Here is a 57,671-nt window from a genome sequence, read left to right as displayed (position 1 = left end):
GTACGTCGACCTGTTGCCGCCCTGCAACGCCGGTTGCCCGGCCGGCGAAAACATCCAGGCCTGGCTCGCCCACGCCCGCGTCGGCGAGCACGAGCGGGCCTGGCGTCAGCTGACCGCTGACAATCCGTTCGCCGCCATCCACGGCCGGGTGTGCTATTACCCATGCGAATCCGTCTGCAACAGAGCAGATCTCGATGCATCGGTGTCCATCCACGCGGTCGAGCGCTTTCTCGGCGACACCGCACGCGAGAAACAGTGGCGCTTCCAGCCCGCACCGCAGCCCACCGGCAAACGAGTGCTCGTTGTCGGCGCCGGCCCCAGTGGACTCTCGGCGGCCTATCACCTGGCCCGGCTTGGGCATCACGTCGAGGTTCGCGACGCCGGCGCCGAGCCGGGCGGAATGATGCGCTACGGCATCCCGAGCTACCGGCTCCCCCGCGATGTGCTGGACGCCGAAATCGAACGCATCGCCGCCCTGGGCGTGCAGCTCACAACCGGACACCGTGTCGAAGACCTCGCCGAAGAACGCGAGACCGGAAACTTCGACGCGGTGTTCGTCGCCGTCGGTGCCCACCTGGCCAAGCGGGTCAACATCCCCTCTCGTGACGCAAGATCGCTGATCGACGCCGTGTCATTCCTGCATCAGGTGGCCGCGGGCGAAAAGCCCGAACTCGGAAGCCACGTCGCGGTCTACGGCGGCGGCAACACCGCCATGGACGCCGCCCGCGTCGCGCGCCGGCTCGGCGCGCAGGACACCGTGATCATCTACCGGCGCACCGAAGCTCAGATGCCCGCGCACGAAGAGGAGCGCCAAGACGCGCAGCGCGAAGGGGTGCAGATCAACTGGCTGCGCACCATCACCGCGTTCGACGATCACGAAATCCGGGTCGAGCAAATGGAACTCGACGACACCGGGCACCCCCGGCCGACCGGGCGGTTTGAGACGCTGGCCGCCGACACGGTCATCATGGCACTGGGACAGGAAACCGAATCGGCGTTCATGCGCACATTGCCCGGGGTGGAATTCGACCGTGACGGCGGCGTGCGGGTCTCCCCGACGCTGATGACCGGCTGTCTCGGGGTGTTCGCCGGCGGCGACATGGTGCCCTGCGAACGCACCGTCACCGTCGGGGTCGGGCACGGCAAGAAGGCCGCCCACTACATCGACGCGTGGCTACGGGGAGACCCCACCCAACGCCCACCCAAGCATCCCGTCGCCGATTTCGACCGGCTGCACCTGTGGTATTTCGGCGACGCCCGCCGGCGCCAGCAACCCGAACTCTCCCCCGAGGACCGGATCAGCGGATTCGACGAAGTGATGGGCGGCCTGTCCGCGGAGGCAGCGACGTTCGAGGCCGGGCGCTGCCTGTCGTGCGGCAACTGCTTCGAGTGCGACGGTTGCTTGGGCGCCTGCCCGGAGGACGCGGTGATCAAGCTCGGGCGCGGCCACCGTTACCGCTTCGACTACGACCGCTGCACGGGTTGTGCGACCTGTTATGACCAATGCCCGGTGCACGCCATCGAGATGATTGCGGAGCCACGATGACGCGCACCACGGTGGATGGCAACGAAGCGACGGCATCGGTGGCCTACCGGCTCAACGAAGTCTGCTGTATCTACCCGATCACTCCCTCCTCCCCGATGGCCGAGCTCGCCGACGCCTGGTCAAACCAGAACCGGCCCAACATCTACGGCACGGTGCCGACGGTGGTGGAGATGCAAAGCGAAGGCGGGGCGGCCGGTGCGCTGCACGGCTCCCTGCAAGGCGGGGCGTTGACGACGACGTTCACCGCCTCCCAAGGCCTGCTGCTGATGATCCCCAACATGTACAAGATCGCCGGCGAACTGACCTCGGCGGTGATGCATGTCGCGGCTCGATCGATTGCGGCACAGGCACTTTCGATATTCGGCGATCATCAGGATGTCATGGCGGTGCGCCAGACCGGATTTGCGCTGCTGGCATCGGCCTCGGTGCAGGAGGCCCACGACCTGGCCCTGATCGCCCAGGCCGCCACCCTGCGCACCCGAGTACCGTTCGTGCATTTCTTCGACGGTTTCCGCACCTCCCATGAGCTCAACACCATCGAGGTGCTCACCGACGACGACTTGCGCGCGCTGGTCCCCCAGGAGTTGGTCCTGGCCCACCGCGACCGGGCGCTGTCGCCGGATCGGCCGTCCATCCGCGGCACCGCCCAGAATCCCGACACTTACTTCCAGGCCCGCGAAACGGTGAACCCGTTCTATGCCCGGGTACCCGAGGTGGTCGAGGGGCTGCTGCGCGAGCTCGGCGAGCGCACCGGGCGCCCGATGCACATCGTGGACTACACCGGTCACCCCGAGGCCGAGCGGGTGATGGTGCTGATGGGATCCGGCGGTCAGACCGCGGCCGAAACCGTGACCGCCCTCACCGAGCGCGGTGAGCGCGTCGGGGTGGCCCAAATCCGCCTCTACCGTCCATTTCCGGCCGAGGCCCTGCTGGCGGCCCTGCCCCCGACGGTCCGCGCGATCGCGGTCCTGGACCGCACCAAGGAACCCGGATCCCAAGGCGAGCCACTGTATTTGGATGTCACCGCCGCCCTGACCGAGGCCTATAGCAGCGGGCAGAGATCATCGCTGCCGGTGGTCTGCGGGGGACGCTACGGCCTGTCGTCCAAGGAATTCACCCCCGGAATGGTCGCCGGTGTCTTCGCCGAGTTGGCCGGCCAGCGTCCGCGCACTCGCTTCACCGTGGGCATCGACGACGACGTCAGCGGCACCAGCATCAGCTACGATCCGGACTTCGACATCGAGACGCCGGCGACCACCAAAGCCGTGTTTTTCGGCATGGGTTCCGACGGCACGGTGGGCGCCAACAAGAACACCATCAAAATTCTCGGTGGCGAGGAAGATATTTACGCCCAAGGGTATTTCGTCTACGACTCCAAGAAATCCGGCTCACAAACCGTCTCGCATCTGCGGTTTGGCCCGCAACCGATTCGGGCGCCGTACCTGGTGCAACAGGCGAGCTTCGTCGGCTGCCACCACCAGCGGTTCCTGAACAAGGTGGACGTGCTGGGCCGGGCCGCCCACGGTGCCGCACTGTTACTCAACAGCGCGCGCCCACCCGAGCGGGTGTGGGACAGCCTGCCCGCCCCGGTGCAGCAACAGATCATCGACAAGCGCATCCGGCTCTACGTGGTCGACGCGGGCAAGATCGCGCGCGAGGTCGGTCTGGCCGGCCGGATCAACATCGTCCTGCAGACCTGTTTTTTCGCGATCGCCGGTGTGCTGCCGGTGGATCAGGCGATCGCCAAGATCAAGGCCAGCGTTGCCAAGACCTATGCCGCCCACGGCGCCGACGTGGTGGCCCGTGAAGTCAACGCCGTCGATCACGCGCTCGCCGGCCTGCACCCGGTCCAAGTGCCCGACACCGTCAGCTCCACCAGACAGTTGGAACCACCGGTTCCCCAACACGCCCCGGAGTTCGTGCGCACGGTTACCGCGGAGATGATCGCCGGGCGCGGAGATGAGCTGCCGGTCAGCGCACTACCGGCCGACGGCAGCTACCCCAGCGGCACCGCCGCCTACGAAAAGCGCAATATCTCGGATCTGGTTGCGGTGTGGGACCCCGACACCTGCATCCAGTGCGGCAACTGCTCGTTTGTCTGCCCGCACAGTGTCATTCGCACCACGCTCTACCCGCGCGACCGGCTCGATGCCGCACCGGCCACCTTCGCCTCGGCACCGCTGGACGCGGTCGGTCTCCCCGACACCCGCTACACCCTGCAGGTCTATGCCGAAGATTGCACCGGCTGCAATCTGTGCGTGGAGGCCTGCCCCGCTGTCGTTCCCGGCAAACCGGTGACCAAGGCGATCAATCTTGCCCCGCGCGAACCACTCGTCGCCGCCTCCCGCGAGAACATCGCGTTCTTCGAAACCCTGCCGGTGGCCAACCGATCCAGGGTGGACTTCGGGACGGTGCGCGGCACCCAGTTCCTGCAGCCGCTGTTCGAGTTTTCCGGCGCGTGTGCCGGCTGTGGGGAGACCCCCTACCTCAAACTGCTTTCCCAGTTGTTCGGTGACCGGCTAATGGTCGCCAATGCCACCGGCTGCTCGTCGATCTATGGCGGCAACCTACCCACCACACCGTGGGCGACCAACGCCGAGGGACGCGGTCCAGCATGGTCTAACTCACTGTTCGAAGACAACGCGGAGTTCGGCCTGGGTATGCGGCTGGCCGCCGACACCCACGTGCGCCAGGCCCGGCACCGGCTGACCGAACTGCGCGACGTGCTGGGCGCGGATCTGGTCGATGCCATCCTGGCCGCCCCGCAAGAGCGTGAGTCGGAGTTGCGCGCCCAGCGCGAAAGGGTCGCCGAATTGCGCGCCCGCCTCGATGAACTGGACGGTCTGGCGCCGGCGCAAGCCGACGAGCTGCGCAGCGTCATCGATCACTTGATCCGCCGCAGCGTCTGGATCGTCGGCGGCGACGGGTGGGCCTACGACATCGGCGCCGGCGGGCTGGACCACGTGCTGGCCAGCGGGCACAACGTCAACGTGCTGGTGCTCGACACCGAGGTGTATTCCAACACCGGCGGGCAGATGTCGAAGAGCACACCGCTGGGCGCGGTGGCCAAGTTCGCCGCCGGGGGCAAGACGGTTCCACGTAAAGACTTAGCGCTGCAGGCTATTTCGTATGGCAACGTCTACGTGGCGCGGGTCGCTATGGGCGCCGATCCGCAGCAGACCTTGCTGGCCTTCCGGGAGGCCGAGGCCTACGACGGCCCTTCGCTGGTGATCGCTTACAGCCACTGCATCGCGCACGGCTTCGAGCTGCGCTACGGCCTGGACCAACAGTACCGCGCGGTCGCCAGCGGGCACTGGCCACTGATTCGCTACAACCCGGTGCTGCGCTCCACCGGCCGCCCGCCATTCCTGCTGGATTCCCACCGTCCCCGGCTGGCGCTTGCTGACTATCGCGACCGCGAGCTACGCTTCCGCAGCCTGGCCAACTCTGACCCCGACGAGGCTGACCGCCTGCTCGTGCTGGCCGAAGAGTCAATCGACCAGCGCTGGGAAGTCTACGAAGACATGGCCTCTCGCGCGCCACAAGAGTTTCCGTCCGATTCCCGGAGGGAGAGCTAATGGACCTGTCGACTACCTACCTCGGACTCAGCCTGCGCAGTCCGCTGCTGGCCTCGGCATCGCCGCTGAGCCAGACGTTGCACGGCGTCCGTGCGCTCGCCGACGCCGGCGTCGGCGCGGTGGTCCTGTATTCGCTGTTCGAGGAACAACTGCGTCGCGAAGCCGAGCAGAACGAACTGATGGCCGCCCAGGGCAGCGAAAGCTCGCCCGAGTCGCTGAGCTACTTTCCTCCTGCCGTCGACGTGGCCAGCCAGGCCCAGCGATACCTGCGCCTGATCGAACGTGCGTCTGCATCGGTGGACATCCCGATCATCGGCAGCCTCAACGCGTCCACACCCGGCAACTGGGCGCGCTACGCCCATTCCATGCAAGAGGCCGGCGCGGCCGCGATTGAGCTCAACATCTACTACCTTCCCGGTGATACCGGCCTCAACGCCCATGCCGTCGAGCAGCGCCACCTCGAGGTGCTCGATGAGGTCAAAACCGCGACAACGGTTCCCGTCGCGGTCAAACTCAGCCCGTACTTCAGCGCCACCGCCGACATGGCACATCGCCTCGATGCTGCCGGCGCTGACGGACTGGTGCTGTTCAACCGGTTTCTGCAGCCTGACATCGACCCCGAGACCCTCAGCCTGGTTCGCGGTATCACGCTGTCCACCCCGGGAGACACGCGCCTGGGGCTGACCTGGATCTCGTTGCTGCACGGCCGGACGCGAGCCTCGCTGGCCGCGACCACCGGAGTAGAGCACGCCAGCGACGTCGCCAAGTATCTGCTCGCCGGGGCGGACGTCGTGCAAACCGCGTCAGCCCTGCTGCGCCACGGACCCGAGTATGCGGCCGTGTTGCTCCGGGAGTTGCAGGACTGGCTGAGCCGCAAAGGATTTCAGGATCTCAACCAGGTGCGCGGGCTGCTGGCGGCTCCGGACACCAAAGGGTCGGAGGCGCACGAGCGTGCGGACTACGTTTGGGCGCTGCGCAAGGCTAACAGCGGCTTCTACGACGCGTATTGACGCAGTAACTATATGGAGGATTGGGTCATGAGCAGCTTTTCCTACGTTCGCTTCTTCGAAGAGTTCGGCATCGAGGACGTGCCACTGGTGGGCGGCAAGAACGCTTCGCTGGGCGAGATGTTCCAGAAGCTGTCGCAGCAGGGTGTGCGCGTACCGCACGGATTTGCCACCACCGCCGATGCCTACAAGCACATGCTGGACCGGGCCGGCGCGTGGGACGCGCTGCACGCCGAGCTGGACGATCTGGACGCCGACGATGTCACCGCGCTGGCCCGCAAAGGCAAACGCGCCCGTGAAATCGTCTATGGCGCAGGGCTGCCCGAGGACCTGGCCAGCGAGATCGTGGCCGCCTACCGGATAATGCAGGAAGAGTACGGCGAGGACGTCAGCCTGGCGGTGCGCAGCTCGGCCACCGCCGAGGACCTGCCGACCGCCAGCTTCGCCGGCCAGCAGGAAACGTTTCTCAACATCAAGGGTGAGGAAAGCCTGCTCGATGCGTGCCGCCGCTGTTTCGCCAGCCTGTTCACCGACCGGGCCATCCACTATCGCGTCGATCAGGGCTTCGACCATTTCAAGGTGGCGCTGTCGATCGGCATCATGAAGATGGTCCGTTCCGACCTCGCCTCCTCGGGCGTGATGTTCACCCTCGACACCGAGTCCGGCTTCAATGACGTCGTGTTCGTGACGGGCGCCTACGGCCTGGGCGAGAACGTGGTACAGGGCGCGGTCGACCCCGACGAGTTCTACGTCCACAAGCCGACCTACCAGGCCGGTCACCGCGCCGTGCTGCGCCGGCTGATCGGCGACAAGGCGGTGAAGATGGTCTTTGTCGAGGGCGGAACCAAGCAGACGACGCGCAACATTCCGACGCCGAAGGCCGACCGTGCTCATTTCTGCATCACCGACGAGGACGTGCTCGAATTGGCGGGCTATGCGCTGGCAATCGAGCAGCACTACGGGCGACCGATGGATATCGAGTGGGCCAAGGACGGTTTGGACGGCAAGCTCTACATCGTCCAGGCCCGCCCGGAGACGGCCGCCTCGCAGCGCAGCATGACCACGGTGGAAACCTATGTGCTGGAAGGCTCCGGCGAACAGCGCGAGATACTGACCGAGGGCCGCTCGGTCGGCGAAAAGGTCGCCTCGGGCGTGGTCAAACGCATCGATGACCTCGAGCGGCTATCGGACTTCAAGCCCGGCCAGGTGCTGGTCGCCGACACCACAACGCCGGACTGGGAGCCGGTCATGAAGATCGCCGCCGCGATCGTCACCAACCGCGGTGGCCGCACCTGCCACGCCGCGATCATTACGCGCGAACTCGGTATCCCTGCGGTGGTCGGCGCCGGGGATGCCACCACCAATGTGCCGGACGGCCAACTTGTCACGGTGTCGTGCGTGGAGGGCGACACCGGGCGGGTGTACCGCGGGGAGGTGGGCTTCCAAGTGGATCGCACCGAGGTGGCCGACCTGGCGAGGCCGCGCACCGAGGTCATGGTCAACCTCGGCAACCCCGACCTCGCGTTCAAGACCTCGTTCCTGCCCAACGATGGGGTGGGACTGGCCCGGATGGAATTTATTGTCGGCGAATACATCAAGGTCCACCCGCTGGCCCTGCTGCACCCCGACAAGGTGGACGACCCCGAGGCACGCCGCACCATCGAACGGCTCACCCGCGGCTATTCCGATGGTGCCGAGTTCTTTGTGCAGCGACTCTCCGAAGGCATCGGCACCATCGCGGCGGCGTTCTGGCCCAAACCCGTGGTGGTGCGGATGTCGGACTTCAAGAGCAACGAGTACGCCAGCCTGATCGGCGGCAGCGGCTTCGAGCCGACCGAGAGCAACCCGATGATCGGCTTTCGCGGCGCCTCGCGCTACGCCCACCCCGCCTACGCCGAGGGCTTCGCGCTGGAATGCCGTGCGATGCAGCGGGTCCGCGATCAGATGGGGCTCACCAACGTGGTCATCATGCTGCCATTCGTGCGCCGGGTCGCCGAAGCGGACCTGGTGCTCGAGACGATGGCCGAACACGGCCTCCGGCGGGGCGAGAACGGACTCAAGGTGTATGCGATGTGCGAGATCCCCAACAACGTCATCCTCATCGACCAGTTCGCCAAGCGCTTCGACGGCTTCTCGATCGGCTCCAATGACCTGACTCAGCTGACCCTGGGAGTCGACCGCGACAGCGAAATCGTGGGCTTCGACTACGACGAACGCGACGACGGCGTCAAGGAGATGATTCGCCTGGCGGTGGAGGGCTGCCGCCGCAACGGCATTCACTCCGGGTTGTGCGGCCAGGCGCCGTCGGACTATCCGGACATGGCCGAGTTCCTGGTCCGCGCCGGCATCGACTCGGTCAGCCTCAACCCCGACGTGGTGGTCAAGACCACCCGGCAGATCCTCGACCTCGAGCAGCAGGTGGTGCCACTGCAGTAGGCGCGAGCGCCTAATCGATGGTGCTGTGGGTGGGCATCTCGTCGCCGAAGTTGATCCCCATGTCGCGCGCGGTCAGGATCGAGTCGCAATCGAGCGGAACGACCTTCTGCCGATGAGTGGCGTCGGCAAGCGGTACGTAGTCCACCGTCGGCGGGTTCAGCGCCACCATGACGCCGTAGTGCCCCTCATCGAGAGCCCGCACGGCGGCGGCGCCGAAGCGCAGTCCCAGTAGCCGGTCGAACGAGGTAGGCGAGCCGCCCCGCAGCAGGTGACCCAATACCACCGTGCGTGCTTCGCGGCCGGTCATGCGTTCCAGCTCGGCGGCCACCTTGGCGCCGATGCCACCGAGGCGTTCGGCCTGCCCCACCGACTTGCCCAGGATGGTGACCTCGCCGCCGATCGGCTTGGCCCCCTCGGCGACGCAGACTATCGAGAATTTCGCGCCGCGCTGTTCGCGATCGGTGATCACAGCTGCCACCAGCTCCAGACTGAACGGGATCTCGGGGATGAGGATCGCGTGCACCCCCGAGGCCATGCCGGCGTTCAGGGCGATCCATCCCGCGTACCGGCCCATCACCTCCACCACGATGATCCGGCCATGGGAGGTCGCGGTGGTGAAGAGCCGGTCGATGCACTCGGAGGCGAAGTCGACCGCGCTGTCGAAGCCGAATGTGGACGTCGTCTTGTCCAGGTCATTGTCGATGGTCTTGGGTACGCCGACCAGCGGTAACCCCGACTGGTGCAGATGCTGGCCGATCGACATCGACCCGTCGCCGCCCACCAGGATCAGCGCATCGATCTGGTGCTGCGCGAATCGGCCCAGTAGCTCTTCGGTGCGGTCCACTTCGGCCCAGCTACCGTCGCTCTGCCGCACCGGGTAGGCGGTCGGGTTGCCCCGATTGGTCGTGCCGATGATCGTGCCGCCCTGGTGGATGATCCCGCGAACCCGGTCGCGGGTGAGCTCGATCAGGCCGCCCTCGGGATAGTCCTCGGGCAGCAACAGCCCATTGAGGCCGTCTCGGATCCCGACCACGTCCCAGCCGCGGTTTCGCGCGGCAAGAGTGGCCGCGTGGATCACCGCATTGAGTCCCGGCGCGTCCCCGCCACCGGTGCTGATCGCGACTCGCTTTATCGGGGAATTCACGACTCGCAAGTCTAGTGTGTGCCTCGAGCGCAGCCGTTCGCGCCGGTGAAGCGTGTTATGTGCCTATCCAATTCGCATGACAAGTCGGCGCTTCGTCAGGGATGTGGCGGTGCCGCCGCCAGCCAGCCGTCTGACAGCAGTTCGAGCAGCTGCCCGTGGGGATCACGGATCATCGCCGAATGCCTCGACACCGTGCGCTCGAGCACCGATCCGCCGAGAGCCTCCACGTTGTCCCGCACTGCGGCCAGATCAGATACCGAAAACGAGATATGAGTAAGCCCAACCTGATCCATGACACGCCTACCCCCGGCGGCAACGGAGCGTTGCGAGTAGTCGAGCAGCTCCAGCACCAGCCCATCACGAATCAGATAGGTCACATGCAGCCCGACCGGCCGTTCCAGCTGCAACAATTGGTCGGCGCCAGCGTCGGGCACGTCGGCTTCCCACCAGAATCCAAACCCCAACAACTCCTGGTAGAAGCGCCGGGACCGGCCCCGGTCAGTGACGCACAGTCCGACGTGGTTGAAAACCGTTCCGCTACTTCACATCACAAAACCTTCGCGCTCGCCGCCCGCCAGCACTGGCCGCTTCTCGATGAACTGTACCGCCGATACCGGCACTCACGCCGTTTCACCCCGACCCGGCGGCTATGTCAATTCGACCGACACTGCTTATAAAGTGAGTCGCTGTCCCGCTCACGGCAGAAATGTGAGGCCCTTCGATGATCGACATAACAGCGCGGTTAGTGGAAATCGTCGGCAACAACAATGTGCTCACCGGCGACGCGATTCCCGAAGACTATTCCCACGACGAAGAGCTGACTCAGGTGCCCCAGCGGCCGGCGTACGTCGTCAAGCCGGCCACCGCCGAGGAGGTTTCCCGGCTGCTGTCGGCGGCCTCCGAATACCGCGTCCCGGTGACAGCGCGCGGTTCGGGGTGTGGCCTGTCGGGTGCCGCGTGCCCCCGCGAGGGCGGATTGCTGATCTCCTTCGAACGAATGAATCAAGTCCTGGAGGTCGACACCGACAACCAGGTCGCCGTGGTCCAGCCCGGCGTCACATTGAGCCAGCTGGACGAGGCGACTCACGATCGCGGACTGGGCTACATGGTGCACCCCGGAGAACTGTCCTCCAGCGTCGGCGGGAACGTCGGAACGAACGCCGGCGGGATGAGAGCCGTCAAGTACAGGATAGCGCGCAATAACGTGCTCGGGCTGCAGGCGGTGCTGCCCACCGGCGAGATCATCCGCACCGGCGGCAAGATCGCCAAGGTCTCCACGGGCTACGACCTCACCCAGCTCATCGTCGGCTCCGAAGGCACCCTGGCCCTGGCCACCGAGGTGATCGTCAATCTGCACCCGCAGCTGACTCACAACGCCAGCGTGCTGGCCCCCTTCGCCGACTTCGATCAAATCATGGCGGCGGTGCCCAAGATCCTGGCGACCGGACTGGCGCCCTACATCCTGGAATACATCGACAACATGACCATGGCCGCGCTGGTTTACACCCAGAACCTCGAGCTGGGCATCCCAGATCAGGTTCGTGACAACTGCCAAGCGTATCTGCTTGTGGCCCTGGAAGACCGAACCGCCGATCGACTGCTCGAGGATGTCGAGGCCACTGGTGAGCTGCTGGCCGAACTGGGAGCGATGGATGCCTCCGTGCTCGAAGGCGCCTCGGCGCGCAAGCTGATCGAGGCGCGCGAGAAGGCGTTTTGGGCGGCCAAGGCCGCCGGCGCCGACGACCTCATCGCTACCGTCGTCCCGCGCGCGTCGATGCCGAAGTTCCTCAGCACCGCTAAAGGGCTGGCGTCCGCTGCCGGCGGTACCGCGATCGGTTGTGGGCATGCCGGAGACGGCAACGTGCACCTGGCCATCATTTGCAAAGACCCGGCAAAAAAGAAGCAACTGATGACCGACATCTTTGCGTTGGCCATGGAACTAGGTGGCGCCATCTCCGGCGAACACGGCGTTGGCCGCGCGAAAACCCCATACTTTCTCGAGCTCGAAGACCCGGCCAAGATCGCCTTGATGTCGCGGATCAAACAGAGCTTCGACCCGGCGGGGATCCTCAACCCCGACGTGTTGTTCACAACCATCCAGTCTTGAGCCGGATGCCACAGGGCACACACCTTGGGCACATCAGCGACGCACCATCGGAGGCCCGACGACTACACCGGCGCGGCCGCCAATACTCCCGCGGCTGAGGCATTAATTCGCGCCGCGAGCGATTCAACCATCTGCAGGTGGATGGCGTGTCGCTGGACAACTATTGCTTGGATGGCAGGGAACGCCGGAGCCCTGGTGCTTACACTCCGGCCCCAATAGCGCGGCACCAAAGATCATCAACCCAGCTCACAAGCCTGCTAATCAACAACGCCGGAGCCCCGGCTTGGATGGCCGCTTCGTTTTCCGGCCCCGCGGCCTCCAAGGCATGGATCTGAGCCTCGGCAGAAGCGACGCTGGCAGCAATCAGCAGCTGCATTGTCCTAACATCGGCAGCCACGGTTAGAAACCATCTCTGGATCGACTGTAGGAACGCAACCAGCGTCTCGCAGTGCGCAATAATCTCGGCGAGCCTGGCGGTGGCGGCGCTGGCCGCGGGGCCGGCCCAGGTCTCGAAAAGGTCTTGGCTCAGACCGTGCACCCCGGCCAACGTGCCGCCGACCCCCAAAATGCGAAAGCCGGTCTCGACCGAATATCCGCGAAGTTCCGTGGGCGCGAATCCAGGCCACCCACCGGGGTCGAGCATCAGTTCAGCGTATTCCCCAACCGGTCTGCCGATCGTCCTGACCATGGTTTAATCACCTCCGACGTTGGATTTACAGAAGCCGATTATTTACAGAAACGATTACTGACGTCAATATCCGAATCTCTCGCGCCAACAAGAGTAAATCGTCCGTTTAATTCATCGCAATTCACCACGAGACAGATATTCTCCAAACGGTGAATTATTTGCACGCCCTCAACGGCTTCCGCCGTTGACAAATACCGTATCGGTTGCTAACACTATCGATGCACCCGGTCGAATTGACCGTGAATACCGCTGTAAAAGCACGTGTCGTAAGGAGCAACAATTCATGCATCCGATTAATCCGATTAACTTAGCGATGAGCGTTGCCCCTAGCGTCCTGATCACAGTTGCACCGGAGTTTGTCGAACGGGCAGGACACCTCGATCAAGAAGTGCTTCCGTGGGTGCCAACAAACGTGTGCAGTGATGCGGCATCGGCGTCATTTTTTCGGCAGTCCGCTGCCATGACAGAGGCGCTGGCCGCATTGGGACATGCTTGTTCCGCCCAGCTCCGGGCGTATGCGGAATTGCTGCGCGTGGCGGCCAACAGCTATGCCACCTCTGACCGCCGCGGGGCGAGTTCCCAGTCGCGCTAGCGCCTCGTGTCTGACGTCATTTGATGGTCCGTCGCCTCGAGGATCCGCCCCCGTCTGGCCGATCTCGGCCGAGCCGTCATGCTCGGGCCCGGGGCTCGTCGGCGAACCGTTGGGCAAACGGCCGCAACCACTCTGATGCCCACCGCACGACGAACCAGCAGTCACTCGCGGCGCCTCCATCGCCCACCATCGGGAGTTCGATCAAGCTGGGCGCGGGGTGCGCCCCGACCGTATGGCCTTTGTTCACTCGACGTTTACCGGGCGCTCGCTGCCGTGTCGTAACCTGCTGACGCTCGATCACCAGGTACGAGCCGGCGTGAGCCGCGACAGAGAGCACACAGGGACGGGCACTGGTGGCAAGCGGACTACAGGATCCCATAACGCCGACGCCGCAGTACGGGGGCTTGTTCGGCCAAGATCGCGCGTGGCACCTCTCGTTCGGCCTGCTGCTGGCCGGATCGTTCGTGCTGTTCTCGTTCTGGGCGTTCGACTACGCCGGCCCCGGCGCCAACAAGCTCATCTTGGTCCTGGCCACCGTTGTCGGCATGTTCATGGCCTTCAACGTCGGCGGCAATGACGTCGCCAACTCCTTTGGCACCAGCGTCGGTGCGGGCACGCTGAGCATGAAACAGGCGCTTCTGGTGGCAGCCATTTTTGAGGTCAGCGGCGCGGTGATTGCCGGGGCGATGTCACCGAGACAATTCGCAGCGGAATCGTCGACCTGTCCGGAGTGTCGGTCGCTCCCAACGACTTCATGAACATCATGCTGGCCGCGTTGCTGGCGGCAGCGCTGTGGCTGCTGTTTGCCAACCGGATGGGATACCCGGTGTCGAGCACACACTCGATCGTGGGCGGCATCGTCGGCGCCGCGGTCACGCTGGGCATCGTTGACGGAAGGGCCTCTCCGCTCTCCAGATGGTCCAGTGGGACGAGATCGGCCAAATCGCAATCTCATGGGTGCTTTCACCGCTGCTGGGCGGACTGGTGTCCTACGCGCTCTACGGCGCGATCAAACGCCACATCCTGTTGTACAACGAGGAAGCCGAACGAAAGCTCCTGGAAATCAAGAAGGAACGCATCGCGCACCGCGAGCGTCACAAGGCGGCATTCGAGCGTCTCAGCGAAATCCAGCAGATCGCCTACACCGGTGCGATCGCACGCGACGCCGTCGCGGCCAACCGCAGGGATTTCGATCCCGACGAGCTGGAGTCCGACTACTACCGCGAACTCCACGAGATCGATACCAAGAGATCGTCGGTTGACGCATTCCGGGCGCTGCAGAACTGGGTCCCGCTGGTCGCCGCGGCCGGATCGATGATCATTTCCGCCATGCTGTTGTTCAAGGGCTTCAAGCACATGCACTTGGGCCTGACCACCATGAACAACTTCTTCATCATGGGGATGGTGGGTGCGGCGGTGTGAATGGCCACCTTCATTCTGGCTAAAACGCTTCGGGGTGAATCACTTTCGCGCTCGACCTATCTGATGTTCAGCTGGATGCAGGTATTCACCGCCTCCGGTTTCGCATTCAGCCACGGCAGCAATGACATCGCAAACGCCATCGGCCCATTCGCCGCAGTGCTGGATGTACTGCGCTCGGGTTCGATTGAAGGCAAGGCGGCGGTACCCGCCGCCGCCATGATCACGTTCGGGGTCGCGTTGTGCGCCGGGCTGTGGTTCATCGGACGGCGGGTCATCGCAACCGTGGGACACAATCTGACCACGATGCATCCGGCCTCGGGCTTTGCCGCCGAATTGTCGGCGGCGGGAGTGGTCATGGGCGCAACCGTGCTGGGTCTTCCGGTCTCCAGCACTCACATCCTGATCGGCGCCGTCCTCGGCGTCGGCATCGTCAACCGGGCCACCAACTGGGCACTGATGAAGCCAATCGCGTTGGCGTGGGTCATCACGCTGCCCTCGGCGGCTATCCTGAGCGCGGTCGGCCTGGTCACGCTGCGCGCGATTTTCTGACCGAGATTTCCCGAGCATGTGACATCTCGAGTCCGCGCATGGACTCCGCCCCGGAATCCGACCTCGGCTGTCTGAGATTGCCAAATCAGTTATCCCGCTTGCTATCTTCGGGCGGACACGGCGACCACGGGTGCCGGCCACGGGCACAACCCGTCAAACGTAATCACAACCAGTAGTTGTGATCTCACAACGTGTTGGCCTCTACCGGCGCCTACCGGGGCGGCGAAACATCGGGGTCATGACCCGCGGGGTCCGATGAAGCGCCTTTCGGGTATCTCCCGCTGACCAACATCACCGTCGATGTCGCAGGCCAGCCACATGTCCGCACACGAGGGGTCCGCCGGTTGGCCATCAACCGGCGGAGCGTGCGGTCCAGGCAGCCAATCCCGGTCAGCATTGTCGACAGAGGAGTAGGCCGCATGACGACAGCCCGTCCCGCCAAGACTCGCAACGAAGGCCAATGGGCATTGGGACAGCTTGATCCGCTCAATGACACCGAGCAGATCAAGCACGATGACGGCCCGCTGAACGTGCGCGACCGGATCCTCAACAAGTACGCCAAAGAAGGCTTCGACAGCATCGAGAAGACCGATCTGCGGCTGCGCTTCAAATGGATGGGTCTGTACACCCAGCGCGAGCAGGGTTACGACGGCAGCTGGACCGGCGACGAGAACATCGACAAGCTCGAAGCCAAGTACTTCATGATGCGGGTGCGCTCCGACGGCAAACCAATGTCGGCGCAGACAGTGCGCGTGCTGGGCCAGATTTCCAGCGAATTCGGCCGTGACACCGCCGACATCGGCGACCGGGAGAACGTGCAGTTCCACTGGCTGCGGATCGAGGACGTTCCCGAGATCTGGCGCCGGCTCGAATCCGTCGGCCTGTCCAGCATGGAGGCCTGCGGTGACTGCCCACGCGGCATTCACGGTTCACCACTGGCCGGCGACTCGCTCGATGAGGTGCTCGATCCCTCGCCGGCGAGCGACGAGATCATCCGGCGCTTCCTGGGCAACCCCGACTACGCGAACCTGCCCCGCAAGTACAAGAGCGCGATCTCGGGCCTGCAGGACGTCTCCCACGAGACCCACGACGTCGCGTTCGTCGGAGTCAATCACCCCGAGCACGGTCCCGGGATGGACTTGTGGGTCGGTGGCGGCCTTTCGACCAACCCGATGATGGCGCAACGCGTCGGCGTGTGGGTCCCGCTGGACGAGGTGCCCGACGTTTGGGAGGCGGTCACCCAGGTGTTCCGCGACTACGGCTACCGACGGCTGCGTGCCAAGGCCCGGATCAAGTTCTTAGTCAAGGACTGGGGCGTAGAAAAATTCCGTGAGGTCATGGAAACCGAGTACCTCAAGCGCAAGATGATCGACGGCCCGGCTCCCGAGCCGATCAAGCACCCGATCGACCACGTCGGAGTGCAGAAGATCAAAAACGGGCTCAACGCCGTCGGCGTCGCCACTATCGCGGGACGCGTCACGGGCACCACCCTGCAGGCGGTGGCCGACCTGATGGAGAAGGTCGGCTCCGACCGGGCCCGGTTCAGCCCCTTCCAGAAGCTGATCATCCTCGATGTGCCCGACGACAAGGTGGACGAACTGGTCACCGGTCTGGACAAGCTGGGCCTGCCGTCCAAGCCGTCCGGGTGGCGCAAGAACACAATGGCCTGCACCGGCATCGAGTTCTGCAAGCTGTCGTTCGCCGAAACCCGGGTCCGTGCCCAGTCTTTGGTGCCCGAGCTGGAAGAGCGCATGGCCGACGTCGAATCCAAGATCAACGTGCCGATCACCCTGCACATCAACGGCTGCCCCAACTCGTGCGCCCGCATCCAGGTCGCCGACATCGGGTTCAAGGGTCAGTGGATCGATGACGGTGAGGGCAACTCGGTCGAAGGATTCCAGGTCCACCTCGGTGGCGGCCTGGGCGAACAAAGCGGGTTCGGCCGCAAGCTGCGCCAGCACAAGGTGACCAGTGACGAGCTCGGCGACTACATCGACCGGGTGACCCGAAAGTTCCTGGATCAACGCGAGGAAGGCGAACGCTTTGCGAATTGGGCGCTGCGCGCCGACGAAGCCGACTTGCGCTGAGCGCTTCCCGACGAGCTGAGGACAACACGATGAGCGATCAGCCCAACGAGACGCAGCTGCGTGAGCTGGCCGCACGCGGTGCCGCGGAGATGGAGGGTGCCAGCGCGACCGATCTGCTGCGCTGGGCCGACGAACACTTTGGCGGGATCAACGGACCCCGCGGCTGGGCGACGTGTAATTACGTGGTTGCCTCCAATATGCAAGACGCCGTCTTGATCGACCTGGCATCGAAGGTGCGCCCGGGGTGCCGGTGATCTTCCTCGACACCGGCTATCACTTCGCCGAAACCATCGGTACCCGCGACGCAATCGAGGCCGTCTACGACATCAGAGTGCTCAACATCAGCCCCGAGCACACCGTGGCAGAACAGGACAAGCTGCTGGGCAAGGACCTCTTCGCGCGCGACCCCAACGAGTGTTGCCGACTGCGCAAGGTCGTCCCGCTGACCAATGCGCTGCGTGGGCATGCGGCGTGGATCACCGGCCTGCGCCGGGTGGAGTCCCCCACTCGCGCCAACGCCCCGGTGATCAGCTTTGATGAGGCCTTCAAGCTGGTCAAGATCAACCCATTGGTGGTGTGGACCGACCAGGATGTGCAGGACTACATCCAGAGCAACAACGTGCTGGTCAACCCGCTGGTCGACGAGGGCTACCCGTCGATCGGTTGTGCACCGTGCACCGCCAAACCGGCAGTCGGTGAGGACCCGCGCAGCGGGCGTTGGCGGGGCCGGACCAAGACCGAATGCGGGCTGCACGCCTCATGAGCACGCTCGTGCTCACCGCGCACGGCAGTAGAGACCCCCGGTCGGCGGACAACGCCCGGGCCGTCGCCGCTGCGCTACGCCGCATGCGGCCGAATCTCGATGTGCGGCTGGCCTTCCTGGAACTCTGTGCACCAAACTTCGTCGACGTACTCGCCGAACTGCCCGACAGCCAGCGGGCCGTGGTCACTCCTCTGCTACTGGCGAGCGCCTACCACGCCCGCACCGACATCCCGGAACAGATTGCGCGCTCCGGCGCGCTCGGTGTCCGCGAGGCCGCCGTGCTCGGCGAGGACGATCGGCTGGTGTCGGTGTTACGCGACCGCCTTGCCGAGCGCGGGGTTTCCCCGCGGGATCGCAACATCGGCGTGCTGGTGGTCGCGGTCGGTTCATCGCACGCCCCGGTGAACGCGCGCACGACACGGGTGGCGGCCAAGCTCGGTGCAGGCACCCGTTGGGCCGGCACCACAATGGCGTTCGCCACCGGCCCCAAGCCGTCGGTGGCCGACGCCGCCGCACAGTTGCGCGCCAGCGGTGCCCGCCGTCTCGTCATCGCCCCATGGTTTCTGGCACCGGGGCTCATCACCGACCGGGTGTGGAAGTACGCATGCGACAACGACATTGCGATGGCGCGTCCGATGGGCGCCCACCCGCTGGTAGCGCAAACCGTGCTCGAACGTTACGACCAGGCGCTGGCCGCCGGTGACGCCGCGGCCTGAACCTGTCCGCCGGGCGCCGGCTACTCACCGCCGGACGTGATGTGGCTCAGCAATTCTCGTATTGCCCCGGCGGGCGGAACACGCCCACCGACCCAGATGGCTCGAAGCTGGCGGCGCAGGTCCAGGCCAGGGATGCTGATGGCCCGTAACCGGCCGACCGCCAGGTCATCGGCGATGGCCAACCGGCTCATCGCCGCGGGCCCCGCACCGGCCAAGACCGCGGCGCGCATCGCCGCCGCCGACGAGAGTTCAAGAACCGGCGATGCTTGAACCATGTCCTCACCCAGCACCTGACGCAGCGCCACGGTCAGCGAATCGCGGATGCCAGAGCGGGGTTCGCGGGTAACCAGTGGCGTCTCGGCCAGCTCGCGGGCGGTCACCGGGCTGGGCCGCCGAGTCCACTTGTGCCCGGGCGGGACGACCACCACCAAGTCGTCGTGGCCCACCACACGACTGCCCAGTCCGGTCGGCGGACCGGGATTCTCGACGAATCCGAGATCGGCGGTGCCGTCACGAACCGCGGCGATCGCGTGGTCACTGTTGGTGGCGGTCAAGATCACTTGCGGGGCGGTGGTGCCGCGCCGCTTGGCCGCGTCCTGCAATGCCAGCAGCCAATGCGGCATCAGCTGTTCGGCAATCGTCTGGCTGGCCGCCACCCGGATCCGTTCGCGTCCCTCCTTACGCAGCGATCCAAGGCCCGCATCGATCTCCTGTGCCACTTCAAGCAGGCGGGCTGCCCATTCGGATACGATCAGGCCGGCTGGGGTAAGTTGTGAGCCGCGCGTCGTGCGGACGGCCAACGTCACGCCGGTGTGGGCCTCCATGGCCGCGAGCCGCTTGGACACCGCTTGTTGGGTCAGCCCAAGCTCGCGGGCGGCTGCCCCCAGGCTTCCGGTCTGGGCGATTGCCAGAAAGATTTCAAAAGAGGCAAGTTCGGGCATGCGGGGGCTGAGCGGCATGCTTGATCAAATCACAACCAATGCTTGTGACTCCACAACATCGACACCTCTACCCGGTCGCGTGGGGGATGACGAGCATGAGAGACATGACCCGTCTCTACCACGTAGCGATTGTGGGTTCCGGCCCGTCCGGGTTTTTTGCGACGGCGGCCCTGCTCAAAGCCGCCAATGCGTCGGATCAGATCGATGTCGCGGTCGACATGCTGGAGATGTTGCCGACGCCCTGGGGCCTGGTCCGTTCCGGTGTCGCGCCCGATCACCCCAAGATCAAATCGGTAAGCCAGCAGTTCGAGAAGACCGCGCAGGACCCCCGTTTTCGCTTTTTCGGCAACATCAAGGTGGGCGAGCATGTCGAAGCGGCCGACCTGGCCCTGCGCTACGACGCGGTGATCTACGCCGTCGGTGCGCAGTCTGACCGTGCACTCGACATTGCCGGCGAGCAGCTGCCGGGCAGTGTTGCCGCGGTTGATTTCGTCGGCTGGTACAACGCGCACCCGCACTTTGAGCAGATGGCACCGGATCTGTCCGGCGCCCGCGCCGTCGTCATAGGCAACGGCAACGTTGCCGTCGACGTCGCGCGCATCCTGGTGACCGATCCAGATGTACTGGCCGCCACCGACATCGCCGATCACGCGCTGGAATCGTTGCGCGCCCGCACGGTTGAGGAAGTGGTGATCATCGGTCGGCGCGGCCCCTTGCAGAGCGCGTTTACCACACTGGAGTTGCGTGAACTCGGCGAGCTCGACGGCGTCGACGTCGTAGTCGACCCAGCCCAGCTTGACGGCATCAGCGATGACGATGCGGCCGCGATAGGCAAAGTCGCCAAACAAAACCTCAAGGTGCTGCGCGATTACGCCAGTCGCCCGGCCCGACCGGGGCACCGTCGGATCGTGCTGCGTTTCTTGACGTCTCCCATCGAGATCAAGGGAGACGGCAAGGTGGAAAGCATCGTGGTCGGCAGAAATGACTTGGTGAGCGACGCCAGCGGACGAATGATGGCCAAGGACACCGGCGCACGTGAGGAACTGCCCGCCCAACTGGTGGTGCGCGCCGTCGGCTATCGCGGTATCCCCACCCCTGGCTTGCCGTTTGACACCAATAGCGCCACCATCCCCCACAGTGGCGGTCGAGTCGCGGGCAGCAGCAACGAATACGTCGTTGGCTGGATCAAGCGTGGACCGACCGGCGTAATCGGAACGAACAAGAAAGACTCCCAGGACACCGTCGACACCCTGCTCGAGGACCTGGCGCACCAACCCGCCACCCCGGCCGCCGACCAGAACCGCGGCGACGCGCTCGCCCAATGGTTGATCTCCTGCCAGCCGCAACTGATTGCCGCTGCGCACTGGGAGGCTATCGACAACTTTGAGCGCGAAGCCGGCCAGTCCCAGCAGCGTCCCCGCGTCAAGGTCGCGAGTCTGCCCGAACTGCTTCGCATTGGCCACGGCTGACATCTCCTGGAAGGAAACCGCTATGACATATGTTATTGCCGAACCCTGCGTCGACATCAAAGACAAGGCGTGCATCGAGGAATGCCCCGTCGACTGCATTTACGAAGGCGCCCGGATGCTCTACATCCACCCCGATGAGTGCGTCGACTGTGGTGCCTGCGAACCGGTGTGCCCGGTTGAGTCGATCTACTACGAAGACGATCTGCCCGCCGAATACGGCGGCTACACACAAATCAACGTCGACTTCTTCAGCGAGCTCGGCTCGCCCGGCGGCGCCGCGAAAGTCGGTCTCACCGAGAACGATCCGGACGCCGTCAAGAGCCTGGAAATCCGGGCGGAGGCCCAGTAACACCAACCCGGATCAAACCCACCAGACCCTGCCCGGGCGGCGCGTATGACCCGCCCGGGCAGTTTTTCGTTCCGCCCGCGCCGAGAGCCGAGAATCACTGCCACACTGAGGGACAGGACGGCCCGGCTACTCCCGCAACAAGAATTCCAGAAACCAATTGCGTTCCGGCGCCGCCGTCTGCTTCTTCAGCGCCGAACCGAATAAGCCCTTAAGCGCCGAACCGGACATGTGCAGCAGCCCCAGCCCGGCGGCAAAGGCTGTGTTGGCACGCATTTCGGCCTCGTCGGCATCAAATCCGTAGTCGCAGAACGCCTGCTGCACGGCTCGCACCATCCGGCGGTCGGCCGAAAGGACCGCGGCCGCAACGGTCTTGTCGGACCGGGCCCACTCGCGCATGGCGCGTTCGAGCTTCCACAGTCGAGGCCTGGCCAGCAGGGCCATCATCAGCGCCAACCGTTCCCGCGGCTCGACCTCACTCAGACCTTCGATTTCGTCGCGATCTTCGTCGCGGAACTGCGCCCACGCCTCAACGAGCGCGTGCCGGTAGCCTTCCATGTCGGCGAAATGCCAGTAGAAACTGCCCTTCGTTACGCCTAGGCGGGCGCAAAGCTGATCCAGCTTGAGCGAACTGAGTCCTTCCTCGGCCAATATTTCGAACCCAGCCTGCACCCAGTCGTCTACCCCAAGCCTGCGATTTCCCGACGTGCTACGCCCTGCCATGAATTCGAGCCTACGTACTGTTGGCACTGCTCTTGCTGTGAGGTGCCCAACAGGGCAAGCATCCCACCAGTCGGCCAGATGTGGGCCTCGAGTGATTTCGGCAGGCCAACGGCCCGGCCCCGCCGGCGCGTCATGGTCGCCGACAAGGTTGGCCCCGACCAAGTCGGCACCCGGCAAAGCGCCGGTTACCCGCTCGGTCCGGGCCGGCCAAATAGCAGCCCGCCGCTACCACCGGCGCCGGGGTCACCGGGGCCCCGGCTGATTGGACCAGTTCCACCACCACCGGCGACGGCGCCGGCACCACCATTCCCGATCAGCCCGGCGCTACCACCGTTTCCGCCATCTCCACCGCGGCCAGCCTCTGTTGTCCCATCCCCTCCGCTCCCCCCAGTGCCACCACCAGCACCGTTGCCGATCAGCCACCCCCCACGACCTCCGGCGCCACCGGTGCCCGCATCGCCCCCATCGGCGCCACTTCCACCAGTCCCGCCGGCCCCACCGGCGCCGCCGTCACCGAACAGCCCGGGCGCGCCGCCGTTTCCACCGAGTCCGCCAGCACCGCCGAATGCCTTCAAGCTGGCATCATCTCCGGCGTTGCCTGCGTCGCCCCCGGATCCGCCGCCACCCCAGAGCAGGCCCCCATTGCCCCCATCGCCACCAGATCCACCGAATCCCCCGAACTCGCCATTGCCGAGGTTGTTGGTGGCACCGCCGCCCCCGTGCCCGCCAAAACCGCCATCGCCGAACAACATGGCGGAACCGCCATTACCGCCATTCCCGCCGGCACCCCCAAAAGCCCCGACGGGATCAACCCCACCTCTTCCGCCATTGCCGCCGCGCCCACCCATCCCGCCGAATATCCCAGCCGCGCCGCCATTCCCGCCGGCACCCCCACTCACAAAGCTGGCGGGATTGGCACCCGCGGTACCGCCATCACCCCCTGCCCCTCCGTTGCCGTACAGCAGCCCGCCGTTGCCCCCCAACCCGCCGGCCCCGCCAGCCGAGCCGCTGGTTCCATCGACACCCGAGCCGCCATTACCGCCATTGCCGAAAAGTCCAGCGGCCCCGCCCGCACCACCGGCAAGGTGTGCGGCATCGCCGGCCGCACCGCTTCCTCCGTTGCCCCACAACAACCCGCCGTCACCGCCGCTACCCCCTGGGGCCGTCGCGTTGCTGCCATTGCCGATCAATGGCCGCCCCAGTAGTGATTGGGTGGGCGTGTTAATCACGTTGAGCACGTCTTGCTCCAGTTGCCGCAAAGGCGCAACGTTGGCCGCTTCAGCGGCCGCGTAGAGCTCCGCGCCTACGTTCAAAGACTGGATAAACTGCTGATGAAACATCGCGACCTGAGCACCTAGCCGTTGATACGCCTGGGCATGGCCGGCCAGCAACGCCGCGATCGCCGACGACACCTCATCGGCACCAGCCCCCAGCACACCGGTGGTGGGCGCCGCCGCCGTGTTCGCTTCGACCAGCACAGACCCGATTCGTTGTAGTTCCATTGCCGCCGACATCAGAGCCTGGGGCGCCACCGCGACAGATCGCATCGCAAATCCTCCAAGGGAATCGTTGTCCACTCATCCACTGCCCATCCCTCGGAGCCAAAGTTCCTCCTGCCGTGCGAATACCGGATAGGCGGACAGCGCGGTACGCACCGTACCATCTAGAATGTTACTGGGAAATGATGTCTGCGACCGGGCACTGCCCGGGCGATGTGCAAGTGACGCGCGAGCGCGATCATGGCTTGTGCCGTGCGCCGACTCGAGTCAACGCAGCTAGGCTGGCCATATCCACTCCCGTACCCTGCCGTGTTCAACGAAGTAGAGGCCAGATGCAGGACATCGACCAAACGGCCGCCTCGCCGCGCCCGAGCCGCGGCAACGCCAGTCCCCTGCAGCAGATGCTGGGCCCACTCACCCGTACCGGTGGGTTCTACGCCCGAACTTGGGGCACGTACCTGGATCGCCAGCCTGGCGAACTTCCGGTGGCAAGACCCACACTCGCACTGGCCGCCCAGGCATTCCGAGACGAGATCGTGCTGGCCGGCTTCGGCATGCTGCGGCCCACACCCACGACAACGACGCTGGAACAGACCGATCGCGAGGTGCTCGCGGCGCTGCAGATGTACCGCCAACACGGCTGGCTTGACCGGCCCGAAGCATTCTTCGCGGCTCCCCCGCCGCTCGCCGATGTCACCGTCAAACGCGTGCATAGCATGGGACGCACCTACCAGCGCATCTCGTTCGACAGCGAGTACCAGCCCCACCCCGGCGAACCGGGCCGCGAGCGATGGCTCAGCTACCCGGGAAACCGGCGGGTGTACGGCCTGATGCTGCAACACCGTCGGCCCCGTCCCTGGCTGATCTGCGTGCACGGCGCAGAGATGGGGCGTGCCGCGCTCGATCTGATGCTGTTTCACGCCTGGCACCTGTACTCGGATCTGGGTCTTAACGTCGTGTTGCCGGTGCTGCCGCTGCATGGCCCCCGGGCGCGGGGTCGGCCCAAGGGCGCCGCGTTCCCAAGTGAGAACGTGCTCGATGCAGTCCATGGCGCCGCCCAAGCCGTGTGGGACTTGCGGCGTCTGCTGTCCTGGATTCGCTCACAGCAGGCCGGCCCGATGATCGGGCTCAATGGGATTTCCCTCGGAGGTCTGCTCAGCGCGCTGGTCGCCAGCCTCGACGACGGGCTCACGTGCGCGATCCTGGGAGTGCCGGCCGTCGATGTGGTTGATCTGATTGGCGGTCATGCCGGAATCAGTGGGCATCGCCGGCTCCGTCAGACGATGAACACGGCCAAGCCCATCGGCCGGATGATCTCACCGTTGGCGCTGACTCCACGTACCCCGCAATCGGGCCGGTTCATCTACGCCGGTGTCGCCGACCGGTTGGTTCACCCTCGCGACCAGGTCGCCCGGCTCTGGGAGCACTGGGGCAAGCCCGAGATTCATTGGTATCAGGGCGGCCACACCGGCTTCTTTGGCTCCCAGCCGGTTCAACGGTTCGTCGACGCCGCGCTGGTTCAGTCGGGGTTGGTGGACCCGGCGCAGCTACGTCGCCGACGCTGACGCAGCCATTAGCCCAGAATCGGGAAGTGACGCTGGGACGCCGACGCGTCCAGCCCGCGCTGCATAACTTGACGCACCCGCGCGTCGACGTCTGAGGCATCGGGGTGATCGCCGAACTCGGTGACGATGTCGATCGGCGGCAACACCTCGGTGACGATCTTGGTGGGCAGCGGCACGTTGACCGGCGCCACGACGCTGAACCCGAACGGAATACCGAAAGTGACCGGCAGGATGTTGGTGCGAAACAGCTTGCGTTCCAGCCTGGTGAGCCGCAGCGCACGCGCGACGCGCCTGCCCCGGGTCAAGAACAACTGGCCTTCCTGCCCGCCGATGGACACCGCGGGAACGATCGGCACCTTTGCCTCGATAGCGGTGGCCGCGTAACCGGTCCGACCGCCGAAGTCAATGACGTTCTCGCGCAAGGTCGGTCGATACACGTCAAGGTCTCCGCCCGGAAAGACCAGCACTACCGCACCCGACGCCAACGCCGCGGCCGCGTTGGCCCGCGTCGCGCGGATCACCCCGGTGCGGTTGAAGAACTCCGCGGCGGGCCCGGCGAACAAGGTGTCAAAGCCAAGCGCGAACAACGGGCGCTCGTAGCCGTACTGGTCGTAGTAGCCGACGGCAAAAACCGACAGATCAAACGAAACCAGGCCACCGGAATGGTTCGACACCAGCAGGGACGCACCGGGCGGGATGTTGTCCAGGCCACGCACCTCGGAACGGAAATAGCGCTTGACAATCGGCCTGGTCAGGGCGATGACATGCGCGATGAGGGCGCGATCCCACTTGTCGATGTCGGTGGTATTGCTCCGGGTTTTGCTCATGTCATGCCTAGCTCACGGGTGCCGGCTTTGATGCTACGCCGCCCCAGGGGCACCGTAGCGCTGTGTTGCAGCGAAATCAGCGGCCCTCGGAATTCCAGGTGATGACAAGCGCCTCAACAGCTCTCCACCACATCACGCACCTGGCGGAGTTCCCAAAGCCCAGACCCGTAAGTACGTCTCGGCCCGGCCGGTCACCATTGCAACGCACGGGACGCGGCTGCGGATCCGCTCGTCATCGACTGACTTCCAGATCGATCGCCCTCGCCGATCACCCAGCCAGACCGATCGAGCTAGGGAAAGAGACTCTGCAGATCTCTGATGTTGCTTTGGAGAGTTCCGATGGCGACCAGGGCGACTACTCCACCCGAGATCGCGGTCAGTCCCACGTCGGCCGCGATGGGATATCCGAACGCATTGATGAGGTTGCCCTGCAGGAGTTGATCGACAAAGAGGGTGGCGTCATAAGTGGGCATCGTGATGACGAAGGCCGTGCCGATGTCTGCCAACGGAAGCAGAGTTGCGTAGTCGTCGGAGACAATCTTGGTCAGCGTGTTGACGACCTCTACCGGAGTGGGGGCCGCCGCGAGCGCGGCCATGAGGTCCGGCGCTTGCAGCATCGGCGGTGATGGCAGCGTGGCCGGCTGCGAGAACATTTGCTGAATATCGGCCGAGAAGTCGCTAATGCCCTGCTTCGTTCCCGCCACCAGCGCGTCGGCGATGACGTGTGGCGGCACATCGGGGAACAAGCCGAACGGCGTCGTAATGTCGGCGGGGCTCGTGGAATAACCGTAGGCGGGGTCGCCATAGCCGAGGTTGACGAGCACTTTCAGGTCCGGCTGGATCAAGTTCGCCAAGGGGTTCCCGATGACCGGGATCGCACGTAGCGGCTCCAGAAGTGGCAAGTTTTCCGTCGGAAGAATGCAGTAACTGGTGACGCCCGAGTAGCCTGGGGAGGTCGCCAATGGAATCGCATTATCGACCTGAGCTTGGGTGAGATCCAAATAAGTTGGATGCACATACACAATGTCCATGACCGCATTGAGATCGGAAATAAAATTTAGCGGATAACGCGGGAAGTCGGCAAAGCCATCGTATTCCAGCGTGTAATTCGCGGTCGGGTAAATAGTGTCCGGCGGCGTTCCGCCGTAGAAGGTCAGCCCCAGGCTCGGGATCGACAGGTCCGGGAACCGGGCCAGCAATCCGCCGTTCGGGTTCATCTCGTTGCCCAACAGCACGAAGTTCAGCTGAGACGCGGTTGGCGCGGCCGGTCCCAGAGCCGCCAGTTTCTGCATTTCCAAAGAAGCGATCACCGCACTCTGCGAAACCCCGAACACCGTGACGGTATTACCGGGAATCGCAAGCTGCTCCATGATCGCGTTATCCAGAATGGTCAACCCCTCGCTTACCGAGGCGTCGAGAGTAAGACTCTTGGTACCGGTCAGCGGATACAGTTCCTCGGGCGTGTTCAGCCCCAACAGGGCATTGGCCGAACGCACGTAGAGTTCATTGGCGAGATTGATAAACCCTGGACCCGGTATCGGAATTCCGGTGCCCCCCATAACCAGCGTCGTAAGATTTGCCGGGAATGGCGGGATCGTGGCAGCGGGCGCCGCGGCCGATGTCACCGGGACGCCCAGCGCACCCGCAAGCGCTGCCGCCCCGGCCGCCTCCGCCTGCACATAGGCATTTCCGGCTTGAGCCAAGGCCTGCTGGAACTCGGTATGGAACGCCGCAACCTGACCGGCCATCGTCTGATAGGCCTGACCATGGGCCGCAAAGAAGCTGGCTATCGCGGCGGATACCTCGTCACCGGCAGCGGCCGCAACGCCCGAGATGGAGCCGGCGGCAAACTCGTTGGCCACCCCGATCGCCGACCCGATTTCCTCGACCTGCCCGGCAGCCGTCGCCATGACCTGCGGCTCCGCAACCAAGAACGCCACCGTTTGCACCCCTTCTCAGCGACCGACACTTGAGCAAAGCCCAACAACCCTGGGCAATCGATGCGGTGTAGATCACAGAGCCTAGGGCGGCCTCGCACCCGCTGTCCTGGATTTGGGAAACGTCTCGGGTGGTCAACGGCCAGGCACTTCGTGGCCGACATTGCATATAGTCACCAAGAAGACCGTGAAAACCGTTTCTTTCCAACTTTTTCCATCGTCGCGACGAGATTTCCGCCCGGCCGGGACGAGCATTGCGAGCCCCGGAGGGTCGGCCACGGACAACGCCCGGCGACCGAGAGCCACCGTACTCGAAGGCATGTTCGCACCACCACCGAACGCGCGATGCGCTTCGTCGACGAACTCCGCGGACGTGGATATCGCGGGTGTCGCACCGAGCCACACCCCAACGCGCCGGCCGGTCCGCCCACAGTATTGCTACCGCTGCACCGAGAATCGCTCCCACGCGGACTGCCGGGTGACGCCAAGGGCTTCACCAACTCTCGACCACGTCACGCCACGGCGACGCAGCTCGGCGACCCAGGCCCGCAAATCCGCCTCGACCTGACCAGCTACCACCGCAATTCGCGGGATGTGACTGAGCATCTGCTGATCATTCATCGACTCCCACATCGGCAGCCGAACCTCATGCGGTCTGTCGCGATACGTGTCCATGATCGCCGCGGCGGTCGCCACGCACTCGTTGCAGATCTGCACCCCGGCCCCGGCCACCAGCATGTCGATCTCGGTGTCGGGCTTTGCGCAGAATGAACACCAGATCTGCGCAACCGGCGTTGGGTGAGCACTCAACACAACACTCCCACTCCGTCAGGAACTTCCTTACACGATACGTCGTCAGGTAGTGGGAAGCGCCTGACAAGATAGTGGGAAGCCGAACTAAGTATTGTGGGAACATGGGGCGCGCACAGATCATCCACATCATCCGCCAATTCGGAGCGTTGGGAGTAGCCGCAGTCACCGCGGTGTCCACGCTGAACGCGCATAAACCCTTGGCACGCAAGGGATTCCTGTCGATTTGGTCGTGGATGTTCGGCCTGGTCGTCACGGAGTTTCCGTTGCAGACTATGGCCAGTCAGGTCGGCGGGCTGTTGTTGACTGCCCAACGCCTCACTCGCCCGGTGCGGGCAATCTCGTGGCTGGTGGCAGGGATCTCGGCATTGGGGTTGTTGAACTTCAATCGGGCAGGCCACCGGGCCGACATCACGCTCAAGGACGCCCTCGACAGTGGCCTGGGGACCGATCGCCGTGCCGGCTCGGCCGGACTGTGGCACCGTCCGGCCGGTCCCGGCACCGCCAAGGCCCCGGGGCCACTGCGCATGTTGCGCATCTATCGCGACTACGCGCACGACTCCAACATCTCCTACGGCGAATACGGCAGCGCCAACCATCTCGACATCTGGCGGCGTCCCGACCTCGATCTCAGCGCCAAGGCGCCAGTGCTTTTTCAAATCCCCGGCGGCGCCTGGACGACAGGAAACAAGCGCGGGCAGGCCCATCCGTTGATGAGCCATCTCGCCGAGCTGGGCTGGGTCTGCGTGGCGATCAACTATCGGCACAGCCCGCGCAATACCTGGCCCGACCACATCATCGACGTCAAACGCGCCCTGGCCTGGGTCAAGGCGCACATCGCCGAATACGGGGGCGACCCCGACTTCATCGCCATCACCGGCGGTTCTGCCGGCGGCCATCTGTCATCGCTGGCCGCACTGACCCCCAACGACCCGCAGTTCCAGCCCGGCTTCGAGGAAGCCGACACCCGAGTACAGGCGGCCGTGCCGTTCTACGGCGTCTATGACTTCACCCGTTTCGACGACGCGATGCATCCGATGATGCCCGGGCTGCTGGTGCGATCGGTGGTCAAGCAGCGCCCATCGGCCAACCTGCAGCCATTCATCACAGCGTCGCCGGTCAATCATGTGAGCGCCGACGCACCCCCGTTTTTTGTGCTGCACGGCCGCAACGACTCACTGGTTCCGGTCGAGCAGGCCCGCGCGTTCGTCACCGCACTGCAAGGTGTCAGCACCCAGCCGGTGGCCTACGCCGAATTACCCTTCACCCAGCACGCATTCGACATCTTTGGCCCGCGCGCGGCGCATGCCGCCATTGCGGTTGAGCAGTTCCTGGCCGAGACCTACGTACGCCAACAACGATGACGGCTACATATCTGCGCTGGGTGGCCGAAGGCGCCGTCAAGCGACTGGTCGACGCATATCGGAGCACCGGCGCCGATCTGCCTTTCGGTGACCCGTTGCCATCACATGGGCGCGAAATGGAGGGCTGGTTCTGGCGCCTCACCGATCGCGCCTCTGGCCGCGTGGTTGTCGCCCTGTGCAGCGTGAACCAGCACCCGGACGGGGACTGGGCCACGGTCGCGGTGGCGCTGCACCCCGGTGATGTTGTGCGCAGCGTCGCCTTGGACGACGCCAACGCGGACTCATCCCCGTTCTCGGTACATGCCGGCGATGACGACACGGCCCGGGTGGTGGCCGGCACCGATCGACTCCGCATCGACATTGACGACGTTCATCTAGACCTACACTTCAGTGATCCGGTCGAATGGCCCAAGCCGTTCGGGGGCGGTGGACTGTTTTCTTCCATTCCGTTCCTCAACCAGTACTGGCATCCCTACCGCCTCGGCGGGAATGCCAGTGGCACAGTGGGGTTCAATGGCGAAACCTGGTCATTCGACTCGGCCCGGCTCTACTGCGAACGCAATTGGGGCACCGGCTTTCCCGAACACTGGTGGTGGGGTCAAGCGCACGATTTCGACAACGCCGACGCCTCGGTCGCATTCTCTGGGGGCCTTCTTCAGTTCGGTCCAATCCGCCAGGATGTCACCGGAGTGGTGGTGCGACTCGGCGACGAGGTGATTCGCGTGACGCCCCCCGCGGTAGTGCGTTCCCAGATCACCGACGGACACTGGCGGGTGCGCGCCTTCTCACTGCATTACCAGATCGAGCTGGAGGGCGAAGGCGCCGGCAGCGGTCCGCATACGCTGCCCGTGCCAGTGCCAGCCCAACGCCACAACGTCGACACCGACTTTGAGCACCTTGCCGGGCGACTCCATTGCGTCGTGCGCAAATTCGGCCGGGTGGTGTTCGGCGGCACCTGCGGGCTGGCAGGTTTGGAGGTCGGCAGCCGCCCGAGCTAACAGCCGCACGCTGCGTGGCAAAACGGCTGGTGCAAAAGCGGATTCATTCACTCATTCGGCACCACGGAACAGCCACTGCGCGGCGGACGGGATGCCTGGCCAACGGCCATTTCGGCAGCTCCCGAAGCCAGTAATCCGATCGCGCCAACCACGAACCACTGGCAGCCGAAATCGCTAGGGTGGGCCACGTGAAACTACTCAGCCCGCTGGACCAGATGTTCGCACGGATGGAGGCGCCCCGCACCCCGATGCACATCGGGGCGTTTGCAATCTTCGACATGCCCAAGAATGCACCGCGGGGCTTCATCCGTGACCTCTATGAGGCGGTCTCACAGCTGGCATTTCTCCCCTTTCCGTTCGACAGCGTGATCGCCGGCGGCCCCTCCATGGCCTATTGGAAGCAGGTGCAGCCCGACCCGAGTTACCACGTCCGGATGTCCGCACTCCCCCAACCCGGAACCGCACGCGATCTTGGCGCCCTGGTGGAGCGACTGCACTCGACGCCACTGGACATGACCAAGCCACTGTGGGAACTGCACGTCATCGAGGGTCTGGAAGGCAAGCAGTTCGCCATCTATTTCAAGGCCCACCACTGCGCGGTCGACGGCATGGGCGGGGTCAACCTGATCAAGAGCTGGCTAACCACCGATCCCACCGCCCCCCGGGTTCGGGCAAGCCGGAACCGCTCGGCGATGATTACGATCTGGCCACCGTGTTCGCCGCCACCACGGCCAAGCGTGCGGTCGAGGGCGTTTCGGCGGTCAGCGAGCTGATCGGAAAGATCATCAGCATGGCACGCGGCGCCAACAGCTCGGTACGAGCGGCGCTCACTACCCCGGGCACACCGTTTAACACCCGGATCAACCGGCATCGCCGGCTGGCGGTCCAGGTGCTCAGCCTGCCCCGGCTCAAGGCGGTGTCCAGCGCGACCGGTACCACCATCAACGACGTGGTTTTGGCTTCGATCGGCGGTGCGTGCCGACACTACCTGCGGGATCAGAGCGCCTTGCCGAAGAGCAACCTCACGGTGTCAGCGCCGGTGGGCTTCGAACGTGACGCCGACACGGTCAATGCCGCGTCAGGTTTCGTCACCCAGCTAGGCACCTCGATCGAAGACCCGATCGAGCGGCTGACCACGATTTCGGCATCGACCAGCCGGGGCAAAGCCGAACTGCTGGCGTTGTCACCCAACGCCCTGCAGCACTACTCCGTGTTCGGCCTGCTGCCGATCGCGGTGGGACAAAAGAGCGGAGCGCTGGGCATCATCCCGCCCCTGTTCAACTTCACCGTCTCCAACGTGGTGCTGTCCAAGGAGCCGTTGTACCTTTCCGGCGCCAAGCTGGACGTCATCGTTCCCATGTCGTTCCTGTGCGATGGCTACGGCCTCAATGTGACGCTGGTCGACTATACCGACAAGGTCGTGCTCGGATTCCTCGGTTGCCGCGACACCCTGCCGCATCTGCAACGACTGGCGCGCTACACCGGCGAGGCGTTCGACGAACTCGAGACCGCAACAACCACCGCCTAGCCGGATACCCGAAAGCTCCTGCCAGCGCGACATTGCCGTCCCCGACCTTGGATTGCCATATAGAACGGTATGGTGGACTCATGACGGCCGGCATTACCGACACATTTGTGCACAGCCTCGCACAGCGTGCACACGAGGCCGAAAAACTTCGGCGCTTGCCCGCGGCCACCGTCACCGAACTGACCGCGTCCGGGTTCCCCGACTTGCTCAAACCGGCCCGCTACGGCGGGCAGCAGGCCGAGTTCAGCGCAATTTTCGACCCGGTGCGCCGGATGGCGCACGGGTGTGCCTCAACTGCCTGGACCGCGGCGTTTTACGCCTTGCACAACTGGATGCTGGCCCTCTTCGACGAGCGGGCACAAAGTGAGGGCTTCACCACGACACCATTTCTTGCCCCGGCGCCGTTGGCGCCCACCGGCCGCGGCCTACCCGCCGACGGGGGCGTCCGGTTGAGCGGACGCTGGTCATGGGCAACCGGCGTGATGGACGGCAATTGGATCATCGTCGGCACGTTGTGCGGTTCCGACGATGCGATCTATCCCGCCCTGGCACTGTTGCCCGCCAACGACATTCGGATCATCGACGTGTGGCACACCGACGGGATGCGGGCCACCGGGTCCAACGACGTCGTCATCGAGGACGTCTTCGTACCCACCTACCGGCTGATCAAGGTCACTGATATCTACGCTGGCACCACGCCAGGCTCGAAGGTGCACGAAGCGCCGGCATACCGTTGGCCGTTGGTGCCCGCCCTCGCTCTGGTCGCTGCCATGCCCGCGCTGGGAGCGGCCGAGCACGTCGCGGACGTCTTCACCGCGCGGCTGGGCGAGCGGATCCTGGCCTACGAAGGCGCCAAACAACAGGACAAACCCGCCGCGCAAGTCCGAGTGGGCGAAGCCCGGGTCCGGCTGCGGGCATTGCACGGTCTGCTGGCCGACACCGTCGGGCGAATCGAAGACATCCTCGCGACCGGAGACCGGGTACCGCGTCCGGTCCGCGCCGATGCCCGCCTGGCGGCCGCCCACATCGTGCACGAATCACGTGCGGTGATCGGCGAGTTACTTGAAGCGTCGGGTGCCAGCGCACATTTCCTGAACAACCCTCTGCAGCGAGCCAAACGCGACGTTGACGTGATCAGCGGACACGTCGTCTTCGACTACGACGTCAGCCGAGAACTGGCCGGCGCCTTGGCGATCGGGCGCAAGATCTCCCCCGTCGCTATGGTGTGAGTGGCCTAGCGTCCGGCCAGGCGATCGACATCGATGACTTTGCCGCGGTTGATGCTGACCCAATCGCGCCCATCAAGGTACGGGCGCAGACTCTGCCCGATGAGCTCGGCATCGGCCGCCGACTTCGGCCGCTGCAGTTCGTAGACGTGCGGCAGCTCGGCCATCCCGCTGACCACATTCCACAGTTTCAGGGCGTCAGCGCCGGTCGGAGGGTCTACCAGCACCGGCCCAAACAAGCATTGCCCGTCCATGAAGAGCGTCGGCACGCCGTATCCATTGGCGTCGACCACTCGCTGATGCTCGGCACGGATCTCGTCGTGGGTGCTCGGATCATCAAGCGCTGCATCGACAACCGCCGCCTCCACGCCGATGTCACCAAGCAGGCGTCGCGCCACCGCGGGATCGTGTGGCTTACCACCGAGCACGTGCAATTCGTGCCCGATCGCCTCATACCACTGGTCCAGCAACGACATGTCCGATCGGCGCAGCAGTGCGCCGATCCGCATCAGCGACCAGCCGTAGGACCAGTCCCGCTCCCAGGGGTGCTTCTTGCCTTCTGCCCGGTTGATCTCTTCCAAGCTGAAGAACCGCCAATTGATGGTGATTCCCAACTGCGCCCGGACATCGCGAATCCAGACCGAAGTCTGGTAGGCGAACGGACACATCGGGTCAAAGTGGAAATCCACAACGGTGTTCATCACGCTTGACCTTTCCAGCGGGAAACTCGCGACCATGGGTCCTGCCACCGGTTGCGGTTCGCGACTCGACGCTGCTGCCCAGCTTAGCGAGGACACATTGGTGCGGGTAGGCGCGCACGCACCAACGCAGCGCCGCGGCGGCGACTACTTCACGGTCACCTTCGCGGTGAAGGTACACGTCGGAGTGTTGTCGCTGCCTACGAAACTGGCATAGCCGGTGGTGATCGTGGTTGTGCCGGGCTTGAGCGCCGTGAATGTCCACACTTCGGTTCCAGGCGCTCCGATCACGTCGGTATCCGGCCGGACATACCGATGACTGATCTGATTCAGCACGGTGGGATCTCCGATCGTCGCGTCTTCGGTCCAGCGGTAGGGCGTGGTGTAGTTGGATCCCAGGGTCACCAGGAGTGTGTCGCCGACCGAGAGCGTGATGTCACGCTCGATGCTGCTCTGCTTCAACACCTCATCCATCGAAACGTCGATGGTCTTGGTAGCCGGCGACCGACCGCGATGCGAGCAGCCGGTGCTGCCCATCACCACCGAGAGAATGAGCATCGCAACGGTCACCATGAGCTTGAAGTTCATCTACACCACCCTTCGATCCGGGTTCGCAGCTTAGTCCCCCGGTGCTCCCGGTGCGGCGAAAGCACGCTGCGTGCGCCGCCGCAGTGTTTGTATCGGCCGAGGCGGGCAACGGCGTGCTCCAAGATCAACCGCGGGACTATCAACGCCCGGAATCGATTTCGCCGCCAGTCAGGATCGGCCCACGATCCCACCCTTTGGCTCCGGCACAGACACCGGCACCTGGGCTAGCGGGGTTTCAGACATTGCTTGGTGTATTGCACTGGCCACAAACAACTTTCACAGCAAGGCGAAAACACCGCACACCAGCCGGCGCCGCCAATCGCACCCCGCGTTCTCACGATGGAGTTCGTGCTGGCCGGCAGCCGTTTCCCAGGGCGGCCAACTCCGGCGCGGCGGGCGCTACGTTTACCCGGACGCACGGCGCCTGCTCCGGTAGTTTCGATCCGTGTTTGGCATCATCCGGCCCTGCCGCCATCGGCTAGGCCGAGAACTCACGGCCGCCTGGCGCGCCCAGTTGTGCGGGCTGTGCCTGGCGCTGCGTGACGACTACGGTCAGGCCGCACGGATCGCCACCAACTACGACGGGTTGGTGGTATCCGTACTGGTCGAAGCGCAGTCCATGACGCCTGCGACCCGGCGAACGGCCGGACCTTGCCCGTTGCGCGGGATGCGCCGGGCCGACGTCGCGACCGGCGAATGTGCGCGACTGGCCGCCGTGGTCTCGTTGGCGCTGGCCGCAGCGCGAGTGCGCGACCACATCGAGGACCGAGACGGCGTTGTTGGTGCGGCACCGATACGACCCACGGCGCGGCGCATCGCGCAGCGATGAGTCCGCCAGGGCACGGATGCCGGGAACGCGCTGGGCTTCGACACCAACGTGCTGGTCGCCGCGATGGACCGACAGGCCGATCTGGAGGCCAACGCCGTTGCGGGCAGCTCACTGTTACTGGTGACCGAGCCCACCGAGACGGCGGTCGCCGCGGCATTCGAGCACACCGCGGTGTTGGCGCAGCGCCCCGCCAACCAAGCTCCGCTGCGCGAGATCGGCCGCCTCTTCGGACGGATCGCACACCTGCTGGACGCCGTCGCCGACTACCACGACGACCTGGCGCGGGGAAAGTGGAATCCGCTGACCGCGACCGCAACATCCATCGCAGCGGTCCGCCCCCTTTGTGACGACGCGCTGCTGGGTATCGAACTCGCGCTGGCCGACGTGGACTTCACCGACGGAAGGCTGGCCCGGCGGCTGTTGACCCGGGAGGTGCGCCACAGCGTATCGCGCACGTTCAGCCAGCTCGGATACCCGGGGTACAAAGCGACGCCGCACGGTCGGCAGGAACCGATCAACTTCGGCGCCCAGCCGATGAGCGCCGGCCCCTACCCCGGACTACCAGGCGAGCCTGCACCCAACCCCGACCAAAGCCCCAAGCGGGGGTGCTGGAACACCTGCACCGAAGACCGCTGCTGTGACTGCACCTGTGATTGCTGCGAGGGCTGCTGCGACGACGACTGTTGCTGCGATTGCGGTGATTGCGGTGATTGCTGCGACTGCGGAGACTGCTGCGACTGCTCATAGCGCGACCACCCGCCAATCCGCCTGACCGCTGCGCCGACAGCGATCACCCGCCCGGCGCCTGAGCGAGCACCTGGTGCGTACGCGAGGATGGTCTGGTGTTTGAGCTTGTCGTCATCGTCGCGCTGGTGGCCACCGTGGTCATTGGCACCGTCCTGGGACGCCGCTATCGCGTAGGCCCCCCGGTGCTGCTCATTCTGCTGGGCGCGCTGCTGGGCCTGGTCCCTCGTTTCGGAGATGTCCAGATCGACGGCGAGATCGTCCTGCTGCTGTTCTTGCCCGCGATCCTGTACTGGGAGAGCCTGAACACCAGTTTCCGCGAACTTCGCTGGAATCTGCGCATCGTCATCATGTTCAGCATCGGCCTGGTGATCGCGACCGCGGTGGCCGTGTCGTGGACGGCGCGGGCGCTCGGCATGGAGTCCCACGCCGCCGCGGTCCTCGGTGCGGTGCTCTCCCCCACCGATGCCGCCGCCGTGGCCGGTCTGGCCAAACGACTGCCGCGCCGGGCCCTGACCGTGTTACGCGGCGAGAGCCTCATCAATGACGGGACCGCGCTAGTCCTGTTCGCCGTGACCGTCGCGGTCGCCGAGGGCTCCGCCCAGCTTGGACCGGCCGCCCTGGCCGGCCGGTTCGTGGTGTCCTACCTCGGTGGCATTGTTGCCGGGCTGCTGGTCGGCGGACTGGTGACAATGCTGCGCCGCAAAATCGATGCACCGCTCGAGGAGGGAGCCCTGAGCCTGCTGACGCCGTTCGCGGCGTTCTTGCTCGCCCAATCCATGCACTGCAGCGGTGTCGTCGCCGTGCTGATCTCGGCTTTGGTTCTCACCTACACGGGTCCGCGAGTGATCCGGGCGCGGTCGCGGATGCAGTCCTACGCCTTCTGGGACATCACCACCTTCCTCATCAACGGGTCTTTGTGGGTGTTCGTCGGCGTTCAGATCCCCGGTGCGATAGACCACATCTCCAATGTCGACGGCGGACTTCGGCGCGCCACGTTCATCGCACTCGCTGTCACCGGCGTGATCATCGCGACCCGAATCGTCTGGGTGGAGGTGACCACCGTGTTGGGGGTCGCGCTGGACCGCTTCCTGAAAAAGGACACCCGCCACGTCGGCTTTCGGCAGCGCTGCATCACCAGCTGGGCTGGATTCCGCGGTGCGGTGTCACTCGCCGCCGCGCTCGCGGTTCCCATGACCACCCACAGCGGCGCCCCGTTCCCGGATCGAAACCTCATCATTTTTGTCGTATCCGTCGTCATATTGGTGACCGTGCTGGTCCAGGGCAGCTCGCTGCCCGCGGTGGTCCGGTGGGCCCGAGTACCCGGGGACGTTGCGCACGCCGACGAAGTTCAACTGGCCCGAACCCGCAGCGCCGAAGCCGCCCTCGAGGTCCTGCCGGACGTCGCAAGCGAGCTCGGGGTGAGTCCGGACCTGTTGAAACGGCTGACCAAGGAATACGAGGAGCGCGCCACGATCATCCGGGAAAACGGCGACGATTCCGCGCCCAGCGACCTCGCCCAGCGCACCGATCTGGTCCGACGGGTGCGTCTTGGGGTGCTCGAACATCAACGCCACGCCATCACGGCGCTGCGCAACCAGAACCTCATCGATGACATCGTGTTGCGCGAAGTGCAAGCCGACATGGACTTGGAAGAGGTCCAGCTACTCGACCCCGTCGAACATGATTGACCGTAGATAATTTCCTGGCAGGCAATTTTGCCCGATGGGCAATTATCCACTATGCTCTTGCCGTGCCCGACGATCACCCGCCGACAGGTCTGCGCCAGCGCAAGAAGGCCGACACCAGACGGGCGCTCAGCGACGCAGCACTGGCACTGGCATTCGAACGCGGGCTCGAGAACGTCACCCGCGAAGACATCGCCAATGTGGCCGGGGTGTCGCTACGCACCTTCAATAACTACTTCACAGGCAAATATGAGGCGCTGGCCTACCGGCAAACCGAACGCATGCGACGCAGCATCGCGGCGCTGCGAGAGCGCCCCGCCGGCGAACCGCTCTGGACCGCGATCGCGCACGCCGTACTGGAACCGCTGCAGGCCGACCTCCACGAAGCCACGGCGGACGAGGACCGACTCCCGAGCCGTGGTGAGCTTGCCGAAGTCCGAAAATTGCTCATGAACCCGCAAATTCGCGAAGGGGCCTCACGCGAGCTGTTGGAGGATTGGCGCGACGCAATCGCCGAACGCACCGGCACCGACCCCGAGAACGACATGTATCCAAGGTTGGTGGTAGCAGTGGTGCGCGCGGTCGGCGACGCGGCAATGGATACTTACGCGACGGCCGATCCACCAGTGGCCATCACGGAGTTGATCCGGGCGGGTTTCGCCTCCGTAGCCGCCGGAATGCCCGAACCCGCCAAACCGGGGGAACAACGTGGTTGACGTGGCGGCCGATGTCGTGATCTCCGGCGCCGGACCAAACGGGCTGATGCTGGCCTGCGAACTCGCGTTGGCCGGCATCCGGCCCGTGGTACTCGACAAGCTATCCGGACCCAGTGCCGAACCAAAGGCCAATGGTCTTGTTGGGCAGGTTGTCCGGATGCTGGACATGCGGGGCCTCTATCAGAGTTTCAGCGGCGATGACAGTCCACCACAACCGGCGCAGGGCTGGATGTTCGCCGCCATGCCGCTGAGCTTCCTGGGCCTCAACGACAATTCCCTCTACACAATGCTGATGCCACAGCCCAGACTGGTGCGACTGCTAGAACAGCGGGCTAGCGCTCTTGGTGTGGACCTACGTTGGGGAGATGAACTCACCGGGTTTCGCTGCGACTCGCAATCCGTTGTGGCGGAGGTGTCCTCACCACAGCGCAGCTACGAAATCAGCTCCCGGTACCTGATTGGCGCCGACGGAGGCCGCAGCCTGGTGCGAAAGACGCTGGGCATCGAGTTCCCCGGATGCACCTCAGCCACCGTCGGCAGGCTGGCGCATGTGCAGCTTCCCGACGAGTTCCGCACCGCGGACCGTGCTGTCGAGATTCCAGAATTCGGTCGGCTTCCATTCGGGCACAGCCGTTTCGACCGTGGTGGGGTGATCTTTGCCGAGTTTGAACCGGGCCGGTCCATGCTGGGGACCATCGAGTTCGGTCCCCCCGTCGAGGAGCGGCCGATGTCGTTGGCCGAACTGCGCGAAAGCGTGCAGCGGGTGCTCGGCGTCGACATCCCCCTGAAAAGACCCAAAGGCCCCGGCCCCCACGCCCTGCGCCGCATCAACGGACAGAACACTCGACACGCGGAGCGATATCGTCGCGGGCGGGTATTGCTGCTAGGCGACGCCGCTCACGTGCACAGCCCGATGGGCGGCCCCGGCCTGAACCTGGGTCTACAGGACACATTCAACCTGGGATGGAAACTTGCCGCCGAGCTCAACGGCTGGGCCCCGGATGGTTTGCTCGACACCTACGAGTCCGAACGTCACCCGGTGGGCGCTCGAGTCATGATGCATTCGCTGGCCCAGACCGCGCTGATGGCCCCCGGGCCCGAAGTCGGCGCCCTGCGAGAGCTATTTGGCGAGCTGCTCACCATTCCCGAAGTCACCAAACAGATGGGGGCGCTGCTGGCCGGGTCGGACCTCATCTACCCCGTCGGCGACGAGCACCCGCTGTCCGGGCGGCTGGTTCCCGTACTGACCACCGATGATGGACGACGTATCGATGAGCTGATGTGTGGTGCTCGTCCACTACTGATTGACCTCGCAGACGGTGACGCCGCGGCTGCGGCACAGGGCTGGGCCGATCGCGTCGAGATTGTGCACACCTCGATCGCCGATCGTCCGGCCGCCGCGATGCTGATCCGGCCCGACGGCTATGTCGCCTGGGCAGCAAACGCATTCGACACCGGGGCCCGAGGCAGCCTGCGGGACGCGTTGCAACGCTGGTTCGGCTCGCACCTGGGCGGCTGACCTCCGCCCGGCGACGCCGCTCGCCGAGACCGAGCCGCCAGGGACGACCCCGCCCATCCAAGAGGTTGTTAGCATCAATCGCGATGAGCGCCGCAGCCGCGAAGCTGTCCATTGCCACACCGGTGGTCACACTGCTACCCGGGGTCAGCGCCCCCTGGGAGAAGACCGCCTCGATCGAAGACCTGACCCAGATCGCCGAAACCGCAGACAAGTTGGGCTATTACCATCTGACCTGCAGTGAGCACATCGCGCTGCCAGCCGCGGAGAAACGGCGCCGCGGGACACGCTACTGGGATCCGCTGGCGACGTTGGGTTACCTCGCCGCCCGCACCCAGCGAATCCGGTTGGCTACCAACGTCCTGGTGCTCGGCTATCACCACCCGCTCGAGATCGCCAAGCGCTACGGCACCTTGGACACGGTCAGCAACGGTAGGCTCATCCTCGGCGTCGGCGTCGGTAGCCTCAAAGAAGAATTTGACCTCATCGGTGCGCCGTTTGAAAACCGGGGCGCGCGAGCCGACGACGCGTTGCGCGCGCTGCGCGCCGCATTGTCAGTACCCGAACCCAGATACCACGGCGAGTTCTATTCGTTTCGCGACATGGTGGTCGACCCGTGTGCCGTCCAGAAGCGCCTTCCCATCTGGGTGGGAAGGCGCACCCTGCGTTCGTTGCGGCGAGCCACCAGCCTCGCCGAAGGGTGGGTTCCCTTCGGAATAAGCTTGGGCGAAGTTCGGGACTGGCTGAGCCGCTTCGATATTGGATCAGGATTCGAAGTCGTGCTCAGTTCACCAGAGCCGTTGAACCCGATCGGCGACCCGGAAAGAACCCGGCACCTCCTCGCCGACCTCGCCGCGCACGGCGCCACCACCATCTGCGCCACGTTCGCGCACTCCTCGCGGCAGCAGTACCTGGATAACCTGCACGCACTGGCCGAGCTGGATTCACCGTGATCCGGACCGCCGCGGGGATATTCAGCCTGACCGCAGCCGCGCCGCCCGACGATGACGGCAACTATCTGCGCTGGCACCTGCTCGATCACATGCCCGAGCAATACCAGCTCCCCGGCATCGTGCACGGCCTGCGCTGGATCGCCGATGGAGACTACCTCAGCTCACGGCTGGCCGCTCGCGGACCGCTGGGCAAGATTTGCAACGCGGTGCACTACCTCGTCGGTGAACCCGTGCGGCAGACCTTCGACGACTTTGTGGCACTGGGGCGCACGCTGGCCGACACTGGCCGCTTCCCCGTCAAGCGACCGCTATTGCGGGTGAGCGGTGTGCGCTTGCTGCATCGGCACTCCGCACCGAGCGCGCTTATCTCTGCGGAGGTCGTGCCGTTTCGGCCACACCGCGGGATAGTGCTGATCGTCGAGGAACCTACTGGCACCCGCCCCGATACGTGGCTGCAATGGCTGCACGCCGAACACTACCCGGCGCTGCTGGCCAGCCCTGGCGTTGCGGGAGCTTGGACCTTCGGCTCGAGCACCGCGTGGAATCCGTTGCCACGCGGCTGGTATCCCGGCCCGCAATACATCACCGTCGTGTACCTCGACGGGGATCCGCTGACCGCAACCAACGCGCTGGCGCCGATCGCCGAAGAGCGCTGGCGATCAGGAGCGGTGCAACCGGTGTTCGCCGGACCGATGCGTACGATGGTCACCTGGGAAGTGTGGCCTCAATAGCCAAACGCAGCCCACGTGCCAGGCGGGTAGGGCGGGACTTTGCCGGCGAACACCGCGTCGGTCAAGGCGCAGAGCAGGTCAGAGACGGTTCCGGCATTTGCCAAGGTACTGATCGGGGCACCCGATTCAACGTGTGCCACCACCGCCTGCCAGAAATAGCCGAGACCTCCGTGCTCGTACCAGACAAACCAGTCGACGTCGCGGTGGCCGGCCCGAATCAATCGACGGAAGGGCAGAGCGGGGTCCTCGACCGAATCTGTGCTGTTGAACGGCTCTCCGACATCGGCGATAGGCGGAAGCATTTGCAGCAGAGCGGGTGGCAATTCCCTCATGCTGTGCACTTCCTGTACGGATGTTGTCAATGTGCACTGCGTGTTAGGTACCGCCTTGACCGCCGGGGCAGTGAGCAACGACAGCACGACGCAGCCCAGGGCCCAGGCCGCAAGAACTCGTCGTTTGTCGAACCACCGGGCCGCCACCTTGTTCGCCCACTTTCTGGTGCGCCACCAGGGCTTTCACCCAATTGGACTGTGACCAACGTCTCGCATCGAGCCCCGTGCAACGATGTTAAACGCTGCGGCGGTTCAGATTTCCGCGGGAGGCCAAAAGACGCGGGCGTCAAATCATGCCTATTTGTCAATTATGTGGACATGGACTCCAGTGATCGACAGAATGGGCCCGCCGTGTACACAGGTTTGACACAGCTCTGAACTATTCTGGAATGGAGCTTTACGATAGGACTCAGATGAGCCCATGCGCAGAGACTCAGCTGAGCAGAGTACGACAACATCCCCCGTTTTACCCCACCCGTTTTACCCCGCCCCGTTTTCCAGCCGCTCCGTTGACAATAGCGACGTCAACGGAGAACTCCGAACCCCGTTCACAGTTGACAATGGCAACATACTGTTAGACGACCGCGCACACGTATTCCGTGAGCTGGTGCGCCGCCGACGGCGTTCCCACCAGCGGGACCGCCGATTCATCGGTCTCATTCATTTCACCCTCAGGGAAAATGCGATGAACGGGATGCCTGCGCGGTCAATACCCCCGACGCTTCACACAACGCCATACCCGCCAAACACGAGCCAGTAGACCCATCGGTCACCTGAATCGAAGTCGAACACCCCGCAATCCCGGCGCCGGTCACTGCACCCGGACTGATCACGTCCGGCGCCGACTCATCTGCAACCACCGGTGACACAGCCGTCACCAGGTCCATTCACGAGGCACGGAGCATTGGTCATGAGCTTTATGATGTTGCCGCCAGAGATCAACTCGACCCGCTTGTACACCGGCCCGGGCTCGGCCTCGCTCAGGGCCGCCTCGGCAAGCTGGAACAGCGTCTCGGTCGGATTGCATTCCGCCGCCGAGTCTTACCGGGCCATGATCGCAGACCTGACCAGCTTCCAATGGCTGGGTCCGTCTTCGGCCGCAATGGTCGCCTCAGTGCTGCCCTATGTTGGTTGGCTAGAGGCCACTGCCGTCCAGGCAGGACACTCGGCCATGCAGGCCTCGGCCGCGGCCGCGGCCTACGAGCAGGCGTTCGCGATGACGGTGCCGCCGCCGGCCATCGCCGTCAACCGCGCCGAACTCGCGGCACTGATTGCCACGAACTTCTTCGGCCAAAACACCGCGGCGATCGCGGCCAACGAAGCCGAATACGCCGAGATGTGGGCCACCGACGCCACCGCGATGACCAGCTACTCCTCCACCTCGGCCGCCGCAAGAGCGTTGACCCCCTTCACTTCCCCGCATCAGACCACCAACCCCGCCGGCCTGGGCGCTCAAAGCGCCGCAGTGGCCAACTCCACCGCCAATGTGGCCGCTGACAGCGGCAACTGGCTAGGAAATCTGATCGACGCCATAGGTGTTGCGCTCCTGCCGATCGCTCCCGAACTCTCAGCAATCCTGATACCGCTGGGAGAGCTGATCAACATGATCCCCTTCCCATCGTTTTTGGCCGACGACTTCACCATCCTCGACGGCCTGCTGGCGTTCTACGCGACGATCGGTTCGATGCAGGACATCCAGTCGATGGGCAGCGGAATCATCGGCACCGACGACACGCTGGGCCTCATCCCCCACGCCGCCGCCGACGCCCCCAACGCGCTCGCCGCACTCGGTGGTGAGCCGGCGCTGGGCGCCGAACTGGGCCCGATCGCAGCAGAGCTGACCAGTGGCAACAGAATTGGCCAAATGTCGGTCCCGCCCAGCTGGACCGAGCCGAAGGTCACCACCATCAAAGCGCTGCAGGCCACCCCGCTGACCACCCTGCCCACCGACGAGGTTCCCGCATCCGGCATCCCCGGAATGCCCGGAATGGCAATGACCGGAACAGGCCGCGGCGGCGTCACACCCCGATACGGAGTGCGACTGACCGTGATGCCCCGCCCATTCTCCGGCGGATAACCAGGCCGTAACCGGGCCCGTCCGGCAGTTCACCGCGCCGAGGGCCGCGTCCGAAACGGCAACTGCGCCATTGCGCTAGCGCAGGGCTTTGGCGACCGAGCAGTCGTGGTCCTGCAGGGTCTCTGCGGCAACCGGATCTTCGTCCGTTCCCTCGACTACCAGCAGTAGGAACCGATCCGGCGCCACGTTGGCGAGCGCGACCGAGGCGTTTTCCATCTTCTTGCCATCGGCGGCCACCTTATCGTGAATGTCGCGGAATAGGTTCTTGGACTTGAGGGTGTCGGTGTTCACCGCCAAGACGTGATAACTATTGCCACCCAAATCGACCGGGAGCTGCTTCCAGCGAACGTAGTCAGCTGCGTTGACCTCCTTCAAAGTGGCCAATGTCGCTGGTGACGAACACGATATGTGAATGTGCAGCTGATCTTGGCTGCGTGCATTCTTTGCATTGATCGTGAGCACCAGATGGGACTCCGGAAGCGCGTTGTTCAGCCGAGCAGTCACCGCGAATCGATCGGCCCAGGCCTCATAGAGGTACTTACCAGTCGACGGCTCCTGCAGGGCCTGATCCTCGATTCCACTGACCCGGGCCAGTGGTAGCAACAGGAACTGATATGGGTCACCGGCGGCCTTGTACAAGGCGATGCCGGAGCTTTCGTCCACCAGCGTGCAGGGGGCATAAGCACCCGTACGTTGATAGTCACGCTCGCACCGGTCGTGCACAATCTTCCAAAGTTGATCCCGGTCGGCCGGTGGCCGGGTAGCCGGCGTTACCGCTCCTCGCGCACCAGCCAAGGTCCCCACCACGGCCGCCACCAGAGCCACCACCAACACGCCGCGATGCGCGAGCCCGGCAATCGCTTTGGACAATTTCAGCCTGCAGGCTGAAACGGTTGGCCGAAGGGCATCCAGCCGCGTTCGTGCTGCGCTCTGCACAAAATCCGCCTCACTGTCCGCGCGATTCACTGTCCCTGAACGTTTTTCGCCCATCTAGATCATCTGTATAGCACGAGATCGTCGGGCCGAAGAGAGACGGGTTCGCCGTGATTCGATCTGGTCACCGCCGCTCCTGCGGGGTTACTAAAACCGTTCGACAACCAGTTGCGCGAACGCGTGATCGGTCGAACTCTGGCCGTCCGGGGTCTTGATGTCGGGGTCGTAGATCTCCAGCTTGATCCCATCGAGCTTGATGCCATTTTGATGGCCGAAGTAGTAGTTCGTCGTCTTGCCAGGGCTCCGGCGTTAACGCCGGAGCCCTGGTCGTCTTGCGGACCGTGAGGATCCCGTTGATGATGCTCTTTTGGGCATACAGGGGGTCTTGCAGGGACCCGAGAATCTCGGCCTTCTTCTCGTCGGCATTCCAGAAGAACGCGTATCCGGGCGCTGAGTAGGTGGCAGCCTGCTGCTGTGGTGTCAGCTGAAACCCGAACAGGGTCAGCGACCAACCATCAATGCGGTAGGTACCCGGCTGTAACGTCAGCCGGCCATTCGACTTGTCATACTTGATGTAACCGTGCGCATCCATGTTCACGTCATTGAATACGCGGACATTCATACCCGGTTTCATCGGCATGTTGCTCAGGCCTCGTTCGGTGAACGCACCCCAAAGGCGTGGCTCCGGCGGCGCACCCACACAGCCCGTGAGGGCCAGCGCCAGCACACCAACCAGTAGCAACAACCGGTACCCTATCGGGGGTTTCTGCTGGGCCCGGCGCTTCACAGCAACGGCCGACGTTCGATCGCGGCTGACACCTGCTCGGTCATCCAATAGCTAACCGCCATCGACCGGTCCCCACTCGGAAAGCCGATGCCTTCAAAAATGACTTCGCCAACCGCCGCCGGCAGGCTGACATTTTGCCGCCGGTGCCGCCAGGTCAACCGGTAGGAGGCTCCACTCCGTTGTATTCGCAGATCGAGATCACCGGTTAAATCACCGGCGGCATCGAAATATTGGGCCCGGTAATCGCCGGGAAAACCATTGGAAGTGTCGCCTCGCGCGCGGCCGACACCGATCGCACCGCCGGACTTCATCGCCGCCGTCGACAGATACCGTGCATTGATCACGCCGTCTTGCTCATTGCTAATGTGATATTCGCCAACGCCGATTACCCGGGTACTGATCATGTGCAGCATGGTAAGCCGGTGGCGGATGGCTTCGCCGAAGTAGCGGTTCTCAATGACTAAGCTCACGGAGTCCGGCGTCAACCAAGGAGGCATACCTGATGGCATACGAGCAACCACGACACCGGGCGCGCAGTCCGTTCTGGAAGTCGTTGGCTGTCTTCTGGTTAGCACTCTCTGTTGCCGCATGCTCATCGAGTACCACTGGCGCCGAAGGCGCTTCGACCAACGCCAACGGCACAGACAACGCGCTCGAGGGAGTAACGGTTCCCGACGCGTTCACACCGCTGACCATCGCGCCAATCAGCCGGCCGACGTTTCCGTTCCCCGGCACCGACGGCAAGTACCACCTGGCGTACGACGTGCAGATCACCAACGCCACCGGGGCTCCGGCGGCCCTCACCAGCGTCGATGTAGTCGACGCCCAGGACCCCAGCAAGGTACTCACCTCGTTCTCGGGTACCCAGTTGGTCGACCCCAAGTGCAGCTATGGAAACTGCAACCGGCTGCGACAGCTGACCGGAAGACCGTCAACCGATTTCACCATCCCGCCACAAGGATCACGTGCGCTGCTGCTTGACTTCACGTTCGACAAGTTGGCGCAGTTCCCCAAGGCGGTGATGCTGCGGCTGCATGGCGCCGGGGTGACTGCCCCGGGCTCAAGCGCCGAATCCGGCCCCTTGGACACCCTGGGTGCGCCGTTCGACATCTCGGCCGGCACGCCGCGGGTGATCAGTCCGCCGCTGCGCGGCAACAACTGGGTGGCGTTCAACGGCTGCTGTGAACCGGGTTGGGCCCATCGCGACTCCATCCTCCCGCTGAACATGAAGCTGAACAACAGCCAGCGCTTCGCCATCGACTGGATGAGAACAAACGACCAGGGCAACTTTTTCGCCGGCGACAAGACCAACAACGACAGCTATATCTCCTACGGCAGCAGCGTGTATGCGGTGGCCGACGGCACCGTGACCTCGACGCTCGATGACATGGAAGCCAACGTGCCGGGCATCCTGCCGGCATCGGATCCGGCATTGGCGGCGAAGATAACGGTGGACAACGTCGATGGTAACCACATTGTCCTCGACATCGGCGGTGGCGCGTATGCGATGTATGCCCACCTCATCAAAGGCTCGCTGCTGGTCAAACCGGGCGACAAGGTGAAAAAGGGCCAAGAGATCGCAAAGCTGGGCAATACCGGCAATTCGAACGCCCCACATCTGCACTTCCAGCTGATGGACGGCCCTTCGCTGCTGGAAGCCGATGCACTGCCCTACGTGCTGGACACCTTCAGCTACCAGGGACAGGTCAGCCCGGCGACCGTCTGGGATGCCGACAACTACCTCAGCGGCTCCTTCTTCGGACCTGACCGGCTCGCGGCCCCGGAGCCTCGCACCAAGCAGCTTCCGGTCTTGCTGGCAATCGTGAACTTCGGGTAAGCCGCCGCCGGGCACACCCGCGGTGGTTGGAATAGTGCACAGGAGAATGGTCTTGGACATCTTCGCCGAATGGCAAAGCGGTGCTTCGACATTACGCTGGCGTTCAACCACTGCCGCCAATGCCGATGCCGAGGTCACGGTGTTCACCCGCCGTTGTGGCACACCCGACGCGCCAGCCCTGGTCCTGGTTCACGGCTTCCCAACCTCCAGCATCGACTACTTCGCATTGGCGCGCGAACTGGGCTCGGAGTTCGACATCTATGTGCTGGACTTCCCGGGCTACGGGCTGTCCGACAAGCCGCGGCAACCTTACGTCTACTCGTTGTATGACGATGCCCGTCTGCTCGTTCACGCGATCAGACGGGTCTGGAAGCTCACCGAGTTCCGGATGCTCACCCACGACCGCGGCAGCAGCGTCGGCATGATCGCACTGGGAATGCTGGCCGCTGAGGATCCACCGGCGCTGCCCATCGACCTCATCATCACCAACGCCAACATCTACCTTCCGCTGTCGAACCTCACCGCATTCCAAACCGCGCTGCTCGACCCCGCGACGGCACGAGCCACCGCCGCCGCGACGACGCCCGAGCTACTCGCGGCCGGTCTCGGTGCGAGTACCTTCATGCCACGCAGGGCACTGGAAGATCCCGAGATCACCGCTTTGGCAAGGTGTTTTGCGCATAACGATGGAATCCAGGCACTACCAGACACAGTTCAGTATCTGCATGAACGTGCTGCAGGTGAAACCCATTGGCTTGAATCACTTTCCACGATAACCGTCAACACCACGCTGGTGTGGGGACTGCACGACACCGTCGCGCCGCTGCGTGTCCCCAACCATGTATGGCAGGCGTATCTGAAGAACCAACCCGGCCGAAGCCGCTACTGGGTGGTTCCCACCGCCGACCATTACCTGCAATGCGACGCCCCGGCGGAGCTAGCCGAGATCGTGCGTGTCACCGCCGCGGGCGGGGACGTTGCCCTGCAGACGCTCGGAGACCGGGCCGATGGCGCGGTTCTGGTCGATCAATGCGATGGTCCCGCTTAGCCGAAAGTGGGCCACAGGGCGTTGTTTCGGCACCGCCCGCGCCGCTGCGCTACTAACACCCTTGGGCCGCGTCAGGTCACGGCGAGGTGATGCGGGCAATAGTAGGTCGCCGAGATGACCGCAAAGTGCGCGGCAGCGTCCATGTCGAAGCCGGGGTTGCGCGCCGTCACTTCCTGAACTACGGCCAGACCGGATTCACCACGATCCAGGCACACGCACACCGCTCGGGCGGCATCGATTGCTTGGGCTGGGCTGGGATAGGTGATGCCGATCCGCTGCAAAGCGACCAGGAATCCGACATCATCGCCGGCGCGGGCAACACCGGCAACCCACACCGGCGCACCGAATACGACCGCGGCGCACACGCCCATTACCGCGATTAGCAATTTCATTGGCTCACACCGCCTTTGATCGGGGGCTGGCCGGCCTGAATCCCGCTGCACGATGCCTTGCCGGGCATTGGCGCATCGCAAAGGCCCGGCCAAGTCCGGCACCTGCAGCGAGATTGCAGCGAACTTCACTGCGATACCACCAAGGTTACCGATGCTCGACGCGGCCCGCAAAGATGCCGACCCGCCACTTGCGAGCGCTGGGAATAGATTCGGCAGACCGGCAGCCACCGAGACCGGGTGGGGGCTAATGCCGCACGGTTGACCCGTCCAGATTTTGCCGCGTATCCTCGAAAGGAAAATAGGCGGTGGCCTCGTCCAGACCCGGCGACTAAATGCCAACGGTCTTTGGGACTCGATGACTGCCGTTGGGCGGCTCGATCGCAGAGCTAGGAGGGCGGTCCATGAACGGCTCACCGGATTCTCAGATGCTGCGACAGCCGACTACGCGGTCCTTTCTAGCCCAACCGTTGCGCGTCGCGATCGCCGGCGATTGGCATTCCGACGCCAAGTACGCCGTCGGCGCGATCGAGCACGCCGCCAAACGCGAAGCGACAGTGCTGATTCAGCTCGGCGATTTCGGCTATAACTTCACCGACGAGTATCTGGATTCGCTCGAAGAAGCTTTGGACCGGTGCGGGATGGTCTTGGGGTTCGTCGACGGCAACCACGAGAACTTCGAACGATTGCTTGGTTGGCCCATCGACCAGGACGGTCTGCGATACCTGCGTGGTCACCTCGCGCACCTGCCGCGGGGTTTTCGTTGGCTATGGGGCCAGACCCGGTGTCTGGCCCTCGGTGGCGCCTATTCGATCGACCGTTTCCTGCGCAAGCGGGGCCGCTCCTGGTGGGAGCAGGAGCTACTGACCATGCGCCAGGCGAATGCTGCGGCGGCCGCCGGAGAAGCCGATGCCATGTTTTGTCACGACTGCCCGGCCGGAATCACCGTTCCCAGCGCGGCGCGCGACCGGCGCGGGTTCCCGGAACTCGAGCTGCGTCGGTCCGAGCTGCATCGCGAGCGGCTGCGCTGCGTTGTCGACGCCGTCCGCCCGGGTCGGCTTTGGCACGGACACTTTCACCACCGTTATCAGGCGGTACTGCACGGGCAGGGTTATCGCACCGTGGTGGACTGCCTGAGCAAAAACGGGCATCCCATCGACAACAACATGGTGGTAGTCAACCTCGCCGCTCTGGGATCGCACCGGCTGAGTAGTCGCGGGACCGACGGGCCTTCGAATTCGGACTTGACCCACCGAGAGGCCGTCGGTTAACTAGCAGCGGCGATGGGGCTCGCCAGGAAGCTCGACTTCTGAACCGCCAGCCGGCTGATGGCACCTGCGAACAAAGGAGTCCCAGGTGGCATATCCAAACTCCCGCGCTTGTCCTGCGCCGCGCGTGGCCCGAATCGAGCTGCGCCGCAACGGTGGTCATCCCATAGGCACACACCGACCCGATGCCCACGAGGCGAACATCGGTTGCAGCGGCGGCGCTGCGGCATGAAAACTCCTAGGCAGCACGGCTTCAGGGGCCGGCATGGATGACGATTGCCTCAAGGTGAGCGCCTACTTGGGTGAGCGGCGCCGAACCGACGACGGCTTCCTGGCCGATGTGCTGCTCAGCCTCTACCAAGAACACAACATCGCGTCCAGCGTCGTGCTGCGCGGAGCCGGTGGATTCGGGACGGGACGCCACCTGCGGACCGACCAATCGCTGACCCTCTCCGAGGATCCGCCCGTGGTGATCATCGGTACCGACCGTAGGCCCAAAATCGAGGCATTACTCGACCCGGTGCTTGCCATCAAGCAACGAGGGCTGCTCACTCTCGAGCGCGCCCGCATGGTGCGCGGGGACCTGCCACCACTGGAATTGTCAGAGCAACTTCACGAAGCCGCCAAGTTGACCGTCTACGTTGGCCGCAAAGAACGCGCCTACGGTATGCCCGCCTATCTGGCCATCTGCGATCTGATGTACCGACGCCAACTGGCTGGTGCCTCGGTTTTCCTGGGTGTTGACGGCACCGCGCACAGGCGGCGGCAACGCGCCATGTTCTTCGGCCGTAACGCCGACGTCCCGATGATGATCATTGCCGTTGGCTCGGGCGATCGCATCCGTCGGGTACTGCCGGAGCTCGGTGGGCTATTGCGCCGTCCACTGATCACGCTCGAACGAGTTCGGGTTTGCAAGCGTGACGGTGAACTGCTGGGCCGTCCCCATGCCCTGCCCGCAGCCGACGAACACGGTCTGCCGCTGTGGCAGAAGCTGATGATCTACACCTCCGAATCGGCCCGGCACGACGGGGTTCCCATTCACCGGGCCATCGTGCGACGCCTATACCGGCGCCGGAGGCCCGACGGGGCTACCGTGCTGCGCGGCATCTGGGGCTTCAACGGCGAACATCAGCCCCACGGCGACAAGCTGTTCGCACTGGGCCGCCAAGTGCCGGTCGTCACCATCGTGATCGATACCCCGACCAACATCGCCGAATCATTCGAAGTGGTTGACGAATTGACCCGCGAACATGGATTGGTCACCAGTGAAATGGTGCCCGCCTTGGTATCTGACGACGGCGATGGCGGTCGGGGCGGACCGGTCATCGCCCGCTACGACTACTAGCCAGGTGGCACAGCCCAAGCCACGTCCGGTGAAGTCGGTACCGCACAGCCCGCTAACGTAATCGCCCATGAACCCCAACCCGCTCGAGCAACTGACACTCGAGCAACTACGCACCCGGACAAGCATGAAGTGGCGTGCGCACCCGGCCGATGTCTTGCCCTTATGGGTGGCGGAGATGGACGTGAACCTGGCACCCACGGTGGCCGCCGCGCTTCATCGAGCGGTCGACAACGGCGATACCGGATACCCCTACGGCACCGCATATGCCGAAGCCCTTGCCGAATTCGCTGCGCTGCGTTGGCAATGGCACGACCTGGAGGTCGGCCGGACGGCGATCGTTCCGGACGTGATGATGGGCATCGTTGAGATGCTGCGTCTGGTCACCGATCGCGGTGACACCGTGATCGTCAATTCACCGGTGTACGCCCCGTTCTACGCATTCGTGTCACACGACGGCCGAAGGGTGGTCGAAGCGCCGCTGGGCACTGATGGCCGGATCGACCTGGACGCGCTGGAAGAGGCCTTCGCTCACGCGCGCCGCGCAGGTGGCAACGTGGCTTACCTGTTGTGCAATCCCCACAATCCGACCGGTGCCGTGCACAGCTGCGACGAACTGCGCGGCGTCGCCGAACGCGCCCGTCGATATGACGTGCGGGTGGTGTCGGACGAGATTCATGCTCCCCTGGTCTTTTCCGGAGCACGTTTCACCCCGTACCTGACGGTGCCCGGCTCCGAGAATGCGCTGTCGCTGACATCGGCCACCAAGGCGTGGAATCTGGGTGGCGTCAAGGCGGCGTTGGCTGTTGCCGGTCCGGAGGCCGCCGCCGATCTACGCCGGATGCCGGAAGAGGTCAGCCACGGGCCGAGTCACCTGGGCATCATTGCGCACACCGAAGCGTTCCGAACCGGCGGCGACTGGCTTGACGCGCTGCTGGCCGGACTGGACGCAAACCGCACGTTGTTGAGCGATCTGGTGGACGCGCAGCTTCCCGGGGTGCGGCTGCGATGGCCGCAGGGCACCTACCTGGCCTGGCTGGACTGTCGAGACCTCGGAATTTCCGAGCAGGATGCGTCCGGTCTTGCGGTGGTGTCAGATCTATCCGGGCCGGCCAGCTGGTTCCTCGATCACGCCCGAGTGGCGTTGAGTTCGGGCCACGTGTTCGGAACCGGCGGAGACGGGCACGTGCGCATGAATTTCGCTACGTCCCAGGCCATTCTGACTGAGGCAGTGACGCGGATGGGCAAGGCGCTCGGCGAGCTGCGGTAGCCCTCAGCCTTGCCCCGCCGGCGCGACGCCGCTGCGCTGGTCCAACCCGGCAATGACCCACTTGGCCCATTCGATTTCCTGTTGGGCCCACCGCAACCCTTGCTCCAGCGCGGCCCGGGCAAAGAAGGAGTCGTCATCCTCAGCCCAGTCGTAGGCGTAGCGGATCCGTTCGTAGTGCGTCTTTTCCTGCTCGGACAAAGACAACAACGATTCCAGGTAGCTACGGGCCTGACTGGGATCTAGCTGGCCGAGCAGGAAGACCCGCAGCAGCGCGGCATTGCGGACCGGTGGGTCCTGCTGCGGCGAAGTCATCCATCGGTAGAGTTCGGTGCGTCCCGCGTCAGTGATCGCGTACTCCTTGCGCCCCCGTGGCCCCAGGTCCGAGGACTTGATTAGTCCGGCAGCAGCCAGCTTGTTAAGCTCACTGTAGAGCTGACTCTGCGTTGCTGGCCAGACGTTGTTCATCGACAGCTGAAACCGCTTTAGCAGGTCATATCCACTTCCCGGCTCCTGGGAGAGCAGCCCCAACGCCGCATGTCGCAGGCTCACCCAACCATACTAACCCTCCAGTTTTGACATGTCACCAATGCCATGCCAACATTGACATGTCACTTTTGACATGTCGATATTGGAATGTCGGAAACGTAAGGAGTACAGGTGATTCAAAGTGCCCGCCCGAGTGTGCCTGCCTTCTGCAGCGTCGACAACGACAAGCAGCCGGATCGGCCACCGGCCAAGGTCTTCAGCCCCGCACGCGCCCTCGATGGGTTCCTTCGCTCGCCGCTTGCGGGAATCGCCCCATGGGCACTGCTAGCAATCCTGTCCGGACCCGGGCGCTTCGAGCTGGCGGCGGCCGGCGCGTTGGGGCTCTCCGCGCTGGTGATGCTTGCCGGCCTCAGCCGTGGCGTCAGGGTTCACGCCCTCGAGGTCTTCGGCACCGCGTTCTTCGGCGCCATGTTGGTCGTCGGCCTGTTCGCGACCGACAACGCAATCCAGTGGCTCGAGTTGTGGTCCGGGGAGCTCACCAACGCCGCCCTAGCCTGTTTTGCCTGGCTCACCCTGCTGATCAGACGGCCATTCACGATGGCCTACGCCAAAGACACCACGCCACCGGAGCATTGGGACAGCCCCTTGTTCAAAAAGATCAACACGGTGATCACCATCGTGTGGGCGGGCGCCTTCACCTTTGCGGGAACCGTCGGCTTCATCGGCGACTACTTGTGGCATGACGGCACCAACTTCTCGACCGGGTGGATCCTTCAATTGGCGGCGATCTTCTTCGCGGCGGCGATTACCGACTTCTACCCGGACTACGCCGCCGCCAAGTTCGATTTGGCCAACGGCGAGCCGGCGCTGGTTCCCTCCGTCCTACAGACTGTCGGCTGGTTGCCGTCCTTCCTCACGGTCACCGGAATTGCGGGTCTGCTCACCAACTCGGTTGACTCCCTCGCCGCGATCGCGCTGATTGTGGCCGGCAATGTCGCATCCAGCATCCTGGCGAAAGTTCTTCCGAAGCAGACGAAATCGTAGCGACGCCACGAGCAAGTCTCAGCCGGTAGCAGCCAGCACGGCGGTAGCGAGCTCGGGGCGGCATACCACCAAATCGGGAAGCTTGGGGTCCGGCCGGTTGTAGGTCAATGCCGACCCGTCGATACGAGACGTATGCAGCCCAGCGGATCGGGCCACCGCCACCGGGGCGGCCGAGTCCCACTCGAACTGCCCGCCGGCATGGACATACACATCGGCCAAGCCCTGCACGACCGATGCCACCTTGGCCCCGGCAGAGCCCATTTCCACCAAGGTGCCATCCAACGCGTCGCGCACAGCCAGCGCGATGGCCGGTGGACGAGTCCGCGAAACCACGATGCGCGGCCTGTCGGGTGCCGCCGGGGGTGGCTCGACGTGTGGTGTCGCCAAGGTGATGCCCTGCGCCGGGAGCGCCACGGCCCCGGCGACGAGCTGGCCGGCCTGCCACAGCGCGACATGCACCGCCCAGTCGACGCGGCCGAGTTCGGAGAATTCGCGGGTGCCGTCGAGCGGATCAACGATCCAGACTCGCTCGCTGCGTAGCCGGACGGGGTCGTCGGCACCCTCCTCGGAGAGCACCGCGTCCCCGGGACGCTCGGCGGCCAGCTTGTCCATCAGAAAGTCATGAGATCGCTTGTCCCCCGCCGCCTTACGCTGGGCACCCTCGGCTGCGGCGAACTCCTCCCGCACTCCGAGCAGCAGGCGACCTGCCTCGGTGGCCAGCCACGCAGCCACAGCGTGGTCGTTCATCCAACACCCATTTCCGGCGATAGATTGGTAATTCTTACCCAAATTACATCACTGGCCAAGCAGGTAAATCTTCCTCCGCACCCCGAGGATCGAGCGTGAACTCAGAGTCCGAACTGGTCCTCGACGATGCCGAGCCAGATCTGCGCGCAATCGATGGCGACCTTCTCACTGATGAAGGCGTGCTGGGTTCCGGTGTACATGTCACGAAACGCCCGTTCGAGGCGGCTACCCTCGCGGATTGAACTCGTTCCGGCCACCAGATGTGCCCATTCGGCGCAGCTTCGAGCGGTATCGGTGGCGAAGACGGCCGCCGCGCGCATGTCCGAACGCAACGTAGGAGTCAGTTCCTGGCCGGCACCGACCGCGGCTTCGGCGGTGGTGAAGGCATCCAGGACCAGCAGGCGCGCCGCGCGCCATGCCGCGACGTGATGGGCCAGGCCCTTCTGGAAAGTGGGGCGACTGGCCAGAGCGGCCATGTCGCTCATCCGGTACTTCGTCGCCGCAAGTTCGGTGACATCGTCAAGCATGCTCTTGGCGACCCCCAGCGCCCACGAGGCGTGGCCGGCCGCGGTCACCGGCATCAGCCCCATCCGAGTGGCCGGCGAACTTCCCCGTCGCGGCTCCCGGGCGAATAGTCCAAAGGTGCGGCCCTGCGGCACGAACACGTCCTCGGCACTGTAGTCATAGGAACCGGCCCCTTTGAGCCCCTGCACAAACCAGCCGTCATTGAAGGTGATCTGCTCGCGCGGAACCACGGCCACCTGCATGTCCGGAACACCCTCACGGATCCAGCGCATTTCACCGTCATCCATCGGGAAGAAGCCCGCCGCGATGTACTGCGCATGACCGGTCCCCGAGCCGAAGCTCCACGATCCACTCAGTCGGTAGCCGCCGTCGACGGCGCTTCCCTGCCCGTTGGGGAAGAACTGGCCGCCCATCGTGACTCGGTTGTCGGCGGCGCTGAACACCTCAGCGAAGCCGTCGTCGGGGAGATACGTGGCGGCGGCGAACGTCGACGGCAGGTTCGCGATCCCAATCCAACCGAACGCCCCATCCTGCCAGGCCATTTCGATCCATGTCTCGATCATCTCGGCAAACGCGGGCTCGGTTCCTCCGGCCGCAGTCGGATTGAATGCCGACATCAGTCCGGTGGACCACATTTCGTTGACGATCTTGTCGGTGAGCGTGCGCCGGCGTTCGGACTCGCCGGCTTCGGCCCGCACCAGGTCCCGCATGGTGCGGGCCAGCGCGACAACCTGGCCACTCGTTGTCGATATCATCTGTTCTCTATCTGGGTTCAACCGGTGGATGCAACACCGGTTTGGTGGAGCAAGAGTAGCTGTTCATGGAATGCTTCGGCCGGTGTCTTCCAGCCGAGTGTCTTGCGTGGCCTGGTGTTGAGGGCGTGAGCGACGGCCTCGATTTCCTCGGCAGACCATCGCGGGAGGTCGGTGCGTTTGGGAAAGTATTGGCGCAGCATGCCGTTTGTGCTTTCATTCGTGCCGCGTTGCCGTGGTGACTGGGGGTCGGCGAAGAAGACAGGGATGCCGGTCTCGACTTTGAATTGGGCGTGCGCGGACATTTCCTTGCCGCGATCCCAGGTCAGCGACCGGACGAGCTGCTGCGGCAGGGTCGACATGGTGTTTGCCAGGGCGTCCTTCATCGTTATTGCGCCGTAGCCGGCCAGGGCCGGACCGTTCTTGACCGAGTGTTTGTGCCGGTGCCCTTCTTCGCGGGCCAAGTGGATCAACATGGTGAACCCGGTCGTACGCTCGACGAC

At 64.5% G+C, this 57,671-nt stretch carries 46 protein-coding genes, 5 pseudogenes and 1 riboswitch (2 of these 52 only partly in view); of the genes and pseudogenes, 31 read left to right on the top strand and 20 right to left on the bottom strand.

The features are described from left to right. The 4 genes in view from MMSP_RS13015 to ppsA are tightly spaced (at most 27 nt apart) and all read left to right on the top strand, a layout consistent with a single transcriptional unit that may run on beyond the window. Positions 1-1,546, top strand: the 3' portion of a protein-coding gene (locus tag MMSP_RS13015) for an NAD(P)-binding protein (RefSeq protein ID WP_020786984.1). Its footprint begins 140 nt before the window's first position; only the last 1,546 of its 1,686 coding nucleotides appear in the window; its start codon lies off the left edge, out of view; it ends in the stop codon at positions 1,544-1,546. Beyond that, complete coding sequence (nifJ, locus tag MMSP_RS13010; protein ID WP_020786983.1) at positions 1,543-5,124, top strand: pyruvate:ferredoxin (flavodoxin) oxidoreductase; 3,582 nt, start codon at positions 1,543-1,545, stop codon at positions 5,122-5,124. Before MMSP_RS13015 ends, nifJ begins: the two co-directional genes overlap by 4 nt. After that, positions 5,124-6,134 carry a dihydroorotate dehydrogenase-like protein gene (locus MMSP_RS13005; protein WP_020786982.1) on the top strand — a complete coding sequence of 337 codons (1,011 nt, stop codon included), beginning with the start codon at positions 5,124-5,126 and terminating at the stop codon, positions 6,132-6,134. The genes nifJ and MMSP_RS13005 overlap by 1 nt, the downstream gene beginning before the upstream one ends. Positions 6,135-6,161: 27 nt before the next feature. After that, positions 6,162-8,567 (top strand): phosphoenolpyruvate synthase, encoded by a 2,406-nt coding sequence (gene ppsA, locus MMSP_RS13000; protein WP_020786981.1) that lies wholly within the window; start codon positions 6,162-6,164, stop codon positions 8,565-8,567. Positions 8,568-8,577: 10 nt separating this feature from the next. On the opposite strand, the gene MMSP_RS12995 is transcribed toward ppsA, so the two are convergent. Further along, on the bottom strand, positions 8,578-9,711 hold the full coding sequence (locus MMSP_RS12995) for a 6-phosphofructokinase (protein WP_020786980.1): 1,134 nt from the start codon (positions 9,709-9,711) through the stop codon (positions 8,578-8,580). A 95-nt stretch (positions 9,712-9,806) separates the two neighbouring features. Beyond that, positions 9,807-10,259 (bottom strand): annotated as a pseudogene (locus tag MMSP_RS12990) (VOC family protein). A 173-nt stretch (positions 10,260-10,432) separates the two neighbouring features. Here MMSP_RS12990 and MMSP_RS12985 point away from each other — a divergent pair. After that, a complete protein-coding gene (locus MMSP_RS12985) occupies positions 10,433-11,818 on the top strand; it encodes an FAD-binding oxidoreductase (protein ID WP_020786978.1) in 1,386 nt (461 codons plus the stop codon). Between the two features lie 199 nt (positions 11,819-12,017). Here MMSP_RS12985 and MMSP_RS28440 read toward each other — a convergent pair whose 3' ends face one another. Continuing rightward, positions 12,018-12,356: a hypothetical protein gene (locus MMSP_RS28440; RefSeq protein ID WP_235065739.1), complete on the bottom strand. Its 339-nt coding sequence runs from the start codon at positions 12,354-12,356 to the stop codon at positions 12,018-12,020. Positions 12,357-13,434: 1,078 nt separating this feature from the next. Between MMSP_RS28440 and MMSP_RS12975 the strand changes: the two are divergent. The 4 genes and pseudogenes from MMSP_RS12975 to MMSP_RS12960 all read left to right on the top strand — a co-directional run. Beyond that, positions 13,435-15,069 (top strand): annotated as a pseudogene (locus MMSP_RS12975) (inorganic phosphate transporter); the annotation flags it as partial. Positions 15,070-15,488: 419 nt separating this feature from the next. Continuing rightward, positions 15,489-17,156 (top strand): nitrite/sulfite reductase, encoded by a 1,668-nt coding sequence (locus tag MMSP_RS12970; protein WP_020786971.1) that lies wholly within the window; start codon positions 15,489-15,491, stop codon positions 17,154-17,156. A 29-nt stretch (positions 17,157-17,185) separates the two neighbouring features. Then, positions 17,186-17,919 (top strand): annotated as a pseudogene (locus MMSP_RS12965) (phosphoadenylyl-sulfate reductase). Further along, positions 17,916-18,635 (top strand): sirohydrochlorin chelatase, encoded by a 720-nt coding sequence (locus MMSP_RS12960; protein ID WP_020786968.1) that lies wholly within the window; start codon positions 17,916-17,918, stop codon positions 18,633-18,635. The pseudogene MMSP_RS12965 and the gene MMSP_RS12960 overlap by 4 nt, the downstream one beginning before the upstream one ends. 20 nt (positions 18,636-18,655) lie before the next feature. Here the strand turns inward: MMSP_RS12960 and MMSP_RS12955 are convergent, their stop codons facing one another. Continuing rightward, positions 18,656-19,594: a LysR family transcriptional regulator gene (locus tag MMSP_RS12955; protein ID WP_036426482.1), complete on the bottom strand. Its 939-nt coding sequence runs from the start codon at positions 19,592-19,594 to the stop codon at positions 18,656-18,658. Between the two features lie 77 nt (positions 19,595-19,671). Here MMSP_RS12955 and MMSP_RS12950 point away from each other — a divergent pair, with 77 nt between their 5' ends. Together MMSP_RS12950 and fdxA are read left to right on the top strand one after the other, a co-directional pair. Beyond that, positions 19,672-21,045, top strand: coding sequence for an FAD-dependent oxidoreductase (locus MMSP_RS12950; RefSeq protein WP_020786966.1), 1,374 nt, complete (start codon positions 19,672-19,674; stop codon positions 21,043-21,045). Between the two features lie 22 nt (positions 21,046-21,067). Next, the gene (gene fdxA / locus MMSP_RS12945) at positions 21,068-21,394 is read left to right on the top strand and encodes a ferredoxin (RefSeq protein WP_020786965.1); all 327 of its coding nucleotides are present in this window, start codon (positions 21,068-21,070) and stop codon (positions 21,392-21,394) included. A gap of 126 nt (positions 21,395-21,520) precedes the next feature. On the opposite strand, the gene MMSP_RS12940 is transcribed toward fdxA, so the two are convergent. Next, a complete protein-coding gene (locus tag MMSP_RS12940) occupies positions 21,521-22,114 on the bottom strand; it encodes a TetR/AcrR family transcriptional regulator (protein WP_036426481.1) in 594 nt (197 codons plus the stop codon). 185 nt (positions 22,115-22,299) lie between these two features. Beyond that, the gene (locus MMSP_RS29345; protein WP_020786963.1) at positions 22,300-23,661 is read right to left on the bottom strand and encodes a PE family protein; all 1,362 of its coding nucleotides are present in this window, start codon (positions 23,659-23,661) and stop codon (positions 22,300-22,302) included. Between the two features lie 284 nt (positions 23,662-23,945). On the opposite strand from MMSP_RS29345, the gene MMSP_RS12930 reads away from it, so the two are divergent. Next, positions 23,946-25,178, top strand: a complete 1,233-nt coding sequence (locus MMSP_RS12930) for a S9 family peptidase (RefSeq protein WP_020786962.1) — start codon at positions 23,946-23,948, stop codon at positions 25,176-25,178. 8 nt (positions 25,179-25,186) lie between these two features. On the opposite strand, the gene MMSP_RS12925 is transcribed toward MMSP_RS12930, so the two are convergent. The 3 genes from MMSP_RS12925 to MMSP_RS12915 form a co-directional block, all read right to left on the bottom strand. Next, the gene (locus MMSP_RS12925) at positions 25,187-26,005 is read right to left on the bottom strand and encodes a 1-acyl-sn-glycerol-3-phosphate acyltransferase (RefSeq protein WP_020786961.1); all 819 of its coding nucleotides are present in this window, start codon (positions 26,003-26,005) and stop codon (positions 25,187-25,189) included. Between the two features lie 290 nt (positions 26,006-26,295). Then, positions 26,296-27,945, bottom strand: a complete 1,650-nt coding sequence (locus MMSP_RS12920) for a PE-PPE domain-containing protein (RefSeq protein WP_036427250.1) — start codon at positions 27,943-27,945, stop codon at positions 26,296-26,298. A gap of 435 nt (positions 27,946-28,380) precedes the next feature. After that, positions 28,381-28,755 carry a ClpX C4-type zinc finger protein gene (locus tag MMSP_RS12915; RefSeq protein WP_020786959.1) on the bottom strand — a complete coding sequence of 125 codons (375 nt, stop codon included), beginning with the start codon at positions 28,753-28,755 and terminating at the stop codon, positions 28,381-28,383. Positions 28,756-28,856: 101 nt separating this feature from the next. Between MMSP_RS12915 and MMSP_RS12910 the strand changes: the two genes are divergently transcribed. From MMSP_RS12910 to MMSP_RS12895, 5 genes and pseudogenes are all read left to right on the top strand, one after another. Next, positions 28,857-30,116 carry an alpha/beta hydrolase gene (locus MMSP_RS12910; RefSeq protein WP_020786958.1) on the top strand — a complete coding sequence of 420 codons (1,260 nt, stop codon included), beginning with the start codon at positions 28,857-28,859 and terminating at the stop codon, positions 30,114-30,116. After that, entirely contained in the window at positions 30,113-31,114 is a 1,002-nt protein-coding gene (locus MMSP_RS12905; protein WP_020786957.1) for a tocopherol cyclase family protein, read from the top strand. Before MMSP_RS12910 ends, MMSP_RS12905 begins: the two co-directional genes overlap by 4 nt. 215 nt (positions 31,115-31,329) lie before the next feature. Next, positions 31,330-32,009 (top strand): annotated as a pseudogene (locus MMSP_RS29825) (wax ester/triacylglycerol synthase family O-acyltransferase); the annotation flags it as partial. Further along, positions 32,004-32,642 (top strand): WS/DGAT domain-containing protein, encoded by a 639-nt coding sequence (locus MMSP_RS29820; RefSeq protein WP_369797352.1) that lies wholly within the window; start codon positions 32,004-32,006, stop codon positions 32,640-32,642. The pseudogene MMSP_RS29825 and the gene MMSP_RS29820, both read left to right, overlap by 6 nt. A gap of 80 nt (positions 32,643-32,722) precedes the next feature. Next, a complete protein-coding gene (locus MMSP_RS12895; protein ID WP_012395073.1) occupies positions 32,723-33,871 on the top strand; it encodes an acyl-CoA dehydrogenase in 1,149 nt (382 codons plus the stop codon). A 5-nt stretch (positions 33,872-33,876) separates the two neighbouring features. Here MMSP_RS12895 and MMSP_RS12890 read toward each other — a convergent pair whose 3' ends face one another. Together MMSP_RS12890 and MMSP_RS12885 are read right to left on the bottom strand one after the other, a co-directional pair. Then, positions 33,877-34,569 (bottom strand): DsbA family protein, encoded by a 693-nt coding sequence (locus tag MMSP_RS12890; RefSeq protein ID WP_012395074.1) that lies wholly within the window; start codon positions 34,567-34,569, stop codon positions 33,877-33,879. A 144-nt stretch (positions 34,570-34,713) separates the two neighbouring features. After that, entirely contained in the window at positions 34,714-35,154 is a 441-nt protein-coding gene (locus tag MMSP_RS12885; protein WP_012395075.1) for a protease inhibitor I42 family protein, read from the bottom strand. 445 nt (positions 35,155-35,599) lie between these two features. Here MMSP_RS12885 and MMSP_RS28425 point away from each other — a divergent pair, with 445 nt between their 5' ends. The 7 genes from MMSP_RS28425 (at position 35,600) to MMSP_RS12855 (ending at position 42,331) form a co-directional block, all read left to right on the top strand. Beyond that, positions 35,600-35,983, top strand: a complete 384-nt coding sequence (locus MMSP_RS28425) for a DUF5685 family protein (protein WP_020786954.1) — start codon at positions 35,600-35,602, stop codon at positions 35,981-35,983. 48 nt (positions 35,984-36,031) lie between these two features. Next, positions 36,032-36,730, top strand: a complete 699-nt coding sequence (locus MMSP_RS28420; protein ID WP_020786953.1) for a hypothetical protein — start codon at positions 36,032-36,034, stop codon at positions 36,728-36,730. Between the two features lie 95 nt (positions 36,731-36,825). After that, positions 36,826-38,418: a Na+/H+ antiporter gene (locus MMSP_RS12875; RefSeq protein ID WP_020786952.1), complete on the top strand. Its 1,593-nt coding sequence runs from the start codon at positions 36,826-36,828 to the stop codon at positions 38,416-38,418. 62 nt (positions 38,419-38,480) lie between these two features. Next, positions 38,481-39,131, top strand: coding sequence for a TetR family transcriptional regulator (locus tag MMSP_RS12870; protein WP_020786951.1), 651 nt, complete (start codon positions 38,481-38,483; stop codon positions 39,129-39,131). Further along, complete coding sequence (locus tag MMSP_RS12865; protein WP_015356318.1) at positions 39,124-40,650, top strand: FAD-dependent monooxygenase; 1,527 nt, start codon at positions 39,124-39,126, stop codon at positions 40,648-40,650. The genes MMSP_RS12870 and MMSP_RS12865 overlap by 8 nt, the downstream gene beginning before the upstream one ends. An 83-nt stretch (positions 40,651-40,733) precedes the next feature. After that, positions 40,734-41,600, top strand: a complete 867-nt coding sequence (locus MMSP_RS12860; protein ID WP_020786949.1) for a TIGR03619 family F420-dependent LLM class oxidoreductase — start codon at positions 40,734-40,736, stop codon at positions 41,598-41,600. Then, positions 41,597-42,331: a hypothetical protein gene (locus MMSP_RS12855; protein WP_015356320.1), complete on the top strand. Its 735-nt coding sequence runs from the start codon at positions 41,597-41,599 to the stop codon at positions 42,329-42,331. Before MMSP_RS12860 ends, MMSP_RS12855 begins: the two co-directional genes overlap by 4 nt. Here the strand turns inward: MMSP_RS12855 and MMSP_RS12850 are convergent. Continuing rightward, positions 42,325-42,663: a hypothetical protein gene (locus tag MMSP_RS12850; protein WP_020786948.1), complete on the bottom strand. Its 339-nt coding sequence runs from the start codon at positions 42,661-42,663 to the stop codon at positions 42,325-42,327. The two genes, MMSP_RS12855 and MMSP_RS12850, sit on opposite strands and share 7 nt — an antisense overlap. A 910-nt stretch (positions 42,664-43,573) precedes the next feature. Here MMSP_RS12850 and MMSP_RS12845 point away from each other — a divergent pair. Next, on the top strand, positions 43,574-44,740 hold the full coding sequence (locus MMSP_RS12845; RefSeq protein WP_084472566.1) for a PPE family protein: 1,167 nt from the start codon (positions 43,574-43,576) through the stop codon (positions 44,738-44,740). Positions 44,741-44,815: 75 nt separating this feature from the next. Here MMSP_RS12845 and MMSP_RS12840 read toward each other — a convergent pair whose 3' ends face one another. From MMSP_RS12840 to MMSP_RS12830, 3 genes are all read right to left on the bottom strand, one after another. Then, the gene (locus MMSP_RS12840; RefSeq protein WP_020786945.1) at positions 44,816-45,706 is read right to left on the bottom strand and encodes a CDP-diacylglycerol diphosphatase; all 891 of its coding nucleotides are present in this window, start codon (positions 45,704-45,706) and stop codon (positions 44,816-44,818) included. 91 nt (positions 45,707-45,797) lie between these two features. Beyond that, positions 45,798-46,418, bottom strand: a complete 621-nt coding sequence (locus MMSP_RS12835; RefSeq protein ID WP_235065737.1) for a hypothetical protein — start codon at positions 46,416-46,418, stop codon at positions 45,798-45,800. 38 nt (positions 46,419-46,456) lie between these two features. Further along, positions 46,457-46,945 carry a hypothetical protein gene (locus MMSP_RS12830; RefSeq protein WP_231395635.1) on the bottom strand — a complete coding sequence of 163 codons (489 nt, stop codon included), beginning with the start codon at positions 46,943-46,945 and terminating at the stop codon, positions 46,457-46,459. A gap of 17 nt (positions 46,946-46,962) precedes the next feature. Between MMSP_RS12830 and MMSP_RS12825 the strand changes: the two genes are divergently transcribed. Both MMSP_RS12825 and MMSP_RS12820 read left to right on the top strand, forming a co-directional pair. Continuing rightward, positions 46,963-48,297 carry a M23 family metallopeptidase gene (locus MMSP_RS12825; RefSeq protein WP_015356324.1) on the top strand — a complete coding sequence of 445 codons (1,335 nt, stop codon included), beginning with the start codon at positions 46,963-46,965 and terminating at the stop codon, positions 48,295-48,297. Positions 48,298-48,349: 52 nt separating this feature from the next. Next, positions 48,350-49,345, top strand: coding sequence for an alpha/beta fold hydrolase (locus tag MMSP_RS12820; protein WP_011740650.1), 996 nt, complete (start codon positions 48,350-48,352; stop codon positions 49,343-49,345). A 71-nt stretch (positions 49,346-49,416) separates the two neighbouring features. Here MMSP_RS12820 and MMSP_RS12815 read toward each other — a convergent pair whose 3' ends face one another. Beyond that, positions 49,417-49,737: a DUF732 domain-containing protein gene (locus MMSP_RS12815; protein ID WP_015356326.1), complete on the bottom strand. Its 321-nt coding sequence runs from the start codon at positions 49,735-49,737 to the stop codon at positions 49,417-49,419. A gap of 401 nt (positions 49,738-50,138) precedes the next feature. Between MMSP_RS12815 and MMSP_RS12810 the strand changes: the two genes are divergently transcribed. The 3 genes from MMSP_RS12810 (at position 50,139) to MMSP_RS12800 (ending at position 53,614) form a co-directional block, all read left to right on the top strand. Next, positions 50,139-51,005, top strand: a complete 867-nt coding sequence (locus MMSP_RS12810) for a metallophosphoesterase (RefSeq protein ID WP_020786942.1) — start codon at positions 50,139-50,141, stop codon at positions 51,003-51,005. Beyond that, positions 51,005-51,079: riboswitch (Fluoride riboswitch) on the top strand. Its footprint overlaps the gene before it by 1 nt. Before the next feature lie 188 nt (positions 51,080-51,267). Further along, a complete protein-coding gene (locus MMSP_RS12805; protein ID WP_020786941.1) occupies positions 51,268-52,347 on the top strand; it encodes a DUF190 domain-containing protein in 1,080 nt (359 codons plus the stop codon). A gap of 67 nt (positions 52,348-52,414) precedes the next feature. Continuing rightward, a complete protein-coding gene (locus tag MMSP_RS12800) occupies positions 52,415-53,614 on the top strand; it encodes a MalY/PatB family protein (protein ID WP_020725778.1) in 1,200 nt (399 codons plus the stop codon). 3 nt (positions 53,615-53,617) lie between these two features. Here MMSP_RS12800 and MMSP_RS12795 read toward each other — a convergent pair whose 3' ends face one another. After that, positions 53,618-54,163: a PadR family transcriptional regulator gene (locus MMSP_RS12795; RefSeq protein WP_020786940.1), complete on the bottom strand. Its 546-nt coding sequence runs from the start codon at positions 54,161-54,163 to the stop codon at positions 53,618-53,620. Between the two features lie 108 nt (positions 54,164-54,271). Between MMSP_RS12795 and MMSP_RS12790 the strand changes: the two genes are divergently transcribed. Continuing rightward, positions 54,272-55,144 carry a hypothetical protein gene (locus MMSP_RS12790; protein WP_020786939.1) on the top strand — a complete coding sequence of 291 codons (873 nt, stop codon included), beginning with the start codon at positions 54,272-54,274 and terminating at the stop codon, positions 55,142-55,144. A gap of 18 nt (positions 55,145-55,162) precedes the next feature. On the opposite strand, the gene MMSP_RS12785 is transcribed toward MMSP_RS12790, so the two are convergent. The 3 genes and pseudogenes from MMSP_RS12785 to MMSP_RS12775 form a co-directional block, all read right to left on the bottom strand. Next, entirely contained in the window at positions 55,163-55,891 is a 729-nt protein-coding gene (locus MMSP_RS12785; RefSeq protein WP_020786938.1) for a 3'(2'),5'-bisphosphate nucleotidase CysQ, read from the bottom strand. A gap of 101 nt (positions 55,892-55,992) precedes the next feature. After that, on the bottom strand, positions 55,993-57,171 hold the full coding sequence (locus MMSP_RS12780) for an acyl-CoA dehydrogenase family protein (RefSeq protein ID WP_020786937.1): 1,179 nt from the start codon (positions 57,169-57,171) through the stop codon (positions 55,993-55,995). 17 nt (positions 57,172-57,188) lie between these two features. After that, positions 57,189-57,671: pseudogene (locus MMSP_RS12775) on the bottom strand (IS30 family transposase) (it continues 702 nt past the right edge of the window).

It is taken from the genome of Mycobacterium sp. 012931 (assembly GCF_000419295.1).
Lineage (GTDB): Bacteria > Actinomycetota > Actinomycetes > Mycobacteriales > Mycobacteriaceae > Mycobacterium > Mycobacterium marinum.
The sequence above is the reverse complement of the archived record's forward strand: the minus strand, read 5'-3'. Positions and strand labels throughout refer to the sequence as shown.

Coding starts and splice junctions, on each gene's coding strand:
- nifJ (WP_020786983.1), top strand. CDS start 1,543: ATGACGCGCACCACGGTGGATGGCAACGAAGCGACGGCATCGGTGGCC.
- MMSP_RS13005 (WP_020786982.1), top strand. CDS start 5,124: ATGGACCTGTCGACTACCTACCTCGGACTCAGCCTGCGCAGTCCGCTG.
- ppsA (WP_020786981.1), top strand. CDS start 6,162: ATGAGCAGCTTTTCCTACGTTCGCTTCTTCGAAGAGTTCGGCATCGAG.
- MMSP_RS12985 (WP_020786978.1), top strand. CDS start 10,433: ATGATCGACATAACAGCGCGGTTAGTGGAAATCGTCGGCAACAACAAT.
- MMSP_RS12970 (WP_020786971.1), top strand. CDS start 15,489: ATGACGACAGCCCGTCCCGCCAAGACTCGCAACGAAGGCCAATGGGCA.
- MMSP_RS12960 (WP_020786968.1), top strand. CDS start 17,916: ATGAGCACGCTCGTGCTCACCGCGCACGGCAGTAGAGACCCCCGGTCG.
- MMSP_RS12955 (WP_036426482.1), bottom strand. CDS start 19,594: ATGCCGCTCAGCCCCCGCATGCCCGAACTTGCCTCTTTTGAAATCTTT.
- MMSP_RS12950 (WP_020786966.1), top strand. CDS start 19,672: ATGAGAGACATGACCCGTCTCTACCACGTAGCGATTGTGGGTTCCGGC.
- fdxA (WP_020786965.1), top strand. CDS start 21,068: ATGACATATGTTATTGCCGAACCCTGCGTCGACATCAAAGACAAGGCG.
- MMSP_RS12940 (WP_036426481.1), bottom strand. CDS start 22,114: ATGGCAGGGCGTAGCACGTCGGGAAATCGCAGGCTTGGGGTAGACGAC.
- MMSP_RS29345 (WP_020786963.1), bottom strand. CDS start 23,661: ATGCGATCTGTCGCGGTGGCGCCCCAGGCTCTGATGTCGGCGGCAATG.
- MMSP_RS12930 (WP_020786962.1), top strand. CDS start 23,946: ATGCAGGACATCGACCAAACGGCCGCCTCGCCGCGCCCGAGCCGCGGC.
- MMSP_RS12925 (WP_020786961.1), bottom strand. CDS start 26,005: ATGAGCAAAACCCGGAGCAATACCACCGACATCGACAAGTGGGATCGC.
- MMSP_RS12910 (WP_020786958.1), top strand. CDS start 28,857: ATGGGGCGCGCACAGATCATCCACATCATCCGCCAATTCGGAGCGTTG.
- MMSP_RS12905 (WP_020786957.1), top strand. CDS start 30,113: ATGACGGCTACATATCTGCGCTGGGTGGCCGAAGGCGCCGTCAAGCGA.
- MMSP_RS12895 (WP_012395073.1), top strand. CDS start 32,723: ATGACGGCCGGCATTACCGACACATTTGTGCACAGCCTCGCACAGCGT.
- MMSP_RS12890 (WP_012395074.1), bottom strand. CDS start 34,569: ATGAACACCGTTGTGGATTTCCACTTTGACCCGATGTGTCCGTTCGCC.
- MMSP_RS12885 (WP_012395075.1), bottom strand. CDS start 35,154: ATGAACTTCAAGCTCATGGTGACCGTTGCGATGCTCATTCTCTCGGTG.
- MMSP_RS12860 (WP_020786949.1), top strand. CDS start 40,734: ATGAGCGCCGCAGCCGCGAAGCTGTCCATTGCCACACCGGTGGTCACA.
- MMSP_RS12850 (WP_020786948.1), bottom strand. CDS start 42,663: ATGAGGGAATTGCCACCCGCTCTGCTGCAAATGCTTCCGCCTATCGCC.
- MMSP_RS12845 (WP_084472566.1), top strand. CDS start 43,574: ATGAGCTTTATGATGTTGCCGCCAGAGATCAACTCGACCCGCTTGTAC.
- MMSP_RS12825 (WP_015356324.1), top strand. CDS start 46,963: ATGGCATACGAGCAACCACGACACCGGGCGCGCAGTCCGTTCTGGAAG.
- MMSP_RS12815 (WP_015356326.1), bottom strand. CDS start 49,737: ATGAAATTGCTAATCGCGGTAATGGGCGTGTGCGCCGCGGTCGTATTC.
- MMSP_RS12810 (WP_020786942.1), top strand. CDS start 50,139: ATGAACGGCTCACCGGATTCTCAGATGCTGCGACAGCCGACTACGCGG.
- MMSP_RS12805 (WP_020786941.1), top strand. CDS start 51,268: ATGGATGACGATTGCCTCAAGGTGAGCGCCTACTTGGGTGAGCGGCGC.
- MMSP_RS12800 (WP_020725778.1), top strand. CDS start 52,415: ATGAACCCCAACCCGCTCGAGCAACTGACACTCGAGCAACTACGCACC.
- MMSP_RS12785 (WP_020786938.1), bottom strand. CDS start 55,891: ATGAACGACCACGCTGTGGCTGCGTGGCTGGCCACCGAGGCAGGTCGC.
- MMSP_RS12780 (WP_020786937.1), bottom strand. CDS start 57,171: ATGATATCGACAACGAGTGGCCAGGTTGTCGCGCTGGCCCGCACCATG.